The sequence below is a fragment of the Liquorilactobacillus mali genome (assembly GCF_001437155.1).
Lineage (GTDB): Bacteria > Bacillota > Bacilli > Lactobacillales > Lactobacillaceae > Liquorilactobacillus > Liquorilactobacillus mali_A.
In genome coordinates, this window is the sequence record NZ_JQAR01000001.1 from 173,014 (window position 1) to 215,169 (window position 42,156).

Here is a 42,156-nt window from a genome sequence, read left to right on the forward strand (position 1 = left end):
GGATATGTGATACTATCATTCGTGTTTGCGAGTTTATATAAATATTCTTGAGCATCCATATCTAAGTTTGTATAAATTTTTAGATTACCTTTGTAAGGATTATATCCTTTTGATTCAGCTTCTTGAATTACCTGTTTAAGATAGGCATCGGCTACTTTTGCTTTTTCCGTTGTAGTTGTTGAGCTCTTATGGGTTTGTACGAGTCCTTGAGTAATACTCTCGCTTTTAGCCTGATTTGCTTGTGCAGTTGTAATCTTTTTGTTTGCTACCATTGCATTGAGGACTTCATCACGACGTTTCTTAGCCAAGGTTGGATTAGCATTTGGATTATAATCTGTCGGTGCATTCGGAATACCGGCAATTAAGGCAGTTTGAGCTAAATCCAGTTGGCTTAGGGACTTATTATAGTAATATTTTGCGGCGGTCTGCATCCCTTTAACACCATTTCCCATGTAAACTTTGTTGATATAAAATGTTAAGATTTGCTGTTTACTGTAAGTATTGTCTAATTTGAGAGCCAACCAAGCTTCCTGAGCTTTTCGCTTAAAAGTTCGATCTGCCGAGCTAGTTGAGAAATAGGCTAACTTGATGAGCTGCTGATCTAGCGTACTACCTCCTTGCAAACCGGAAGAAGCGGATAGATTAGAAAGGGCAGCACCAGCTATACGCAATGGATCAACCCCATGATGTTTGTAGAAGCGTCGATCTTCAATTGATACAACAGCATCTTTTAAAGTCTGGGGTATTTTATTACTATTGACGTAGATTCGATTTTGTGTACCTATACGAGTTATAATTTTACCATTAGAGTCGTAGATGGTAGTCGAGCCAGCACTTGTAAGTTGAGATTCACTAAGAGAAGGAGCATTCTTTGCATATACGAAGAATATTGTGGCTCCAATTGCAATAACAATTTCAACAAGCACTAACATTGTTAATAGAAATCTTTTAAAGAATTTTTTGAATTTGCCAACAGGCTTTTTTTTCTTAATAGCCTGCCGTTTTCTTCGCATTACTCTTGAATTATTAGGATCCTGATTGCTACTCATGATTTACTCCTTTATGCATTACACAGATTTTCAATAATCTTATCTATACTTTTTAGGTATGGGATAAGCGGTGTTACATGATATTTGATTTGAAATCCATCATTAACAATAGTTTTCTTGGGAATTGACTTGCGACCATTTTCTTGATTGTCCCAGTAGTCGAAGAGAATTGAAGCAGGTAGTAAAAAAATTTCCTGCGTTGCGGTAAACTTAATAAGGGTAAAGCAGATTCCTTTTTGGGCAACGCAAGCTTTCATATGAGCGATTTGATGCTCATGAAAATTGCTGAGTGGGAAAGAAGCCTTATTATGTGTCTCCTTTGCCTCAAAGTCGAGGTAATAACCGCGATATACACCATTGTAATCAGTGGTAGAAGCCTGTTTGAAATAGGCCTCCTTGATCACAGCAGCACTTCTTTGCGGATAGTCAACCTGAACAATTTGAATAGGTATCGGTTTCTTGTGAATAACAGCAATGCCTTGCTGCAAATAGTACTGGTTACTTTGGTTAATCTCTTCTTCCAACGACATTCCGCGGTTGCCAAATATAATATTTGAGTTCTTATTATTGCGTATTTTTTTTGTTGGCATTGGTTGATAAGTTTTGCCGTTTGGATATCTAAGAACCATGTCGCATCACGCTCCCGTTCGACTTATTATACCAACAACGCAAACACTTGGCAAAAAAGCATTATTTCTGATGAATATGATATTTGCTATTTATATTATTCTTGTTTTATGATTAGTCAAGTTACGATAGGAGTGGGATAAGTAATGCGTATGTGGGTTACAGGATATCGTAGTTATGAATTAAATATTTATAAAGATTCTGATCCAAAGGTTGAAGTCCTAAAAAGCATATTAGAGGATGCAATTAGACAAAAAGTAGAAGATGGTCTTGAATGGGTGCTTGTTGGTGGACAATCTGGAATTGAACAAATGACTGCAGAAGTTGTTTGCTCAATGAAAGAAGAATTTCCTGAACTTAAAGTTGCAATGATGTTACCGTATAGTAATTTTGAATCAAGATGGAAGGAAGAACGAAAAGCAACATTTGCCCTCTTAAAAAGTCAAGTTGATTTCTGTGCAGCAGTTAGCTCTGAGGAATATAAATCTCCACAACAATTGCGAAATTGGCAAGAGTTTATGCTTGAACATACTGAAGAGGCATTGCTAGTGTATGATTCAGAATTTGAAGGCAAACCCAAATATGATGTATTGGCAGCAAAAAGGTATGCTGAAAGGCACAAATATAATATTATAACTATCGATATGGATTGGCTTGAAAATGGGGCAAGAGAATTTTTTGAAAGAAAGAATGAAAATGATTTGCAATAGTCATAATGTTTGGTATAATTAATAGAGTTGTAAACTTAGTTTTCTAAAGAATATGAGGTGCATTGCTGTGGAGAAGATAAATTTCACGCCAAAAGATATTGTAAATAAAAATTTCAAGCCTAAGATGCGTGGCTATGATCCAGCAGATGTAGACGAATTTCTTGATGATGTTATCAAGGACTATGAGACGTATTCTAAAGAAACACAACGTTTGCAGATGGAAAATGATCGTCTTGTTAGTAAGGTGGACGAATTAACAAAACAGTTGGCTGTTGGGAAAAGCGGTCAGACTAGTCGACCAGTATCTAATGTTACGAACATGGACATTTTAAAACGTTTATCTAATTTAGAGCGTCATGTCTTTGGTGCACAATTGAATGATGATGCAAATAGAGATAGTCGCTTTTAGTAAATTATTTAAGTATTTGATGTAGTTCTCTGGTAATCGCGGTCTACCTTGAGTAGGCTGAGGAAAGTCCAAGCTTGCACAGGCTGAGATGCTTGTAGTGATCGTGCTTGCTGAAAAAATAAGGCAAGGTACCTTTTGGGTAACGGCAGATAAAAGGACTAAGGCAACGACGCTATGTCTGAGTAGTCTTGAAAGTGCCACAGTGACGAAACAATATTGGAAACAGTATTGATGGAACGCGGTAAACCCCACGAGCAGGTAACCCAAACTTTGGTAGGGGCGCTTCATGACGGAAATGAACAAATCATGGGGGCAGATAAGGTAATACTTGTCTGGAGATAGATGATTACCACCGATTTCAACATCCTGTGTTGAATGACGTACGGAACGTGGCTTATAGAGGACTACATCTCAGGGAGGGGTTAGGTTTATTCCTAACCTTTTTATTTTGAAGAAATTATAAAGGAATGGGTGAACATGGAAGAATATAATTTAATTGCGACTGCTGCTGCTGGGATTGAATCTCTTGTTGGAAATGAACTCAAGCATCTTGGTTATCGTGTCGAAGTTGAAAATAGTCGAGTTAGATTTAGTGGAGATTTTACTGATATTATCAAGACAAATTTATGGTTGAGAACAGCTGATCGTATAAAAATTGTAGTCGCTGAGTTCACTGCTACTTCTTTTGATGAATTATTTGAGAAAACCAAGGCTTTACCTTGGGACAAATATTTGCCATTAGATGCTGAATTCCCAGTCGCTGGGAAATCACAAAAGTCTAAGTTATACAGTGTCCCAGATGTACAGTCTATCGTTAAAAAAGCAATAGTTGATAAGATGAGTACGGTTTATCATAGAAAAACTCGTCTTGCTGAGACTGGGGCAAAGTTTCCTCTAGAAGTTGCTATCAATAAGGACAAAGTATTGTTGACTTTAGATACCACAGGTTCAAGTCTTTTTAAGAGAGGCTATAGAATTGAGAAGGGGCCAGCTCCTTTGAAGGAAAATATGGCTGCAGCATTGGTGCTTCTGGCACATTGGTATCCTGAAATGCCTTTTGTTGATCCTGTTTGCGGTTCGGGTACCATTCCAATTGAAGCGGCAATGATTGGTCATAATATTGCACCGGGGTTCAACCGAGATTTCATTTGTGAGACTTGGGGATGGCATCCAGAAGAATTAGTTCAACAGATTAGGGATGAGGCTGATTCAAAAGCTGATTATGACATTGAATTGGATATTGCTGGGTATGATATTGATGGTAAGATGATTGATATTGCAAAGCTTAATGCAAGGGAAGCTGGACTTCTTCATAGCATCAATTTCAAACAATTGGCATTGAAGGATTTTAGGACCGAAAAGAAGAATGGTGTAATTGTAGCCAACCCTCCTTATGGTGAACGTTTAAGCGATCAGACGGCTGTACGGGAGCTATACAAACAGATGGGACAAACATATAGAGGATTAACTACTTGGAGCAAGTATATTCTTACGAGTGATCTTGAATTTGAAAAATTTTATGGTCAAAGGGCAACAAAAAGACGTAAATTATACAATGGTTCATTGCGGACAGATTACTTCCAATATTGGGGTAAAAAGGAGCGCAACAACCGTTAGTTGACTTATGGGCATAGTTATATGGAATTAAGAGAGGGACTAGGTCAAAATTTAACTTTTGCTCTAGTCCCTCTCTTACAAATAATCATGCGTTAGTTTTTTGTCGACCAAATAGGAAAAAGTATATAAATTTTGCAGAAAAAGTTTAATTATACGATAATTTCGTTATTTGCTCAGATGTTTAGTATAATCAAGACAGAACTTATTTTTTTAAAATACTGTGTAGCTTTTGTGTAGCTAAAGTGTGTGCCCCATGGTTTTCTTTTTCTGGAATCCATTGAGTAATAACTAGTGGAAATTTTGCTTGCAGTGCAGTAAGTTTCATAAGAAGGTCATTATAATTTTTTGAGTAATTTTTATCAATGCTCTCGGTCACGATACGGCTGTCGCTAAAGAACATCAGAGTTTCAGTATTTCCAAATAATTTTTCTACGTATTGAAAACCAGTTAAAGCTGCCAAAAATTCGGCAGTATGGTTAGATGAGTCTGGCAGTGAAACAGCATATTGGAATTGTTTGCCGTCTTTAATGATGAGGATGCCGGCAGTACTAGTTCCGGGATTTCCTTTTGTAGCTGCATCGGTAAAAAGTTTAATCAGATTAATCACTCCTAGGAAGGTGTTTTTATGAACAAAAAGTTCTGGTATCAACCAGATATTGCGACTAGTATTATTTGCTGGTCATTTACACTTATGATACTACTTTTAAGTATTTTATTGTGGCTTGAGATAACTGTTTTTCAGATATGGACAGTCATTGTTTTTCTGATTTTTTGTGCTGTTTCACTTGTTCAGCTTTTTTTAAGGTGGATTGAAATAAGCGATGAAAAGTTGATAGTTCATACAATAATTCCACAGAATACTAAGAAATTAGAGTTATCAGATATTGAGAATGTTAGAGTGGGAAAATATGGAATCAGTATCACTGTAAAAGAGCAAAAATACCATTTTATCATGAGAAAAAGTAATTGTGAAATTCTATATAATCTGATAGCTTTCAAGTAAAAAAGTTCGTAAGTAACATTTTTAAACACTAAATAATGTTTTATTTTGCAGTATTTAGGATATTGTAATGACTTTTAGCGAACAATGAATTATAATTCAGTTATAATTGTTAGGAGGATGTTCTCGTTGAAAGATATTGAAATTGCACAACAAGCAGAAATGTTAAATATTAATGAAATTGCTGCAAAAGTTGATTTAGAACCAACCGATATTGAGCAGTATGGGGATTTTAAGGCAAAGATTAAGCTGCCCATTAATAAGAAAACTAAAACTAAAGAGAAATTAATTTTGGTAACTGCAATTAATCCCACGCCAGCAGGAGAAGGAAAATCTACGGTAACAGTTGGACTAGGAGATGGACTTAGTTTACTTGACAAAAAAGTAATGATTGCGTTGCGTGAACCTTCATTGGGTCCGGTTATGGGGATGAAAGGTGGAGCCACAGGAGGCGGCTACTCACAGGTTGTTCCAATGGAAGATATAAATTTGCATTTTACAGGTGACATGCATGCTTTGACGACTGCCAACAATACTTTAGCAGCTTTGATAGATAATCATATATATCAAGGCAATTCATTAGATATCGATCAACGTCGAATTATTTGGAAGCGGGTATTGGACATAAATGATCGAGCTTTGAGACATGTTGTGATTGGATTGGGTGGAATTTCCCAAGGAATCCCTCGTGAAGATGGTTTTGACATCACAGTTGCCAGTGAGTTGATGGCTGTTTTGTGTCTTGCAAAGGATATTGCCGATTTAAAACGGAGAATTGGTAATATAGTGATTGGTTATACAACAAAGAGAAAACCAGTGACTGTTGATCAATTAGGAGTAACAGGAGCAATTGCATTATTATTAAAGGATGCAATTAAGCCAAACTTGGTTCAAACATTGGCACATACACCTGCAATCATCCATGGCGGACCATTTGCTAACATTGCTCATGGCTGTAATAGTGTGTTGGCTACACAGACGGCTTTGAAGTTAGCTGATTACACAATTACGGAGGCAGGTTTTGGTGCTGATTTGGGTGCCGAGAAGTTTTTGGATATCAAAACACCGGTACTTGGGAAGACACCAGATACAATTGTAATTGTTGCAACAGTCCGTGCTTTGAAAATGCACGGTGGAGTTAAAAAGGACGAATTGGAACAAGAAAATATAGAAGCCTTAAAGAATGGTTACGTTAACTTAAGTAAACATATCAGTAACATGAAGCGCTACAACATACCAGTGCTAGTTGCAATTAATCAGTTTACTTCTGACACAGAGGCGGAACTTAAGTGTTTGCAGGAATTGTGTGCTAAGGATGCAACTAAAGCAATCGTCGCTAATGTATGGGCAAAAGGTGGTTCTGGTGCACTAGAACTAGCAAAAGAAGTCGTTTCTTCCTGCGAGGAGTCTAATGAATTTACACCTCTTTATTCAGAAGCAGATGATATTAAGACAAAAGTCGAGAAAATTGTTACAAATATCTATGGTGGAACAAAAGTAGAATATGGTCCCAAGGCTAGACGCCAACTTAAACAATTTGCAGAACTAGGATGGGATCGTCTTCCAGTATGTATGGCGAAAACGCAATATTCATTATCTGATGATGCAAAGAAATTGGGAGCACCAACTGATTTTGCAATTCATGTCCGTGAATTTGTTCCAAAGCTTGGAGCACAATTCATTGTTGCATTGACAGGTAACGTTCTGACCATGCCAGGTTTACCGAAGATACCAGCTGCAAATGGTATGGAGTTAAGTGATGAAGGACAGATTTCAGGTTTGTATTGATTGAGCTGAATATATTGATAACAAATAAAAAGTTCTTAACGAAGGACTTTTTATTTTTGTTTTTGTATCAATTAAAAGTCCACCATTTAAAGTGTTTTTACAAGAAAAGTAGGGACTAAATTATCAAGAGGGATGAGCTTCGAGTAGTGGTGAGATAGCGAGTTAGACTATGTCCTAGTAAAAAAGCAAAGTGGACGAAAAGATCAAAATTATTTTTAATAACTTTGAATTTACGATAAGGTGTTGAACAGCTGACTATTAATTTTTCATAATATATGATACAATACTACTATATTAAGCGTTATTTAATTTATAGATTGGTTTTAGGTTTGATGATCTTTCATGTTAATGGCGCAACTACAGAGTTGCAAATGTGTTATAGAGGTTGGGATAGCACCTTTGAAAGTTAGAATTTAATTTTGGTTCATGTAATAAAATTTTCGGAACAATTTAATATAATTAGCTTAGTTAGAAGGCGTCGTACAGCGGTATGACGCCTTCGTCAATTTAAGTAGGAAGAAGGATTATGATGGAGAGAGTATTAAAAGATTTGGGACTAATGGTAGGTAACGAAACAAATCCATGTGTCTATGTCGGTACAACAAATGACAAAACTTCTGATGGCGATGGTGCAAAGGGAAAAGGTCATATTGTTGTGGTCACAAATTACAATCCGCAAAACAGTTCAATTAAACATTCAAATGGAAAGAGTTTCTTATTGAAACCGGATATGAAAGTTTCTAAAATAGATGTCAGAAATTCATATCGAATTGATAATATAATGTATGACGATATCAGTGAGGATATCATTGAACAGGAAAATTAAATATTTTTAAAGGGCTAGAGGATTCAGCTAGCATTTAATAACACAATAGTGTTAAAATACGGGTGTGGAGTTAACTTCTTTTGTTAAGGAGGTGATATATTGAGTACATTTCCAACAGTGTGTTACTTTAATAACTGAAAGGAAGTGATCCTTATATCTCCTAGCAAGTAGGTAACTTGCCTTTGTATCTTTTGAAGGAGGCCACAGCCTTTAAAAATGTTTTCTACAAAAAAGAATATTAATCTGAGTTTTGCAATATAAAAATAAGGGGTCTGCGATGAGATTATATCTTGTCGCAGACCCCTTGCTGTATTTGTTATACAGAAGTAAGTGTTGTTCAATTTTTGGTGATGCAAAATCTTTACTGATGAGTTCAAAAGGCTTGCTAAAACCTTTTAAATAACGTACAATGCGTGTGTCTCCTGATAGAGACGAAAGACACTGTTTAAACACTGTTTTTGACTGCCCTTAAGACTATCTTACCTTTTTTCGGATGGTGAGAATATAAGGGCAGTTTTTAATTCAAAAAGTTTTAATTTTCACGACGATATTTTTCCATTTTTCTCTGGAATGTTGCCTCTGTGATACCATATGCAGTGAAGGAAACGGCATTTGCACCTGCATGAATTGTTTCAAGAATTTGCTCATCTGTCTTGCCGCCTGATGCAATAATCGGAAAGTTTTCATCTAGTCCGAGTCGTTTTAGTTCATTTCTAACCCAGGTAACTAATTTTGGAGTATCCTTACCACCAGCTATGTTAAAAGCCTTCACTCCAGCGTCTATTCTTTCTTTTATATCTAAATTCGAATTTACAACTGTATAAATAATAGGAACATCGACAGCTTTCTTAACGTTTCTAATTGTTTCTACAGGGGTTGGGGCATTCAACACAACAGCTTGAGCCCCATTTTCTTCAGCAAAAAGGCCAACAACAGTCGATTTTATGCCATTCGTTAATCCACCACCGATTCCTGCAAGGATAGGGATATTCGAAACCGTAGAAACAGCTTCGAGAATACGTGTATTAGGAGTCCAAGGATAAACGACAAGAACGGCATCTGCATTACAGTTTGCAATTACAGCAACATCAGTTGTATAGATGATGCTTTTAATTTTCTTACCGAACAGCTTTAGTCCTGAAGCCTGTTGGATAACTGCGGGTGTTTCAACAATATCAGCTCTTAGCTTAGAAGAAAGATTTGGAATGTTTTCGATTGAATTGTTCATTTTTCATCCTCCAAAAAGTATAATTAATTAACCGTTCTCATAATACTCCGTCAATCAATAATTTAACAGTATCAAGATTGTCCATGGTAAAAAAATGAAAGTCAGTTATCCCTTGTTTTTTTAGCATATTAATTTGGTTGAGTGCAAATTGAATTCCAATTTTTTTCAATTCGATATCGTTTGAGACCTGTTCAAATGAATCTGGTAATTGCAATTTCAAAATTTTTTTCACAAAAGTAAGCTGGTTTTTATTAACTATTGGCATAATTCCGGCTCTAATTTGAGCTTTAATTCCTGCATGTCGGCAATGGTTCACAAAATGTATGAACATAGTGTTATCAAAGAAAATTTGAGAAATAAAAATTTTACATCCGGCAGCTTCTTTAGTTTTCATTAGGGATAATTCATTTTGCAAGTTAATTTCTGAGGTAATAGTCTCAGGATGACAACTGCATAAGATATCTAAATTAGGGATCCTTCTACTTAGGAATTTTGCTAGTTCAAGTGCAGAAGTGTAAGCACTATTCTTATTTAACTTTTTTTCACCAGATAGGATTAGTGCTGAATCAATAGTACTTTTCTGCAATGCTACTACCAATTTATCCAATTCTTCTTGTGTGAACGAAGATGCAGGTAAATGAACGGCAGTTTTGATGTTTGTTACTTTTTTGAGTGTAAGCGCAGTTGAAAAAGTTGTTTCAAAAAAAGAAAGAGTGTGGTTAGTGTACGCAATACTTATAAATTCAGGTGCCAATTTCTTGAGAGCTTGTTTTTTTGAATTTGAATTGTTTTGGAGCAGTTCGAGTGAATAATTAAAAGTTGACATAAGTTAATTCCTTATTTTATTTTTTTATTAATTGTAAATCCTTTTGGAGAATACATAAACATATTTTTATTGCTTTTAATGATACTTGGTTATGGAGGAGAATAAAATGAAGAAAAAATATCAGACATTGCTTTTTGATATTGATGACACATTACTAGATTTTGGGGCAGCAGAAAACGAAGCCTTGGAAAAATTATTTAGCAGAGTAGATGGAGTCAAGCTGACAGATACCATTAAGAAAGACTACAAGAAGTTCAACCAATCTCTATGGAAGAGTATGGAACAGGGCAAATTATCGCGTGAAAAGTTATTGTCTACTAGATTTACAGAGTTTTTCAACCAAGAATTTGGAATAGAAGTTGACAACAATAAAATGAGTGAACAATACTTGACTTATTTATCACAGGGACATCAAGAAGTAACGGGAGCCCATCAATTATTGAATGAATTACAGCAGCAGTCCTTTAAGTTATTTGTAGTTACAAATGGTGTTGAAAGAGTACAAACTAAAAGGTTAGCCGATTCGCATTTCGACGCTTATTTTACAGATATATTTATATCTGAGCAAACAGGCTATCAAAAACCTAATAAGAAATTCTTCAACTATGTTTTTAATAAAATTAGTGATTTTGATAGTGACAATTCATTGATTATAGGAGACTCACTGACATCTGATATTGCTGGCGGAATTAATGCAGGAATTGATACAGTGTGGTTTAATCCTGAGCATAAAAGAAATTTGACAAATTATTCAGCTGATTATACAGTTCATAGACTTTCGGAGATTAAAAATTTACTTATTAACTAATATAAATAGATAAACATTCAATGTGAAAATCATAAAGTTAATTAAATATTTTGTAACGTTTGTTTAAATATAAAAATGATATAATTAACTTATTGGATTATGTTGGATCGAAGTAACTGTATTTTGTTTGTAAACTCTGAGAGGTGAAGTGGATGTTTAAGGTTGTTCTAGTGATGCATGATGGAGAAAATGAATATTATCGAATGAACAAGGTTTATTTTGAGAATATGCCGGTTGCAGGTCAGTATATTTATAATTCGGATGGCCTAGCGTACCGCGTCGAAGAAGTGGCAAGTTTTGCTGGGTATGTGAGTGAAAAAGGGGCAACAACAATTTTAGTTGTTCATCCAGTTGATAAGGATGAACCAGTCAGTGATATCTATGGTCTTGATATTGAAAGGGACTTGGATGATTAGCAAAGGACTGTGAGTACAAGAATATAAGGTGCTGAACGGCTGCCAATGGAAATAATTTAATTGATTGAGCACGACTATTAGAATAAATAAAGGGACTGGATCAAAAATATATTTTGAACCGGTCCCTTTATTTTTTGTACCAATTCTTAGTTTTTATCATCCTATGTTACAATATCTTTACGAGCATAGGTCTTTAAAAATGAGTCAAAGTAATTTTAAAGCCAAAAAATTTTTGAATTTTAAAACTTTCGATAATTAGTTTTTTATGCATTCATCATAATTTTATATGCTAAAGCTATCCAGAGTGTTACCATGGTAATTGTTTAATTTATAAAGGAGCTGAAATTTGGATGGGAAGAGCCACTACAAACGACAGTCGCGTTTGGAGAAGAAGTTTTCTGACACTATGGATAGGATGTTTTATAACGGCACTAGGTTATTCAATGACAATGCCGTTTATTTCACTTTATATAGATACACTTGGTAAATTTTCAACATGGCAGCTAAACCTGTATTCAGGTATAGCTTTTTCAATTACGTATCTTTCGCAAGCCATTGTTTCACCATTTTGGGGAAGTCTAGCAGACCGAAAAGGGCGAAAATTGATGTGTTTGCGTGCATCCGGAGTTATGGCATGTACGATATTTTTAGTTGGGACAGCACAAAGCGTTTGGATCGTAATACTTTTGAGATTCTTGCAAGGAGCATTCTCAGGATATATTAATAATGCAACTGCTTTGATGGCAGGGGAGACACCACATGAGCGAAGTGGTCAAGTAATGGGAAATTTGATGACGGCGAATGTTACGGGAACACTATTAGGACCATTATTTGGTGGCCTAATCGCAGGCAGCCTGGGTTATCGCATTACATTTTTTATTACTGGGATACTAATGGGACTGGTTTTCATATTGACTAATATTTATGTTAAAGAACATTTTGTTCCGATTCCTGCAAAGAAAATGAAATCCATTAAGAAAATTTTTGGTGAATTAGAAAATAAAGGATTGATTGTTACGATGTTTTTGACAACATTACTTGTACAATCGTCTTTGATGTCGATATCACCGATTATTAGTCTACTTGTCCGTCAATTGATGCATGGACAAGGAAATATTTCACTCGTTAGTGGAATTGTAGCTGCAATGCCAGGGTTTGGGACATTATTGGTTGCCTCAAGAATAGGCAGACTGATGGATAAAATGAAGCCGGAGAGGGTACTGCTATTCGGACTAGTGATCACGGCGGTTGTCTTCGTACCAATGTTCTTTGTGACAAGTCCATTGCAATTAGGGATACTAAGATTTATCTTAGGACTTTCTAGTGCAGCTATGCTACCGGCAGTTCAGACTATCTTAACGGTTGATGTTCCAAGTGAAGCATTCGGAAGAATCTTCAGTTATAATCAATCTTTTCAGGCAACTGGCGGAGTTGTAGGACCACTGATTGGATCATTGATTTCGAGTATTTTTGATTACCAGAGCGTGTTTTTAGTCACAGCGGCCTTGGTATTAGTAAACTTTTTTATGATATTAAGATTTGTTCCATTGAGGATTCACAAGTAGGAAAGATTATTCAAAAGATAGTTCTAGAAAATATTTTTGGATATCTTTGATATAGGCAGTTGTAACCCAAACTTCCAAGAAGTGCGGGTTATTTATTTGTCCAAGATCGAGGTAATAATCCAAGAGTTCCCCATGATGTGCTAAGAAATCATCGGATAAACGGTTGACCATTAATTGATTAGTGGGAAAGTAAATATCGGTGTCGGAAATAGGAGTATCATTTGAAATAACCAGCCTGATTACATTATTATATGGACTTTGTAATAATTGATAATTAGATTTATGTCGTTTTAGATATGATAAGAGATTAAAGATTGAATCCGAATTGCTTGCCATTTTTTATCGATCCTCCATTTATTTAACTCAATTGTATCAGTATTTTTGGTATAATTGAACCAGATAGGGAAATTCTTTGAATGAGGTGAAAGCATGACAGTACATTTCTATTTGGTTCGACATGGCCAGACACAATTAAATAGACACCACCGACTTCAGGGAATTACAGACTCTCCTTTAACAAAAAAGGGAGTACGTAGAGCGCGTAAACTAGGAATACAGCTCCAAAACATCGAATTTGCTAGTGTCTATACCAGTGATTTGAAAAGAACACAAGAGACTGCACGTATTATTTTGAGTGAGAATCAAAAAAAATTAGCGAAGATAATCAGTGAACCTGGATTAAGGGAATTAAGTTTTGGAAATTTTGAGGAGATGAAGAATCGGCATATGGTTCCAAACGCCATCAAAAAATTAGGAATTGGCCAGATCTTTAGCGCGGCTACTTCAAAGAAGCGGGTTACAGCAATGACGAATTTATTTGGAAAGATGGATGAAGGTGCACAAATTGAGGATGCAAAACAATTGAATGCAAGAATCACGAGAACCTTGTCTACTATTGGGAAACAATATGCTGGACGGGATGTAAATATTTTGATCGTAGCTCACGCATTAATCCTCTCATTATTTATTGAGAATTTAAGCGGAGACGTCCCCTTGTTTCTTTTGAAGAATGCACGAGTCAGCAAAGTTGACTACGATGGCGTTAAATTTAAGATTGTCAATGTCAATAAGAAGAAGTCGATAAAATAATGAATGAAAAAACAACAAGTTTATTACACAGATTAGTCTCAGATGGGATTGTACCCGGAGTGTCTTATACCATGGTTCATGGTGAAGAAGAACAGAGTGAAATTTTTGGGAAACGCCAGCTAGAACCCATTGTTAGAGAGTTAACTCCTGGATTAAAGTATGACGTGGCATCGTTAACTAAGGTTGTAGGGACCACAACAGTAATTTTAAAATTGGTTGATGAAGGAAGATTGGCCTTTGACGATAAAGTTATCAAATATCTTCCTGATTTTTTTGATAACCGAATAACAATTCGGCATTTACTGACGCATACTTCTGGGATTACCGGATATATTAAGAATAGGAATGAATTAGATGCACATGAATTATTAGCTGCATTGTATACATTACATATCGGGCCAACTTTTGAAAAAAAAGTTGTTTACACTGACATTGGAATGATTTTTTTAGGCCTGATTATTGAAAAGTTTTATGATAAGCCGGTTCAAAGTGTAATCACGGAAGTAGTGTTGGAACCGTTAAGTCTAACCGATAGCACTTTTTCCCCACTTCAAAGTGAATGTGTACCAACGGAAATCACTAAAAAACGTGGCTTGATTCAAGGAATAGTTCATGATCCAAAAGCCAATATTTTGCGGGAACATTGTGGTTCTGCTGGCCTTTTTATGACAATGAAGGATCTAGTAAAATTCACTAGGTGGTTATTAAGCGAGAGTGTTAGAAAGAGATTCTTCAAAACGGATATGGTGCAGGAATTATTTAGAGATCAGACACCAACTCATAATCTAGGTAGAACATATGGGTGGGACTTGAGGTACAATCGTGCAAATGATGTCTGCATCTACCATACTGGTTATACAGGTACGTTTATTTTAATAGATAAAAAAATGCAAGATGCACTGATTGTTCTCACAAACAGAGTACATCCGCGTACACCTAATGATGAATTTTTGGTACGAAGAGATCAAATAATTGCTGAATATTTAGGTGAAAAAGATATATAATGTAAGCGAAGCCAAATTTGAGAGGGGTACGTCTATGTCAAAAGAACCACTTTTTTTAAAACCTGCTTTCCAAGAAAAAATATGGGGTGGCAACAAGCTAGCCAGCGAGTTCGGGTACGAAATTCCAAGTGAACATACAGGGGAATGCTGGGCCATTTCTGCTCATCTTCATGGACCCGCAACTGTTAGTAATGGGGAATTTAAGGGAGTTAAGCTGAATGAGCTCTGGGATTCTCATCGCGAAGTGTTCGGGAATGCTAAGGGAGATGTTTTCCCATTATTAACTAAGATCCTAGATGCACGCACAGAACTTTCAGTTCAGGTTCATCCTGACGATAAATATGCAATGGAACATGAACATGAATTAGGAAAAACAGAATGCTGGTATGTGATTTCAGCTGATGAAGATTCTGAAATGATTTATGGGCACCATGCTAAGTCGCGTGAGGAATTAGCAGAGCTGATTAAAAATGGGCAATGGGATAAATTATTGCGCCATGTTCCTGTTAAAGCCGGTGATTTCTTATATGTTCCAAGTGGAACTATTCACGCAATTGGCAAGGGCGTTATGGTTCTCGAAACTCAGCAAAGCAGTGATACGACATATCGTGTTTACGATTTTGATCGTGTCGATGAAAAGACCGGACAAAAAAGAGAATTGCATATTCAACAATCAATCGATGTTACGAACGTTCCTCACAAAGATCCAGAACTTGATATAAAGGTTGATAGATTAGGCGATGGTACACTTACAACTTTTGTTCAAACGGACTTCTTTAGTGTTTACAAATTGGAATTGGAAGAAGGAGAGAGTACAGGGATGCGTACAAAGGCACCATATACATTGTTTTCTGTGCTTGATGGTCAAGGGGAGTTGGTAATTGAAAATCAGAATTATCCAATCAAAAAAGGTGTTCACTTTATCCTGCCATTTGACGTGAAAAAATGGCAGTTCAAAGGAAACTTAACAATGATTATCTCTGAACCTGGAGAAAAAGCATAAGTAATGTAGTGTGAAAAATAGGAAAATAACATTGCAAGGAATTTTAGTTTTGGTTACCAAAACTACTTACAAGGATTGTCAGGTTTGATCAAAGAATAAGGGACCGAGTCAAAAGCTAACCTTTGACTTGGCCCCTTTACTTTTTTTATAAACAGATTCCATGAATCAATATTCTTCATCAAATTTCAAATTTCGAACTATTTATAGTGAAAAAAACACTACATTCATAATCTTTTGTTAGTACTCGAATCTTACAGACTTATGTCATATTTTCATTATTTGAGATACTCTTTGATACATTTTAATCTTAACCAGGTTACTTTGTTGTTCCGAGAGAGCAATTAATCAATATGTTGGTTTGATTTCCAACTGTTCCTGTTGTGTAAAGTCATTGGTTGGATACTTGCGTTTTAGTGCCAGTAAAAGGAGTCGCTTGGCTAATTCCCCATTACGTGCAAGAATTGGGCCATGAAAATAGGAACAAAAGACATTTTTATAAATAGCTCCTTCTGACTTATCTTCCCCGTTATTCCCATGACCGCTAATAACTGTTCCCAGTGGTCGTTCACCATTACCCAAGAATGTCATACCATTATGATTTTCAAAGCCATGATATTCTTGACCAGTTTCGGAATTTTTGATAACGATATCACCGATAAAACGGTTGTTGTCTTGACTTTTTGTATAGTGGGGAAGGGCATTGATCCCAGCTATTTTTTCACCCTTAGCTGAGATGTAGTATTCACCAAGAAGCTGGTAGCCACCACATATTGCAAGCATTGGTCCATCATTTTCAATAAAGGAAGTTAATGCTTCTTTTTTATTTTGAATATCCTTTGAAACGATGACTTGTTCATAGTCTTGACCACCACCAAAAAAGGAGAGATCGAACTTGGATTCCTCAAATTGCTGGTCTAAACTGACGATTTCGGAAGTTAATTCAACATTCATTTGTTTTGCATAATATTCGAGAACAAGAATATTTCCAATATCACCATAGGTATTTAGGAGATCACCATAGAGATGAGCAACATTCAATTTAAGACTCATTATTCCATTCCCTCCTTAATGTATCCTTGATTTGCTAACAACTTACGTAACTGAAGTACAGCAGTATAGGTCGCTAGAACATAGATCCTATTGGAAGGCATTTTCTTAAGTGCCTCTAAAACTTCGGTAAGATTTTCACGTTCCATAAATTGTTTATCCGAAACACCAGCAACTTTTAAACGAAATGAGATATCACGATAGCGTTCGCCACCTGCAAGAACGCTTGGAATATTATTGAAAGGAAGGTTCTCAAAGCGACCATCCCAAATCCAGCTTGTGTCAATCCCGTCAGCATAGTTGGCATTCAATAAGACGGCAAGAGAAAAAGGTTCTGGATCAGTTTTAATCATCTCAAGTACTTGATCTAAGCCTACTGGATTCTTAACTAATATCAGAGTGATTTCTTTGTTATCAACATTAATAACTTCTTGTCTGCCAAATATTTTTTCATCATTATCATTTAATGCAGTTGCAATCAGTGAACTGTCAATAGCAAAAAATCGAGCAATACTGTATGCAGCTAGAGCATTATAAATGTTGTAAGTTCCACCGATGTGCAAATTGATTGTCGTATCGTCAATAATAAACTCAGAACTTTGAGGAGTCTGCTGAATAATTTTAGACACCGAAAAGTCCAGTTCTGGTCGCTTAAAGTCACAATTTGGACAGTAGTACTTGCCTAGATTTGCATATGAAATCTTCTTGTAGTGCAGGATATGTTGACATTTAGGACACAATAAACCATCGGTATTTGGCAAAGCCTGTTGTTCTTTGTCTTCTTGTGCATCGATACCATAGTAGATAATCGGATTAGGCAGTGCCACACTGTTGAAAATCGGTGCGTCACCATTTGCGATAATTGTTGCTGTTGGTTCTAGTTTGATTCCTGCAAGAATTTTTGCATAAGTTGTATAGATTTCACCATAACGATCCATCTGATCGCGAAAAATATTAGTTAACACAAAAACTTTTGGCCTTACATATTTTGTCACAAGTTCTACATTAGCTTCATCTGTTTCGAGTACAGCCAAGTTTTTACCAGATTTAGTTTTCTGTGAAGTTAAGAAGGCAGTGACTATTCCTTGTTTCATATTAGATCCGCTTGGATTAGTTAATACCTGTGAATATTTTGCTTTCAGAGCTTTGACTGTGAGTGCAGTTGTCAGAGTCTTTCCGTTTGTCCCAGTTATTATAACTGTCTCATAATTTTTTGCGAGATCTTGCAGAACATCTGGATCAATTGCCAGTGTTATTTTTCCTGGTAATGCGGTACCACCGTGTAAAAAGTTGTGCAAAAACCAATAGGATGTGCGTCCTGCAGTAATTGCTACCGAACTTCTGAGTGACATTGTATTTCCCCCATTTCCAAAGAAGCTGCTGCAGGGTTGACGATGTGTAACAGCTTCTTTGTTAATTACGTATACGTGTGTTCCAAAAGTCAAGCTTTTTCGCACAATTTCAAATTATTAAATTATTATAGTAGCAGAGATGGTTACAATCATAACTCGAAATAGCACGCAAAACTTCCAAACTTATGTCACATTATCTTGTATAATTACAAAGAAGATAATATCACAAAATCTAGGGAAAAGGTTACTGTACTGACAGATAAAAACTATTCTTAAAGTAAATACTAAAACATCTGTCATATGAATAGTGAAATTTGTGAAGAAATCATATATAATTGATAGGAAAGTCTAAATTTGGAGTTGATAGTCATGGCACAGCTGTTTTTCCGTTATGGCGCGATGAATAGTGGGAAGAGCATCGAAATATTGAAAGTTGCACATAATTATGAAGAACAAGATAAGTCAGTTGTAATTATGACTAGTGCGGTTGATGACAGGGATGAGTTGGGGTTCATTACAAGCCGAATAGGATTAAAAAGAAAAGCGACCCTAATTTATGAGGACACAGATGTCTATAGGTCAATTGCTAAGATAGATAAGAAAATAGACTGTGTATTAATTGATGAAGCACAGTTTCTAAAACAGCACCATATCAAGGAATTTGCGAGGATTGTTGATGAGCTAGATATTCCAGTTATGGCTTTTGGATTGAAAAATGATTTTCGCAATGAATTATTTGAGGGTTCAAAATACTTGCTACTATATGCTGATAAGATTGAAGAAATGAAAACAATCTGCTGGTTTTGCGCCAAGAAAGCAATTATGAATCTTAGGGTTCATGATGGTCATCCAGTGTATAGTGGTGAACAAATCTTAGTGGGTGGAAACGAAGCTTACTATCCTGTATGTCGCAAACATTATTTGAACCCGCCTTTGAATTAGCAAGTCACAATTGTTTTTAAAGAAGAAGATGGAGGAATATTTTTAAATGAATGACTTATTTGATCGCTTGCAATCTCTCGAGGATCGATACGAAGAGTTGGGCGAATTACTATCTGATCCAGATATCATCAGTGATACTAGAAAGTTTACGAGTCTCTCAAAAGAAATGGCAGACTTACGTGAGACTGTTGAAAAGTATAATCAGTATAAAGAAGTTGTGCAAACAATCAAAGATGATGAAGAGATGCTGGGCGAAAAACTCGATGATGAAATGGCCTCGATGGTTAAGGAAGAATTGGCAACAGCCAAGTCTGATAAAGAGGCATTGGAATCTGAGATTAAAATTTTGTTATTGCCCAAGGATCCTAACGATGACAAAAATATTATTATGGAGATTCGTGGAGCAGCTGGCGGCGACGAGGCGAGCCTTTTTGCAGCAGATCTATTTGGAATGTATTCCAAGTTTGCTGAAAAAGAAGGTTGGACCATTGAAGTTCTTGATAAGAATGTCACTGAGGTTGGCGGATTTAAAGAAATTGCATTGTTGATCAATGGTGACAGTGTCTATTCGAAGCTAAAATATGAAAGCGGCGCGCATCGTGTTCAGCGTGTTCCTGTGACAGAATCTGCTGGACGGGTGCATACTTCGACAGCGACAGTGGTAGTCATGCCTGAAGAAGAAGATGTTGAGATTGATTTGGATCCAAAAGATATTCGTGTAGATGTTTACCGTTCTTCTGGTGCTGGTGGACAGCATATTAATAAGACATCTTCGGCTGTTCGAATGACACATTTACCTACTGGAATTGTTGTGGCGATGCAAGATCAGCGTTCGCAACAACAAAATCGTGAAAAGGCAATGAAAATCTTAAAAGCACGTGTTTATGACTACTATTCTTCAAAAGAACAAAGTGAATATGATCAGAATCGTAAATCTGCTGTAGGGACAGGGGACAGATCTGAACGAATCAGAACCTATAACTACCCGCAAAACCGTGTCACGGATCATCGCATTGGTTTGACGCTCAACAAGTTAGACCGCATTATGAATGGTGAATTAGAAGACGTGATTGATGCTTTGATTTTGTTTGATCAAACCAAGGCACTGGAGAGTCTGCAAAATGAGTAGTATGAATTTTTTTGAGGCCCAGAAATGGGCTTTTTCTTTTATAAATAAAGATAATGAAGAAACAAAAAATGCAATTAAATTACTTTTAATGGATATTAGAGGATGGAATGAGTTACAATTGCTGCAGAATTTGCGGACAAATTTAACTGACAGTGAACTTAGCAAATTTAAAAAATGGGTAAAGATGTATCAAGAAGATTGGCCAGTGCAATACATTTTAGGGCATACATTTTTTTTCGGACATACTTTTCGTGTGACAGAAGATACTTTGATACCGCGGCCCGAAACAGAAGAACTGGTCGAATGGATAATATCTGATAATCCAATAATTGATGCACAGCAGACAGTGGCTGACATCGGCACTGGAACGGGAGCAATTGGAATATCTTTGCAGCTTGAGCGGTCAAATTGGGACGTGACTTTGTCAGACATTTCGGAGGAAGCCTTGGCGGTTGCGAAGGAAAATGCAATTAATTTACAGGCAAAAGTTAAATTGGCGGCGGGTGACCTGCTGTCTGTTCTAAACGGCAAATATGATTTGATAGTTTCTAATCCGCCCTATATTGCTGCTTCTGAGATAGACTTAATGGATAAGTCGGTAATTGCTCATGAACCAAAAAGTGCGCTGTTTGCAAAAGAAAATGGGTTGCTTTTTTATCATAGATTTGCTGAAGAAATAACTAATTATCTTAAACCGGGAGGAAAGCTGTATTTAGAAATAGGATTTAAGCAGGGACAACAAGTTGCAAAACTGTTCGAGAATATCGGAAAAGTTGAAATAAAAAAAGATTTTTATGGGAATGATCGAATGGTAAGAGTAACAATACGATAAGGAGAAGTAAAATGCTGATTACAAAAATCTATAAACCAGCTGAAATAAAGCAAGCTGCGGATGAACTGAATAAAGGTGAACTGATAGCATTTCCCACTGAAACAGTTTATGGTCTTGGTGCAGATGCTACAAATGAGTTGGCTGTTAAACGTGTTTATTTAGCAAAGGGGCGTCCATCTGATAATCCACTGATAGTTACGGTCTCATCTACTGAAATGATGGAACAGTTTGCTACAGATATTAGTGAGGATGCTAGGAAGTTAATCAAAAACTTTTGGCCCGGTCCATTGACATTGGTATTCAATATTAAACCTGGTACTCTTTCAAAAGCAGTTACCGGTGGTTTAAAGACAGCTGCTTTTAGAATGCCACAAAATGAAGTTACTAGAAGATTGATAGAATTAGCGCGAGTTCCAATTGTGGGGCCATCGGCTAATTCATCTGGAAAGCCTAGTCCAACTACTGCAGAACATGTTTACCATGACCTTGAAGGAAGAATTGCGGGAATTGTTGATGATGGACCGACTCAAGTTGGTGTTGAATCGACAATTATTGATATGTCAACTGATAAACCGCTCATCTTACGTCCGGGTGCGGTAACAGTCGAAGAAATAGAGGCTGTCTTACAGAAACAATTGAATACAGATCAGCATAAAATTGGTGCAGATGAAACACCTAAGGCCCCAGGAATGAAGTACAAGCATTACGCGCCAGATGCTCAAGTCTTAATAGTCGAAGAAGATAAGTGGGATGCTGCATTGACTTGGGCAAAAAAACAACTTGTTTCAGTTGGGATAATGGCCTCTAATATGCAGGGACAAGCAATTCCAGAAAACTGTGAATTGTTCGACTTGGGTAGTAATGTTGAGCAGGCAAGCCATAACCTTTTCGCAGGTTTAAGATATTTTGATGATAAAAAAGATATAAAGTGGATTTTGGCCGCGGGCTTTGCAGAAGAAGGCTTGGGAATTGCTTATATGAATCGCTTAAAAAAATCGGCAGGAGATCAATTTTTTGTAGATTAATTTAAGATGAAAGAAGCTAGCCAAATTGCTTTTTTTCCGCTAAAATAATTAAGAATAAAAAAGGAGTGTCTAGATTGGGAAAATTTGAAGTACTTGATCATCCACTGATCCAACATAAATTAACGATTATTCGCGATAAAAATTGTGGAACTCGTGAATTTCGTGAGGTTGTCAATGAAATTGCAGAGTTGATGGCTTATGAAGTGTCAAGAGACATGCCGCTTGAAGATGTTCAGGTCGAAACACCTATAACAGTTACAACGAAAAAGAGACTTGCTGGTAAAAAAGTTGTAATTGTACCCATTTTACGTGCAGGTTTAGGAATGGTTGATGGTATTCTTGAACTGATTCCAGCTGCAAAGGTTGGACACGTGGGAATGTATCGTGATGAGGAAACATTGAAACCCGTTGAATACTTTGTCAAGATGCCTGAAAATATGGAAAGCCGCGAGATTTTTGTGGTTGATCCAATGTTGGCAACAGGAGGATCTGCAATTATGGCTGTCGATGCACTAAAGAAGCGTGGGGCAGTCGCAATCAAGTTTGTTTGCCTTGTTGCTGCACCCGAAGGGGTCAAGGCTTTGCGTGCTGCACATCCTGATATTGATATTTTTGCTGCAGCTTTGGATGATCATTTAAACGAAAATGGATATATTGTTCCCGGTTTAGGTGATGCAGGGGATCGTTTATTCGGTACGAAGTAGCTATTATCCTTCTATATTTGTTGGAAAAATTATTATATTACAAAGAAAGCATGAAGTTAAGCACGATTAAAAAGTGCAAGAACGTCATGCTTTTTTGATGATTAATAGAAATTTGAATATCATTAATTTGAGTACACCAAAAAATATATTTATATTGTACACAAGGGAAACAACCTGAATTGTAAAAAAGTGATTGATAGGTATTACTTTCAAAATACCTTAAGGAATAAAAAAGTGTTTGCTAATTAATACACAAACAAGAGTGAAATCTAGTGGCTAATGTGATAATGATAATAATTATTTGACTATAAAAGATTATTATATCACATAGGAAAGCGCTTTCCAATGTTCTAAAAACATTTTGTGTTTTTTCTTAAATGGTGGTATCATTTCTTGTGTATTAAAAAGCGCTTGTTATTAGGCTTTTGCACATATTTTTCTAAATTTGATGAGTCATGCCATCAAGAGGAAGAGAGGTGAGACTTGGTGAATGAGGGAGCATATGTTCAAGAAATCTTTGGAATTCCTTTCAACATTAGCAATGATCTGCCGGGGTTACTTGCGGCAATAATCGTATTTTTTACTATGTTTTGGTTGTCACGCAAGATACAACTGAAGCCTACAGGAAGGCAAAATGTTCTTGAATGGATAATCGATTTTACCAACGGTATTATTAAGAGTACAATGCCCAATAAAGAGGGAAGCCAGTTTGGACTCCTGATTTTTACATTGTTTTCTTTTATATTTGTGTCGAACCAGTTGGGGTTGATGTTGCAGGTTAATGTAAATAATACAGCTTACATTAAGAGTCCAACAGCGGATGCTATGACAACGATGACACTTGCTTTTATGGTTTTGCTTTTTGCACATTTCTTGGGAGTTAAAAAATTTGGTTTTAGAGGGTATATTAAAAATACTTATTTAAGCCCAATTCCTTTTTTACTTCCGATAAGCATACTTGAAGAATTTACAAACTTTCTTACACTGGCTCTTCGATTATACGGGAATATCTATTCTGGTGAAGTTCTATTAAAGCTGATTTATGAATTTGGTAGATCATTTGGTCTAGCGTCATTTATTCCAGCTATTCCATTAGAAATTATCTGGCAAGGTTTTTCTGTATTTATTGGGAGTATTCAAGCCTATGTGTTTGTAACTTTGACGATGGTTTATATATCTCAAAAAATTGAAAAAGAGTAAACAAGGAGGATTTAGTTATGATTTCATTATCTTTAATAGGTGCAGGGTTAGCAGCTGCAGGTGCTGCGATTGGTGCTGCGATTGGTAACGGTCTTGTAATTTCTAAAATGATTGAAGGTATGGCACGCCAACCTGAATTGGAAGGTAAGTTACGTACTAACATGTTTATCGGTGTTGGTTTGGTTGAAGCTGTTCCAATTATTGCAATTGTTATTTCATTCCTTTTGTTGGCAAAAGCTTAAACAAAATTATTGTTTAAACTGTCAAAACAGAGGAGGTGTCAATTAAATGGGTACAGATTTTATACTTGGTGCTGTTGCAACATCTGTTAAATGGGGAGATATGTTATTTTATCTAGTTCTATTTATCGTGTTAATCGCACTGTTGAAACATTTTGCGTGGGGTCCTGTCAATGAGATGATGGATAAGCGCGCGAATAAAATTGCAAATGATATCGATTCTGCTGAAGATGCTCGGCAAAAAGCCGAAGACCTTGCAGAAAAAAGACAAAGTGCTTTGAAAGAATCACATGTTGAGGCATCACAAATTATTGAGCGTGCAAAGAAAAATGGTGAACAGCAAAAAAATATAATTGTTGAAAATGCTCATAGTGAAGCCCAATCATTCAAGGAAACTGCAAAGCAAGATATTGCACGTGAACGCCAAGATGCTTTGGAAGGTGTCAAGAATGATGTAGCTGAATTGTCACTTGAAATTGCTTCAAAGGTTATCTCGAAGAATTTACAGCTTGATGATCAAAAGGCCTTAATTGATTCTTATATCGAAGGGTTGGGGAAGCAAAATGAAGTTAAATAAGACGATAATAGCCCATCGATATGGGAGTGCACTGTTTGAATTGGCACTTGAAAAGGATGAGCGCCAAGCTCTTAAAGAAGAATTGGTAGAATTGAAACAAATACTTGTCAATGAACCTAAAATGATGTTGCTTTTAACTAGTAAACAAATTTCAAGGGTTGATAAGCAAAAATTTATCAAAACTTTGGGTGATTCAGCTTCTGAAACTTTAAAGAACTTGTTGGATATGCTGTTTGACTATGATCGTATTGGTGATTTGGATGTCATTATTGATGAATATATTAGATTGAATGATGAATACGAGAAAACAGTTAAAGCAGTTGTCACAACGGCTATTCCTTTGGAGAGTGAGCAAAAAGCCAAATTGGCTGATTCCTTTGCTAGAATAGTCGGGGCAAACAAAGTAGTGCTTGAAGAGAAAGTTGACTCTGACATTATTGGAGGAGTTATTCTTAGATCAAATAACTATATCTATGATGGTTCTTTAAAATTAAGATTTGCACAAATCAAAAGAATGCTTTTGAAATGATTATATAAAGAGGTGAAACTTCTATGAGCATTAAGGCTGAGGAAATAAGTGCTCTGATTAAACAGCAATTAGCAAATTATCATACTGAACTCAATGTTGACGAAGTCGGAACAGTTACATATGTCGGTGATGGGATTGCCCGTGCAACTGGACTTGATAACGCATTAGCGGGTGAATTACTTGAATTTGATGATGGAACTCTGGGGATGGCTCAAAACCTTGAGTCGAATGATGTTGGTATTGTTATTCTTGGTTCTTTTGAAGGAATTCGTGAAGGCAATAGTGTTAAAAGAACCGGAAGGATTATGGAAGTTCCAGTTGGAGAACAACTGATTGGACGTGTGGTTAATCCTTTGGGCCAAGCAATTGATGGTCTAGGAGAAATTAAGGTTGATAAGACTCGACCGGTTGAGAAAAAAGCACCTGGTGTTATGCAGCGTAAATCAGTTAGTGAACCTCTACAAACGGGTATTAAAGCTATTGATGCATTAGTACCAATTGGTCGTGGCCAGCGTGAGTTGGTAATTGGTGATCGTAAGACAGGTAAGACTTCTGTTGCAATTGATACGATCATTAATCAAAAAGATCAAGACATGATTTGTGTTTACGTTGCGATTGGTCAAAAGGAATCAACAGTTAGAAGTCAGGTAGAAACACTTCGTAGTTATGGTGCTATGGATTATACGATTGTTGTTTCTGCGGGTCCTTCATCTCCAGCACCACTGTTATGGCTTGCACCATATGCAGGGGCTGCCATGGGTGAGGAGTTCATGTACAATGGCAAGCATGTTTTGATTATCTATGATGATTTAACAAAACAAGCGGATGCTTATCGTGAGCTTTCTTTGATTTTGAGACGTCCACCTGGTCGTGAAGCTTATCCTGGTGATGTTTTCTACTTGCATTCACGTTTGTTGGAACGTGCTGCTAAGTTGAGTGATGATTTGGGTGGTGGTTCAATGACTGCCTTACCATTCATTGAAACAAAAGCCGGTGATGTTTCTGCTTACATTCCTACGAATGTTATTTCGATCACTGATGGTCAGATATTCTTGGATAGTAATAATTTCTATTCAGGTATCCGTCCAGCTATTGATGCTGGTACATCTGTTTCTCGTGTTGGTGGTGCTGCACAGATTAAGGCAATGAAGAAAGTTTCTGGTACTTTGCGTCTTGATTTAGCATCATATCGTGAGTTGGAATCATTTGCACAATTTGGTTCCGATTTGGATGCTGCTACACAAGCCAAGTTAAGTCGTGGCCGCAGAACTGTTGAAGTTCTAAAGCAACCTCTTCATGAACCACTAGTTGTTGAGAAACAAGTTTTGATTTTGTACGCATTAACACATGGTTTCTTGGATACTGTCCCAGTTGATGATATTATGCGTTACCAAGGTGAGCTGTTTGCTTTCTTCGACAATAACCATAAGGATCTATTGGATTCTATCAAGAAAACAGGTGCTCTTCCAGATACAGACAAACTTGATGAAGCAATTAAAGATTTTGCTAACGGGTTTCAAGCAACTGCTGCGAAATAGAAAGGTCGGTGAAGGCTAGTGGGGGCTTCTCTACAAGAAATTAAACGAAGAATCTCTTCAACTAAGAAGACAGAACAAATCACTGGTGCAATGCAGATGGTTTCGACTGCTAAATTGAGTCAGATTCAACGTCATACGACTAGCTATCAAGTGTATGCTAAAAAAATCCGTAGTGTTATAACTCATCTTGCTAAATCTCATCTCCTTGATGGTGGTGCATCAATTACACCTCGTCCGAAGGAAGCAAATGAAAATGATGATCAGATTGATGGATTAAGTATGTTGGTTAAGCGACCAGTTAAACATACGGGGATTGTGGTAATTACTTCTGATCGTGGATTGGTGGGAAGTTACAATAGTAACGTGATTAAGCAGACCTTGGAATTAATCAGTGGTGGCAATCATTCCACAGAGGACGTAGTGATTATTGCGATTGGTGGTACTGGTGCTGACTTCTTTAAGAAGAGGGGCTACAAAGTTCCTTTTGAATTTCGTGGAGTTAAAGATATTCCAAAATTCAGAGAGACTCATCAATTAGTCAAAAAAATTATTGATATGTATGATGACGAAACCTATGATGAATTATTTGTTTGTTATAATCACTTCGTTAATTCGCTGACATCGGAGTTTCGCGCTGAACCAATGTTGCCGATTTCTGCTATGAATGTCGGTAATGATGATTTGACAGATGACGGTGAACAGGAGGGCTTTTCAGCTGAGTATGAGATGGAGCCTTCAGAGGATGCAATTTTAGAGGTAGTATTGCCTCAATATGCTGCGAGCTTAATCTACGGAGCAATTCTTGATGCAAAGACCTCTGAACATGGTTCTAGTTCGATGGCGATGAAGTCTGCGACTGATAATGCAAAAGATGTTATTTCTTCATTGGAATTACAGTACAACCGTGCTCGCCAGAGTGCGATTACTACTGAAATTACGGAAATTACAGGTGCACAAGCTGCTCTTGATTAATAAGATGATTGGAGGAATGTTTAAATGAGTTCTGGTAAAGTAGTTCAAGTTATCGGACCTGTTATTGATGTTCAATTTCCTCTTAGCGAAAAATTACCTGATATCAACAATGCGTTGAATGTTGAACGAGCAGATGGCTCAAATCTTGTTGTTGAAGTTGCTCTTGAACTTGGTGACGGAGTAATGCGTACCATAGCGATGGATTCAACAGATGGTGTTCAAAGAAGTGCAAAGGTTGAAGATACTGGTGCATCAATTAGTGTCCCAGTGGGTAAAGAAACGTTAGGACGTGTGTTCAATGTTCTTGGTGAATCGATCGATGGTGGTGAAAAATTTGGAGATGATGCCGAGCGTCATCCAATCCATCGTGATGTACCAGCGTATGACCAGTTGAACACAAAAATTGAAATTCTTGAAACAGGTATTAAGGTTATTGATTTACTTGCACCTTATATTAAGGGTGGAAAAATCGGGTTGTTTGGTGGTGCCGGTGTTGGGAAAACTGTTTTGATTCAGGAACTTATTCACAATATTGCCCAAGAACATAATGGTATTTCTGTTTTTACAGGTGTTGGTGAACGAACTCGTGAAGGTAATGACCTTTATTTTGAAATGAAAGAATCAGGTGTTTTGGAGAAAACGGCCATGGTATTTGGTCAGATGAACGAGCCACCTGGTGCTCGTATGCGTGTTGCTCTGACAGGATTAACAATTGCGGAATATTTCCGTGATACAGAAGGGCAAGATGTGTTGCTATTTATTGATAATATCTTCCGCTTCACGCAAGCTGGTTCAGAAGTTTCAGCTTTGCTTGGACGTATTCCGTCAGCTGTTGGTTATCAACCAACACTTGCTACGGAAATGGGTCAACTGCAGGAACGTATTACATCAACGAAAAAGGGATCTGTAACATCTATTCAAGCTGTTTATGTTCCAGCTGATGATTATACTGACCCTGCACCAGCAACAACTTTCGCTCATTTGGATGCTACAACTAACCTTGAGCGTAGTTTGACACAACAGGGTATATATCCTGCTGTTGATCCCTTAGCTTCTACTTCAAGTGCTTTGGCACCTGAAATAGTCGGTGAAGAGCATTATAAAGTTGCTACAGATGTTCAACATGTTTTGCAACGTTATCGTGAATTGCAAGATATCATTTCAATTCTTGGAATGGATGAACTTTCTGATGATGAAAAGGTAATCGTTGCTCGTGCTCGTCGTATCCAGTTCTTCTTATCACAAAACTTCCACGTTGCTGAACAATTTACTGGTGTTCCAGGTTCTTATGTTCCAGTTAAAGAAACTGTTGCTGGTTTCAAGGACATTTTGGATGGTAAATATGATGATCTTCCTGAAGATGCATTCCGTTCAGTTGGACGTATCGAAGAGGTAGTTGAAAAAGCTAAGAAAATGACTAGCAAATAAAGGGGGTAACTTTGATGGCTGAACAAGATTTATTGACAGTTAGTGTAGTTACTCCTGATGGCAGTGTCTATGAGGGTCAAACAAGATTAGCAGTTTTTAAGACGACTGTAGGTGAAATTGGTATTTTACCAAATCATATTCCCTTAATTGCTTCACTAGAAATTGATGAAGTAAGAGTCAAAGTGCAAGGTACTGATGACAAGTTTGATGAAATCGCAGTTAGTGGTGGTTTTGTTGAATTCTCTGATAATGTTGCGACAGTTGTTGCAAATAGTGCAGAAAAAAAGGAAAATATTGATAAAGATCGTGCTGCTAAGGCTCGTGAGCGTGCGGAACGGCGTTTAGAAGCGGCTAAACAGAGCAATGATATTAATACTACTAAGCGTGCTGAGATTGCTTTGAAAAGAGCAGTTAACCGTATAAATATATCAGGACACTAGTATTAATTATTAATAAAAAAATATTTTTTCAATCATCCGATCACTTTATGAATCGGATGATTTTTTTTATGCAACAATATAAAAGTAAAAAATAATTAAAATATTACAAACTTATTACATATTTAAAGACTTGTATTTTTTTTTATGATAATATTAAGCTGTATCTTTTAGAGGAGTGTGAATAATGAATTATTATGGGTTCACTGCATTACTTAACATTATATGTAACTTTGTATTTGTTTTCCTTGCTTTTTATTGTGTGCAAGCTTTGCGTTTGGATCGTTACATATCCTCACAAAAACAAGGTATATTCAAAATACTGATTGTAATGGTATCTATTGCAATTGGATACATGTGTAGTTCGTTTTTCTTGGACTTCATAAATAATGTACGCAGTTTGTCTTATTTATTTCAAAAATAAAAAATGCATATTATGATAACTTGGAGGAATCATTTTGGAAAAAATAATCGTTCATGGCGGTAATCGACTTGTCGGCAGTGTTGAGATCGAAGGAGCAAAAAATGCTGTCTTACCTATCTTAGCGGCAAGCTTATTGGCAAAAGAGGGAACAATGCAGTTGGATAGTGTACCAGTTCTGTCTGACGTATATATGATGAATAATGTATTACGTTTTTTAAATGTTAAAGTTGAAATGGACGAAATTAACAAGACTGTGTCATTAGATGCAACTTCTAAGTTGTCGTATGAGGCACCTTTCAAATATGTTTCTAAGATGCGTGCTTCCATAGTAGTTATCGGGCCGTTATTGGCACGTTTAGGGCACGCAAAGGTTGCGATGCCCGGCGGATGTGCAATCGGCTCAAGACCAATTGACTTGCACTTAAAGGGTCTTGAAGCTATGGGTGCGGTAGTTGAACATCACGATGGATATATTGAAGCTACAACTGAAGGACTTGTTGGTGCAGATATTTATTTGGACTTTCCAAGTGTTGGGGCTACGGAGAACATCATGATGGCAGCTACGCTCGCAAAAGGGACAACTGTTATCGAAAATGTCGCACGTGAACCTGAAATCGTTGATTTAGCAAATGTTTTAAATAAGATGGGCGCAAATGTGATTGGTGCGGGTACTGAGCGATTGAAGATTGTCGGTGTTACTGAATTACATGGTACTGATCATACAATTGTACAAGATAGAATTGAAGCTGGTACATTTATGGTTGCTGCCGCTGCCACTAATGGAAATGTGTTGGTAAAGAATGCAATTGCAGAACATAATCGTCCATTAATTTCTAAGTTGGAAGAAATGGGAGTTTCTGTAACTGAAGAGAATGAGGGAATTAGGGTAATTGGAACAAAACATTTGAAACCTGTAACAGTTAAAACGTTACCTCATCCTGGTTTCCCAACTGATATGCAACCACAAATCTCTATTTTGCAGTTATTGGCAGATGGAGAAAGTGTTATAACGGAAACAGTGTTTGAAAATAGATTTATGCATTTTGGTGAATTAAGAAGGATGAATGCTGATGTTAGGATTGAAGGTAACTCCGCGATTCTTCACGGTCCAGCAAAATTACACGGTGCTGAAGTTGCAGCAACTGATTTGAGAGCTGCGGCAGCGTTGGTTTTGGCTGGCCTTGTTGCAGACGGTTATACTCAAGTAACTCATCTGAAGTATCTTGATCGCGGATATTATCATTTTCATCAGAAACTTGCAGCTTTAGGGGCTGAGATTACAAGAGTTGATGAAGAAAATCTTGCTATTAAAAACAGAGAGGTTTCCGAGCTCAATAATTGAGTATCTCTAAAAGTCATGGTCTAATCCTGTATTTATTATAATTCTATATTCTTGTGAAAGAATGTTTGTGGTATAATATACTATGTTTTTTGTAGGGCAATCAAGGGGTAACCTTGTTTTTAAAGTACTACATATATAATTTATTAAAGGAGAATAGCTATGGCTAAAGATATTGGTATTGATTTAGGAACTGCTAATGTTTTAATCAATTTAAAGGGCAAGGGTATTGTCTTAAATGAGCCATCAGTAGTTGCAATCGATACTCACACAGGAAGAGTATTAGCCGTTGGTTCGGAAGCCTATAAGATGGTTGGAAGGACTCCTAATAATATTCGAGCAATTCGTCCGCTGAAGGATGGAGTAATTGCTGATTTTGATATAACAGAACAAATGCTTTCATATTTTATTAAGAAACTTAATGTTAAGGGATTTATGTCTAAGCCTAATATTTTAATTTGTTGTCCAACTAACACAACTTCTATTGAGCGCAAAGCAATTAGACAAGCAGCTGAAAAATCTGGTGGCGGGAGTGTTTTTCTTGAAGAAGAACCTAAAGTCGCTGCGATTGGTGCTGGCCTAGATATTTTTCAACCACACGGTAGCATGGTAATTGATATTGGCGGTGGAACTAGTGACATAGCTGTCCTTTCCCTTGGTGATATCGTTGTGAGTCGTTCGTTGAGAATAGCAGGAGATCGTTTGAATTCCGATATTATGACATACACGCGTAAAACGCAGGGACTACAAATTGGAGAACGGACTGCTGAAAAAATCAAGATTGAAATTGGTACAGTTTTAGCAGATTATCGCAGTGATCAGATGGAGGTCCGTGGACGTGACGTTGTAAATGGTCTGCCTCGAACAATTACACTTTCATCTAATCAGATCGAGAGTGCTCTTCATGAAACAATGATGTCAGTTATTGATGCTGCTAAAGATGTCTTGGAACAAACCCCACCTGAATTAGCTGCTGATATTATTGACCGTGGAATTGTTTTAACTGGTGGCGGAGCATTGTTAAATGGAATTGATCAATTATTTTCAAAGCATTTGAAGGTTCCAGTGATGGTCGCTGATTCTCCTTTAGATGATGTTGCAATGGGAACAGGTTTCTTATTAGAACATATAGAAAAAAGCAAGAAATAATTATAAATTAAGGGGGATAATTTCGATGAAGCGGCTGTTGATTTTACTTGTGCGTGGATATCAAAAAGGAATTTCCCCTTTTTTTCCACCAAGTTGTCGGTATTATCCAACTTGTTCTACTTACATGATTCAAGCTTTAGAGAAACATGGGGTTATAAAGGGATTGTTAATGGGAACTGCTAGGATTTTAAGGTGCCATCCTCTAGTGAAGGGCGGTTATGATCCAGTGCCCCCAAGGTTTAATTTAAGACGCAATAATAACTCAAAATAGATCAAAGTTTAAAAAATGTTTTTTTGAATAATAGGTATTTAGAAAATTCTCACATGGGAGGAAAATAGTGTCACGTAGAGAGAAGAACATCGAAATTAAAGAAGAAGAAAAGATCGTAGATGGTGAGACTGAAATTGTATTGACGATAGGCTCAGCGACCTTAGGTAGTGTTAGGGTTTCAAAAAGAGGTTTTGTAGCATTGCTTCCAAATGGTGAAACTTTTAGGACTAGTTCACATGACGAGGCTATCAACTTGTTGATACGTGATTATCACCTTCACCATGCGAATTAGATAGAATTTTCTGTAAATCCGGTAGATATGGATACTCATACTAGCGGTTTTATTATTTAAGGTTATCTGTTTAGGTTCGCAGGTAGTATTTATAAGGAGGAGCTATATTGGCTGAGGAACAATTAACGAGAGCGGATAATAAAGATGTTCGGATTGATTATGGTATTATCTTTTCAGTTCTTGTGTTAGCGGTGATTGGGATAGCATCAATATATGTTGCTGCGAGTCACGATACAAGTACATCTAGTGTTACCAAGATGATTTTGACACAGGTAGCTTGGTATGCAATTGGAACGATCGCAATCGTAATTATTATGCAGTTTGATGCGGAACAGCTGTGGAAGTTGGCTCCAATTGTGTATGGTATTGGGATATTTCTCTTGGTAATGGTTTTATTTTTGTATAGTAGATATTATTTTGCTAAGACAGGTGCTAGAAGCTGGTTTGCAATTGGGAGTTTGACTTTTCAACCTTCTGAGCTCATGAAACCCGCATATATTATGATGTTGGGTCGAGTTGTTTCTCAACACAATAATGAATATGTTGAACATACTTCGAGCAATGACTGGAAATTATTATTTAAGATGGTTGGTTGGACATTGCCAATAGCTGTTTTACTTAAGCTACAAAATGACTTTGGGACAATGCTTGTCTTTTTTGCCATTTTTGGAGGAGTTGTGATTGTTTCAGGTATAACTTGGAAGATTATTGCTTCGATTGCGGTTGCTGGTGGTGTCCTAGGTACCACTGCTATTACACTGGTAATATATGGAAGAAGTATCCTAGAACAAATTGGTTTCAAAACATATCAATTTAATCGTATTGAAGCGTGGCTGAATCCATCGGCTGATACATCTTCAACAAGTTATCAATTGTGGCAGAGTATGAAAGCAATTGGCTCGGGTAAGCTTCTTGGTAAGGGTTTTAATGTCTCAAATGTGTATGTACCCGTCCGCGAATCTGATATGATTTTTTCGGTTATTGGAGAGAATTTTGGTTTTATTGGCGGATGTGTCTTGATATTTTTATATCTGTTATTAATTTTTCAGATGATTCAAGTTACTTTTGATACTAAGAATGAATTTTATGCGTATATTTCTACTGGAGTAATTATGATGATACTCTTCCATGTATTTGAAAACATTGGGATGAGCATAGGACTCCTTCCATTGACAGGTATTCCATTACCTTTTGTGAGTCAAGGTGGGTCATCATTGATTGGAAATATGATTGGTATTGGATTAATAATGTCGATGAGATATCATAACAAGAGTTATATGTTCAGTAACAGTAAGGATTTTCACTAATCTTTTTTGTTTAAAAGAAGTTTGGCATAAGGGACATGTTTATCCAGAATAAATATAGAGCCAGGTCAATAATTAAAATTTGACCTGGCTCCTTTTTGTGATAGATTTTTATAAAATATGCAATGGTTACAATCTTGAATTACTCTTCTTTGTCACAAATTAGGTCTTGTACTATAATAAATTTTAGTATAAAAAGGGAGTTGGTTTGATTGAAGAAAATGTATTGTTACAGTCGTTGCAGTACTTGTGCAAAGGCACGAAAATGGTTAGACGAAAGAAATGTATCCTATAATGAAGTTGATATAGTGGAAACTCCACCAACTAAAGAAGAATTATTAGGGCTGATTAAGCAGGGCAACCATCCAATCAAATATTTCTTTAACACGAGCGGCATTAAGTACCGTGAATTGAAACTAAAAGATAAGGTTCCTTCAATGAGTGATGAAGAGGCAAGCAAACTTTTGGCCAGTGATGGTAAATTAATCAAGAGACCGCTAATGATCGAAGGAGATCACTTTACTTGTGGATTTAAACCTGATGTGTATGAGACAGAATGGCTCTAAATAAGTGATAAGATATTTTTCTTATTATCCTTAGTTATTTATAAAAATTAAAATTTAATGAATTTTCTAATTGAAAACGATTTGCAATTAAGCTAAAATTAGAGCGTGTTCTAAATTGGAGGAATTGATGATGTCAACACTTGAAATAAAAGATTTACATGTGTCAATTGAAGGTAAAAATATACTAAAAGGTGTTAACTTAACGATGAAAACCGGTGAAATCCACGCAATCATGGGACCAAATGGAACTGGTAAATCAACTTTGTCGGAAGCAATCATGGGACATCCTGCGTATAAGGTAACTAAAGGAGAAGTTTTGCTTAACGGTGAAAATATTCTTGATCTACCAGTTGATGAACGTGCCCGTGCCGGCCTATTCTTGGCAATGCAGTATCCTGCTGAGATTCCTGGCGTAACGAATGCAGAATTCATTCGTGGTGCAATCAATGCTCGCAGACCTGAAGATGATGCAATTTCGATTAAAAACTTCTTGAAGCAATTGGATGAGACAATGTCAGTTTTAGATATGACCGAGGAAATGGCAGATCGTTACCTTAACGAAGGATTCTCCGGCGGTGAGAAAAAACGGAATGAAATATTGCAATTGATGATGATTAAACCAAAGTTTGCAATTCTAGATGAAATTGATTCTGGGTTGGATATTGATGCATTAAAGGTTGTCTCACGTGGTGTTAACAAGATGAGAGGGCCTGAATTTGGTTCATTAATTATTACGCATTATCAACGTCTCCTGAATTATATTGTACCTGACGTCGTTCATGTGATGATGGGCGGTAGAATTGTAGAACAAGGTGGACCAGAACTCGCTAAGAGGTTGGAAGATGAAGGTTACGCAGGGATAAGAGATGAGCTTGGATTAGACATTAAGCTTGTTGATGAAGATGCGTAGGGATGAGGTGAATTATGACGGTTGAATTTGAGAGTTATCCTGAAATTAAAAGCTACGCAGAAAGTGTAGCTGAACCAAAATGGTTTACTGAAATGAGAATCAAGGCACTTGAGGCACAACCAGCACTAGAATTACCGAATTTTGAGAAAATAAGATATCAGCGCTGGCCAATTCAGGTAAAAAAAGCATTAAAAAAATTTTCCTCGGATAGTGATCTTCTAGAAGAGTTAGACATCGAAGAAGCAAAGTACTTAGTCGTGCAGCTTGGTCAAGATACTGTACGCGAAAAAGGACTAACTGAGTTAGAAGAACAAGGTGTGATTATTTGTGATTGGCAGACAGCATTAGAGCAGCACAGTGATCTAGTTCAGAAATATTTCATGCAAAAAGCTGTAAAGTATGACGAGGATCTGCTAACTGCACAACATGTTGCAAACTTGACAAGTGGATTATTTGTTTATGTTCCTAAGAATACTGTTGTGAAAGAGCCGTTGACTACTTATTTTGTGCAAGATGCTACCACAAAGGCAGACTATGTACACCATGTAATAATTGTTACTGAAAAAAATAGCGAGTTCTCATACCTTGAGAATTTGACAACTGTTGGTAGTGAGAAGACCACCGCAAATATTATCGTTGAAGTTATTGCAGGGACTGATAGTCATGTGAAATTTGCAAGTGTTGACCGCTTGGGAACCAATACGACTACGTATCTCAATCGGAGAGGTCACCTTGAGGATAATGCCAAGATTGATTGGTCAATGGGTATGATGAATGACGGAAATATTGTTGGTGATTTTGATTCTGACCTTGTAGGAAATGGGTCTCATTCAGAAGTTAAAGTTGTTGCTATCTCAACAGGCAAACAAGTTCAAGGAATTGATACACGTGTTACGAATATTGGGCGTCACACAATTGGACATATTTTGCAACATGGTGTGATTCTGTCGCGTTCAACACTTACATTTAATGGAATTGGACATATTATAAAGGGCGCTAAGGGCTCGGATGCCCAACAGGAAAGTCGTGTTTTGATGCTATCGACCAAGGCAAAGGGCGATGCTAATCCAATCTTACTGATTGATGATAATGATGTAACTGCTGGTCATGCTGCTAGTGTAGGACGTGTCAATCAAGAACAGTTGTATTACCTGATGAGTCGCGGTTTGCCGAAAAAAGTTGCAGAACGCCTTGTCATTCGTGGCTTTTTGGGGCCAGTATTGGCTGCTATTCCATCAAAGAAGATTGAAGAACAATTAAAGGTAACTATCGAAAGGAAGCTTGTCGATGGTCAAACAGATGAATGAACTTATTAAGGATTTTCCGATACTTGATCAGAAAGTGAACGATGAACAATTGGTATATCTTGATAATGCAGCAACTACGCAAAAACCGCGTGCGGTTGTTGATGCGATAACCAATTATTATTATCATGATAATGCTAATGTTCATCGCGGAGTGCATACACTTGCGGAGCGAGCAACGGCGCAATTTGAAGACGTTCGCAAGAAGGTTGCACACTTTATCAATGCTCCAAGTGAACAGGAAATTATTTACACGAAAGGAACAACTGAATCCTTAAATTGGGTGGCTGCAAGTTATGGCAGAACTTTTGTGAAGCCCGGTGATGAGATTGTTATTTCGTACATGGAACATCACAGCAATTTGGTACCATGGCAAATCCTTGCTAAGAAAAATGGAGCAATACTAAAGTATATTGATTTGCTTCCTGATGGCCAGCTAGATATGGATAGTGTCAGGAAACAAATTACAGATAAAACAGCAATCGTTTCACTTGCTCATGCTTCAAATGTTCTTGGAGTCGTTAATCCGGTGGCGGAAATTGCAAAAATTGCACATAAACATGGAGCAATTATGGTCGTTGATGGTGCTCAATCTACACCGCATATGAAGATTGATGTACAGGATTTAGGCATTGACTTCTTTGCTTTTTCTGGGCATAAACTCATGGCTCCAACTGGGATAGGTATTCTTTGGGGTAAAAGTGAATTATTAGAGCAAATGCCACCGCTTGAATTTGGTGGTGAAATGATTGATTGGGTACAGTTGCAAGAGACTACTTTTAAGAAGGCCCCATGGAAATTTGAAGGTGGGACACAGAATATTGCAGGAGTTGTCGGTTTAGGTGCAGCCATTGATTATCTTGAAAGTATTGGAATGGATAAAATTGAGAATTATGAGAAATCATTGATTGCAAATATTTTGCCAGCATTGGTTAAGATTGATGGTTTGGAGATATATGGGCCACTAGATCCTGCAAAACGTACTGGAATTATTTCTTTTAATCTCAAAGGTTTGCATCCGCATGATGTTGCAACTGCTTTAGATATGGAAGGTATTGCAGTAAGAGCAGGACATCACTGCGCACAGCCATTGATGGAATACTTGGATGTTGCTGCAACGGCACGTGCCAGCTTCTATCTATATAACACAGTTGAAGATGGACAACGTTTGGTAGAAGCAATCAAGGCAACGAAGGAGTTCTTTAAAAATGGGATTGTCTAGATTAGATAATTTGTATCGTCAGATGATTTTGGAACATGCATCACATCCTCATCATCACGGGACACTTAAAAATGCTGATCATCAACTTGAGTTGCGGAATCCGACTTGTGGGGATGTTTTGGTTGTACAGGTTGCGATGAAAGCAGACAAGGTTTCTGACGTGGCATTTTCAGGATCTGGGTGTACAATAAGTCAAGCCTCCGCAAGTATGATGACTGATGAGGTAATCGGTAAGACAGCAGCACAAGTTGAACAGATGGTAGTGACATTTTCGAAGATGGTTACTGGAGATTCAGTAGATAATGTTGATGATATTCTAGGTGATGCAGCAATTCTTGAGGGAGTTGCACAGTTTCCCGCACGCATTAAGTGTGCAACGCTAGCTTGGAAAGCAATTTATCAGGCAATTGAGAATGACAATAAGGAATCGACTGTCGGTTTAATGCGACACGATGAGCTATAGGAGGGAGTTATTATATGGCAGATGCAAGTATGCTTGGTCTGGGCGGAGAATATAAGTATGGTTTTAAAGATGATATTCAACCAATTTTGACGACCGGTGAAGGTCTCAATGAAGAAATTGTACGGCAAATTTCAGCAGCAAAAAATGAACCAGATTGGATGCTGGATTTTCGTCTGAAGTCGTTTAGACGTTATGAACAGATGGAAATGCCTGATTTTGGGCCTGATTTAACAACGCTTGATTTGAATCATATTAATTATTTCAGGCGTGATAGTGATAAAATTGCTCGTAATTGGGAAGATGTCCCTGAAGATATCAAGAAAACTTTTGATCGTTTGGGTGTTCCAGAGGCAGAGCGCAAATATTTAGCTGGTTCTTCTGCACAGTATGAATCCGAAGTTGTTTACCATAATATGCGTGAAGATTTTGAAAAATTAGGAATTGTCTTCATGGATACGGATTCGGCTGTACAGCAATACCCAGAATTAGTAAAGAAGTATTTTGGCAAGCTGATTCCTCCTTCTGATAACAAATTTGCTGCATTAAATTCTGCAGTTTGGTCAGGTGGAACATTTATTTATGTACCAAAGGGTGTTAGAACAGAAGTACCAATTCAGAGTTACTTCCGAATTAATGCTGGAAATAGTGGACAGTTTGAGCGGACTTTGATCATCGTCGATGAAGGTGCAAGTGTAAACTATGTTGAAGGATGTACAGCTCCTAACTATTCTGAAGACAGTTTGCACGCGGCTGTTGTTGAGGTTAATGTGTTGAAGAATGCATATTGCCGCTATACAACGATTCAAAATTGGTCAGATAATGTTTACAGTCTTGAAACGAAACGTGCGCAAGCACTTGAGAATGGGACGATGGAATGGGTTGATGGCAATCTAGGTTCCAAGGTTACGATGAAGTATCCGAGTGTGTATATGAATGGTGAGGGTGCGAGAGGGACAATGCTTTCGATCGCTTTTGCAGGTAAAGATATTGTTTCTGATACAGGTGCACGCATGATTCATAATGCTAAGAACACATCCAGTTCGATTGTTTCTAAGTCCTTGTGTAAAGATGGTGGACGTGTAGATTATCGTGGTAAAGTTCGTTTCGGACGTACTAGTGATGGCTCATTCTCACATGTTGAATGTGATACTATTATTCTTGACGAAAAAAGTGCGAGTGATACTATTCCATTTAATGAAATCAAAAATGGGAATGTTTCGATGGAGCATGAGGCAAAGGTCTCCAAGATCTCAGAAGAGCAGCTCTATTATTTGATGAGTCGGGGAATTACTGAAGAAAAAGCAACTGAAATGATTATTATGGGATTTGTTGAACCATTTACCAAGGAATTACCAATGGAATATGCAGTCGAACTTAATAGGTTGATTGAGTACCAGATGGAAGGTTCTGTTGGATAGGTTTATGTATTTAGCCACAAACGCTGTTATATTAACGTTTGTGGCTTTTTATTTTTTATTTTTTTGGAAATTAACGACAAATTTAACGACAACAGGTAGCTTTTTTGTTTAATTGTCCATAAATTTTGCGAACTTTTCTGCTGTGTCACGTTTTACTTTTTTTGTAACATGAGTATATATATCAAGTGTTGTTTTTGAGTTTGAATGCCCTAGACGATTTTGAACTTCTTTAATAGACGCACCAGCTTCAAAAAGTAAAGAAGCATGTGTATGTCTGAAACCATGTACTGTTATTTTCTTTTGAGGATATTTTTTATAGACCCATTTAAGCCAGTCATTTGCTCTGTTTGTTATTAATAGCTGATTTGACTTCATTTGAGTAAATAAGAACTGTTCGTTAGTCATTGAATTAATACCATTTGTAAGAAGGCGCTCTCGTTGATCAATTCTCCATGATTTTAGCAAAGAAATTGTTTTAGCATCTAGTTCAATTTCTCGTTCAGAAGAAGCTGTTTTGGGAGTTTGAACTATAACTTTGTGCTTTCTTGCATCAAAAAACAATGTTCTATAGATTTTTACACTTTTGTTCACGTAATCAATATCTTTCCATTGAAGGCTTAAAGCCTCACTTTTTCGTAATCCTGTAAATGCTAGCAATCTAAAAAAAAGCAATAAATCTTTTATCTCCAATTGAATCTAAGCACTCAAAAAAATATGTTAATTCATCACGCGTATAAAAATTTTCTTCATTCTCATCTTTTGGTAAAGGACGAGGTACAACAATTTTCTTCATAGGATTGCTGTCAATTATTTCAAGATTAATAGCATAATTTAGTATTTGAGCGGTTAAATTTTTAATATGTCGATATTCACGATATCTTTTGTGCCAATAATTAACAGATTTTTGACAAGAGGGTACGCTTATTTTTTCCGAATCTTGGTTTTATATACCGCTTGTATAGCCACCAACAATCAGTAGCCGTTGATTGTCTATATGACTCAAACCATAAATCGAATAGTTCCTGAAATGTTTTTATTGCAGCTGATTTTTTGACTAACTTTCCACTTGAAAATGATATTTGTAATTTGCTAGCTTTATTTTTAGCTTCTGTCCTGCTTGTAAAGCCTTGACGAGTGGTTTCATATTTTTTACCCGTTGTTGGATCATAACCTAAGAATACGTGTAATTTATAACGAGTTTTTCCTTTTTTATTTTTATAACTAGTTATTTTCGTAGAGCAGATACCTCCAATGTTTAAAAAGTATAGGTGAGTACACAATTCTCAATAAGAAATCTTAAAAGGTGATTGTTAAGATCAGAATTTGTGTAATTCTTATATATGCATACGCACATATGTTCGCTTAAGGCGTTAAATAAAAGCCCCCGAAAGGGCAGTCGTTAAAGATTTAATGTGAAATCAAATGTGTGGCTTGAATTATCGTCGTCGTAGTTATCGGTCTCATAGTTGCCATCAATTTTAGCTCTTATAGATTTTAGATTTGATGTGTCTTTTATAGGAACGGGAGTGTCAAGAAGTTTGTGTAAATGGGAATACCTTTCCCCTGTAAAATTAAACC

The 42,156-nt window shown here is 36.8% G+C and carries 47 protein-coding genes and 1 other RNA gene (1 of these 48 only partly in view); 38 read left to right on the top strand and 10 right to left on the bottom strand.

Annotated elements, in window-relative coordinates; all coding sequences use genetic code 11:
• Both IV36_RS00835 and recU read right to left on the bottom strand, forming a co-directional pair.
• Positions 1 to 1,049, bottom strand: partial view of a transglycosylase domain-containing protein gene (locus IV36_RS00835; RefSeq protein WP_056990282.1) — the 5' end (the start) only. It extends 1,249 nt beyond the left edge of the window; 1,049 of the gene's 2,298 nt are visible here — the first part of the coding sequence; it begins with the start codon at positions 1,047 to 1,049; its stop codon lies off the left edge, out of view.
• 11 nt (positions 1,050 to 1,060) lie between these two features.
• Positions 1,061 to 1,678, bottom strand: a complete 618-nt coding sequence (recU, locus tag IV36_RS00840; RefSeq protein ID WP_056990283.1) for a Holliday junction resolvase RecU — start codon at positions 1,676 to 1,678, stop codon at positions 1,061 to 1,063.
• A 144-nt stretch (positions 1,679 to 1,822) separates the two neighbouring features.
• Here recU and IV36_RS00845 point away from each other — a divergent pair, with 144 nt between their 5' ends.
• The 4 genes from IV36_RS00845 to IV36_RS00855 all read left to right on the top strand — a co-directional run bounded on the left by IV36_RS00845 (position 1,823) and on the right by IV36_RS00855 (position 4,412).
• Positions 1,823 to 2,386, top strand: a complete 564-nt coding sequence (locus IV36_RS00845; RefSeq protein WP_056990284.1) for an SLOG family protein — start codon at positions 1,823 to 1,825, stop codon at positions 2,384 to 2,386.
• 67 nt (positions 2,387 to 2,453) lie between these two features.
• Entirely contained in the window at positions 2,454 to 2,795 is a 342-nt protein-coding gene (gene gpsB / locus IV36_RS00850) for a cell division regulator GpsB (RefSeq protein ID WP_056990285.1), read from the top strand.
• Between the two features lie 24 nt (positions 2,796 to 2,819).
• Positions 2,820 to 3,197: RNase P RNA component class B (gene rnpB / locus IV36_RS11820), an RNA gene on the top strand.
• 75 nt (positions 3,198 to 3,272) lie between these two features.
• Positions 3,273 to 4,412 carry a THUMP domain-containing class I SAM-dependent RNA methyltransferase gene (locus tag IV36_RS00855; RefSeq protein WP_056990286.1) on the top strand — a complete coding sequence of 380 codons (1,140 nt, stop codon included), beginning with the start codon at positions 3,273 to 3,275 and terminating at the stop codon, positions 4,410 to 4,412.
• A 202-nt stretch (positions 4,413 to 4,614) separates the two neighbouring features.
• Here the strand turns inward: IV36_RS00855 and IV36_RS00860 are convergent, their stop codons facing one another.
• Positions 4,615 to 5,061 carry a ribonuclease HI family protein gene (locus IV36_RS00860; protein WP_056990287.1) on the bottom strand — a complete coding sequence of 149 codons (447 nt, stop codon included), beginning with the start codon at positions 5,059 to 5,061 and terminating at the stop codon, positions 4,615 to 4,617.
• Here IV36_RS00860 and IV36_RS00865 point away from each other — a divergent pair.
• From IV36_RS00865 to IV36_RS00875, 3 genes are all read left to right on the top strand, one after another.
• Positions 5,038 to 5,415 carry an EbsA family protein gene (locus IV36_RS00865; RefSeq protein ID WP_056990288.1) on the top strand — a complete coding sequence of 126 codons (378 nt, stop codon included), beginning with the start codon at positions 5,038 to 5,040 and terminating at the stop codon, positions 5,413 to 5,415. The two genes, IV36_RS00860 and IV36_RS00865, sit on opposite strands and share 24 nt — an antisense overlap.
• Before the next feature lie 126 nt (positions 5,416 to 5,541).
• Complete coding sequence (locus IV36_RS00870) at positions 5,542 to 7,200, top strand: formate--tetrahydrofolate ligase (RefSeq protein ID WP_056990289.1); 1,659 nt, start codon at positions 5,542 to 5,544, stop codon at positions 7,198 to 7,200.
• Positions 7,201 to 7,726: 526 nt separating this feature from the next.
• Positions 7,727 to 8,026, top strand: coding sequence for a hypothetical protein (locus tag IV36_RS00875; RefSeq protein WP_235810211.1), 300 nt, complete (start codon positions 7,727 to 7,729; stop codon positions 8,024 to 8,026).
• Between the two features lie 532 nt (positions 8,027 to 8,558).
• Here IV36_RS00875 and IV36_RS00880 read toward each other — a convergent pair.
• Complete coding sequence (locus tag IV36_RS00880; protein WP_056990290.1) at positions 8,559 to 9,254, bottom strand: beta/alpha barrel domain-containing protein; 696 nt, start codon at positions 9,252 to 9,254, stop codon at positions 8,559 to 8,561.
• A gap of 37 nt (positions 9,255 to 9,291) precedes the next feature.
• Positions 9,292 to 10,080, bottom strand: a complete 789-nt coding sequence (locus IV36_RS00885; protein ID WP_056990291.1) for a methylenetetrahydrofolate reductase — start codon at positions 10,078 to 10,080, stop codon at positions 9,292 to 9,294.
• A gap of 106 nt (positions 10,081 to 10,186) precedes the next feature.
• Between IV36_RS00885 and IV36_RS00890 the strand changes: the two genes are divergently transcribed.
• From IV36_RS00890 to IV36_RS00900, 3 genes are all read left to right on the top strand, one after another.
• Positions 10,187 to 10,888 carry a YjjG family noncanonical pyrimidine nucleotidase gene (locus IV36_RS00890; protein ID WP_056990292.1) on the top strand — a complete coding sequence of 234 codons (702 nt, stop codon included), beginning with the start codon at positions 10,187 to 10,189 and terminating at the stop codon, positions 10,886 to 10,888.
• Positions 10,889 to 11,040: 152 nt separating this feature from the next.
• Positions 11,041 to 11,304 carry a hypothetical protein gene (locus IV36_RS00895; RefSeq protein ID WP_056990293.1) on the top strand — a complete coding sequence of 88 codons (264 nt, stop codon included), beginning with the start codon at positions 11,041 to 11,043 and terminating at the stop codon, positions 11,302 to 11,304.
• Between the two features lie 350 nt (positions 11,305 to 11,654).
• Positions 11,655 to 12,869 (top strand): MFS transporter, encoded by a 1,215-nt coding sequence (locus IV36_RS00900; RefSeq protein WP_056990294.1) that lies wholly within the window; start codon positions 11,655 to 11,657, stop codon positions 12,867 to 12,869.
• 6 nt (positions 12,870 to 12,875) lie between these two features.
• On the opposite strand, the gene IV36_RS00905 is transcribed toward IV36_RS00900, so the two are convergent.
• Complete coding sequence (locus tag IV36_RS00905; RefSeq protein WP_056990295.1) at positions 12,876 to 13,205, bottom strand: hypothetical protein; 330 nt, start codon at positions 13,203 to 13,205, stop codon at positions 12,876 to 12,878.
• A 93-nt stretch (positions 13,206 to 13,298) separates the two neighbouring features.
• Between IV36_RS00905 and IV36_RS00910 the strand changes: the two genes are divergently transcribed.
• The 3 genes from IV36_RS00910 to manA are packed head-to-tail and all read left to right on the top strand — an operon-like array spanning position 13,299 to position 15,965.
• Positions 13,299 to 13,958 (top strand): histidine phosphatase family protein, encoded by a 660-nt coding sequence (locus IV36_RS00910; protein ID WP_056990296.1) that lies wholly within the window; start codon positions 13,299 to 13,301, stop codon positions 13,956 to 13,958.
• Positions 13,958 to 14,962: a serine hydrolase domain-containing protein gene (locus tag IV36_RS00915; RefSeq protein ID WP_056990297.1), complete on the top strand. Its 1,005-nt coding sequence runs from the start codon at positions 13,958 to 13,960 to the stop codon at positions 14,960 to 14,962. The genes IV36_RS00910 and IV36_RS00915 overlap by 1 nt, the downstream gene beginning before the upstream one ends.
• Positions 14,963 to 14,996: 34 nt before the next feature.
• Entirely contained in the window at positions 14,997 to 15,965 is a 969-nt protein-coding gene (manA, locus tag IV36_RS00920) for a mannose-6-phosphate isomerase, class I (RefSeq protein ID WP_056990298.1), read from the top strand.
• A gap of 345 nt (positions 15,966 to 16,310) precedes the next feature.
• Here the strand turns inward: manA and IV36_RS00925 are convergent, their stop codons facing one another.
• A complete protein-coding gene (locus IV36_RS00925; protein WP_056990299.1) occupies positions 16,311 to 17,015 on the bottom strand; it encodes a type 1 glutamine amidotransferase in 705 nt (234 codons plus the stop codon).
• Positions 17,015 to 18,364 carry a Mur ligase family protein gene (locus IV36_RS00930; protein WP_056990300.1) on the bottom strand — a complete coding sequence of 450 codons (1,350 nt, stop codon included), beginning with the start codon at positions 18,362 to 18,364 and terminating at the stop codon, positions 17,015 to 17,017. The genes IV36_RS00925 and IV36_RS00930 overlap by 1 nt, the downstream gene beginning before the upstream one ends.
• A gap of 369 nt (positions 18,365 to 18,733) precedes the next feature.
• On the opposite strand from IV36_RS00930, the gene IV36_RS00935 reads away from it, so the two are divergent.
• From IV36_RS00935 to sufB, 25 genes are all read left to right on the top strand, one after another.
• On the top strand, positions 18,734 to 19,306 hold the full coding sequence (locus IV36_RS00935) for a thymidine kinase (RefSeq protein ID WP_056990301.1): 573 nt from the start codon (positions 18,734 to 18,736) through the stop codon (positions 19,304 to 19,306).
• A 46-nt stretch (positions 19,307 to 19,352) separates the two neighbouring features.
• Positions 19,353 to 20,435, top strand: a complete 1,083-nt coding sequence (prfA, locus tag IV36_RS00940) for a peptide chain release factor 1 (protein ID WP_003689923.1) — start codon at positions 19,353 to 19,355, stop codon at positions 20,433 to 20,435.
• Positions 20,428 to 21,267 carry a peptide chain release factor N(5)-glutamine methyltransferase gene (gene prmC / locus IV36_RS00945; RefSeq protein WP_056990302.1) on the top strand — a complete coding sequence of 280 codons (840 nt, stop codon included), beginning with the start codon at positions 20,428 to 20,430 and terminating at the stop codon, positions 21,265 to 21,267. The genes prfA and prmC overlap by 8 nt, the downstream gene beginning before the upstream one ends.
• Before the next feature lie 11 nt (positions 21,268 to 21,278).
• On the top strand, positions 21,279 to 22,292 hold the full coding sequence (locus IV36_RS00950) for an L-threonylcarbamoyladenylate synthase (protein WP_056990303.1): 1,014 nt from the start codon (positions 21,279 to 21,281) through the stop codon (positions 22,290 to 22,292).
• 74 nt (positions 22,293 to 22,366) lie between these two features.
• Complete coding sequence (gene upp / locus IV36_RS00955) at positions 22,367 to 22,996, top strand: uracil phosphoribosyltransferase (protein WP_056990304.1); 630 nt, start codon at positions 22,367 to 22,369, stop codon at positions 22,994 to 22,996.
• 486 nt (positions 22,997 to 23,482) lie between these two features.
• The gene (gene atpB, locus IV36_RS00960) at positions 23,483 to 24,196 is read left to right on the top strand and encodes a F0F1 ATP synthase subunit A (RefSeq protein ID WP_056990305.1); all 714 of its coding nucleotides are present in this window, start codon (positions 23,483 to 23,485) and stop codon (positions 24,194 to 24,196) included.
• 17 nt (positions 24,197 to 24,213) lie between these two features.
• Positions 24,214 to 24,438 (top strand): F0F1 ATP synthase subunit C, encoded by a 225-nt coding sequence (gene atpE / locus IV36_RS00965; RefSeq protein WP_003689942.1) that lies wholly within the window; start codon positions 24,214 to 24,216, stop codon positions 24,436 to 24,438.
• A gap of 46 nt (positions 24,439 to 24,484) precedes the next feature.
• The gene (atpF, locus tag IV36_RS00970; RefSeq protein WP_056990306.1) at positions 24,485 to 25,012 is read left to right on the top strand and encodes a F0F1 ATP synthase subunit B; all 528 of its coding nucleotides are present in this window, start codon (positions 24,485 to 24,487) and stop codon (positions 25,010 to 25,012) included.
• Positions 24,999 to 25,541 (top strand): ATP synthase F1 subunit delta, encoded by a 543-nt coding sequence (gene atpH / locus IV36_RS00975; RefSeq protein WP_003689946.1) that lies wholly within the window; start codon positions 24,999 to 25,001, stop codon positions 25,539 to 25,541. Before atpF ends, atpH begins: the two co-directional genes overlap by 14 nt.
• Positions 25,542 to 25,564: 23 nt before the next feature.
• Positions 25,565 to 27,079: a F0F1 ATP synthase subunit alpha gene (atpA, locus tag IV36_RS00980; protein ID WP_010077835.1), complete on the top strand. Its 1,515-nt coding sequence runs from the start codon at positions 25,565 to 25,567 to the stop codon at positions 27,077 to 27,079.
• Positions 27,080 to 27,097: 18 nt separating this feature from the next.
• On the top strand, positions 27,098 to 28,051 hold the full coding sequence (locus IV36_RS00985) for a F0F1 ATP synthase subunit gamma (protein ID WP_056990307.1): 954 nt from the start codon (positions 27,098 to 27,100) through the stop codon (positions 28,049 to 28,051).
• A gap of 24 nt (positions 28,052 to 28,075) precedes the next feature.
• The gene (gene atpD, locus IV36_RS00990; protein WP_056990308.1) at positions 28,076 to 29,479 is read left to right on the top strand and encodes a F0F1 ATP synthase subunit beta; all 1,404 of its coding nucleotides are present in this window, start codon (positions 28,076 to 28,078) and stop codon (positions 29,477 to 29,479) included.
• A 14-nt stretch (positions 29,480 to 29,493) separates the two neighbouring features.
• The gene (locus IV36_RS00995) at positions 29,494 to 29,919 is read left to right on the top strand and encodes a F0F1 ATP synthase subunit epsilon (RefSeq protein ID WP_056990309.1); all 426 of its coding nucleotides are present in this window, start codon (positions 29,494 to 29,496) and stop codon (positions 29,917 to 29,919) included.
• A gap of 184 nt (positions 29,920 to 30,103) precedes the next feature.
• Positions 30,104 to 30,340 (top strand): DUF1146 family protein, encoded by a 237-nt coding sequence (locus IV36_RS11825; protein WP_082623680.1) that lies wholly within the window; start codon positions 30,104 to 30,106, stop codon positions 30,338 to 30,340.
• Positions 30,341 to 30,374: 34 nt separating this feature from the next.
• A complete protein-coding gene (murA, locus tag IV36_RS01000) occupies positions 30,375 to 31,682 on the top strand; it encodes a UDP-N-acetylglucosamine 1-carboxyvinyltransferase (protein WP_056990310.1) in 1,308 nt (435 codons plus the stop codon).
• A 159-nt stretch (positions 31,683 to 31,841) separates the two neighbouring features.
• Positions 31,842 to 32,828: a rod shape-determining protein gene (mreB, locus tag IV36_RS01005; RefSeq protein ID WP_056990311.1), complete on the top strand. Its 987-nt coding sequence runs from the start codon at positions 31,842 to 31,844 to the stop codon at positions 32,826 to 32,828.
• A 25-nt stretch (positions 32,829 to 32,853) separates the two neighbouring features.
• Positions 32,854 to 33,099 carry a membrane protein insertion efficiency factor YidD gene (gene yidD, locus IV36_RS01010; protein WP_056990312.1) on the top strand — a complete coding sequence of 82 codons (246 nt, stop codon included), beginning with the start codon at positions 32,854 to 32,856 and terminating at the stop codon, positions 33,097 to 33,099.
• 67 nt (positions 33,100 to 33,166) lie between these two features.
• The gene (locus IV36_RS01015) at positions 33,167 to 33,391 is read left to right on the top strand and encodes a DUF2969 family protein (protein WP_056990313.1); all 225 of its coding nucleotides are present in this window, start codon (positions 33,167 to 33,169) and stop codon (positions 33,389 to 33,391) included.
• Positions 33,392 to 33,495: 104 nt separating this feature from the next.
• Positions 33,496 to 34,698: an FtsW/RodA/SpoVE family cell cycle protein gene (locus tag IV36_RS01020; RefSeq protein ID WP_187328419.1), complete on the top strand. Its 1,203-nt coding sequence runs from the start codon at positions 33,496 to 33,498 to the stop codon at positions 34,696 to 34,698.
• Between the two features lie 209 nt (positions 34,699 to 34,907).
• Positions 34,908 to 35,261: an arsenate reductase family protein gene (locus IV36_RS01025; RefSeq protein WP_056990315.1), complete on the top strand. Its 354-nt coding sequence runs from the start codon at positions 34,908 to 34,910 to the stop codon at positions 35,259 to 35,261.
• A 130-nt stretch (positions 35,262 to 35,391) separates the two neighbouring features.
• Positions 35,392 to 36,171 (top strand): Fe-S cluster assembly ATPase SufC, encoded by a 780-nt coding sequence (gene sufC, locus IV36_RS01030; RefSeq protein WP_003689998.1) that lies wholly within the window; start codon positions 35,392 to 35,394, stop codon positions 36,169 to 36,171.
• Positions 36,172 to 36,185: 14 nt separating this feature from the next.
• On the top strand, positions 36,186 to 37,478 hold the full coding sequence (gene sufD / locus IV36_RS01035) for a Fe-S cluster assembly protein SufD (RefSeq protein ID WP_056990316.1): 1,293 nt from the start codon (positions 36,186 to 36,188) through the stop codon (positions 37,476 to 37,478).
• Positions 37,459 to 38,697, top strand: a complete 1,239-nt coding sequence (locus IV36_RS01040) for a cysteine desulfurase (protein ID WP_056990317.1) — start codon at positions 37,459 to 37,461, stop codon at positions 38,695 to 38,697. Before sufD ends, IV36_RS01040 begins: the two co-directional genes overlap by 20 nt.
• Positions 38,684 to 39,160, top strand: coding sequence for a Fe-S cluster assembly sulfur transfer protein SufU (gene sufU, locus IV36_RS01045; RefSeq protein WP_056990318.1), 477 nt, complete (start codon positions 38,684 to 38,686; stop codon positions 39,158 to 39,160). The genes IV36_RS01040 and sufU overlap by 14 nt, the downstream gene beginning before the upstream one ends.
• A 14-nt stretch (positions 39,161 to 39,174) precedes the next feature.
• Positions 39,175 to 40,578, top strand: coding sequence for a Fe-S cluster assembly protein SufB (sufB, locus tag IV36_RS01050; RefSeq protein WP_003690005.1), 1,404 nt, complete (start codon positions 39,175 to 39,177; stop codon positions 40,576 to 40,578).
• Between the two features lie 108 nt (positions 40,579 to 40,686).
• Here the strand turns inward: sufB and IV36_RS01055 are convergent, their stop codons facing one another.
• Positions 40,687 to 41,268, bottom strand: coding sequence for a site-specific integrase (locus tag IV36_RS01055; protein WP_162261576.1), 582 nt, complete (start codon positions 41,266 to 41,268; stop codon positions 40,687 to 40,689).
• Positions 41,269 to 41,471: 203 nt separating this feature from the next.
• A complete protein-coding gene (locus IV36_RS12570; RefSeq protein ID WP_056990320.1) occupies positions 41,472 to 41,858 on the bottom strand; it encodes an Arm DNA-binding domain-containing protein in 387 nt (128 codons plus the stop codon).
• Between the last annotated feature and the right edge of the window lie 298 nt (positions 41,859 to 42,156).

Coding starts and splice junctions, on each gene's coding strand:
- recU (WP_056990283.1), bottom strand. CDS start 1,678: ATGGTTCTTAGATATCCAAACGGCAAAACTTATCAACCAATGCCAACA.
- IV36_RS00845 (WP_056990284.1), top strand. CDS start 1,823: ATGCGTATGTGGGTTACAGGATATCGTAGTTATGAATTAAATATTTAT.
- IV36_RS00855 (WP_056990286.1), top strand. CDS start 3,273: ATGGAAGAATATAATTTAATTGCGACTGCTGCTGCTGGGATTGAATCT.
- IV36_RS00865 (WP_056990288.1), top strand. CDS start 5,038: ATGAACAAAAAGTTCTGGTATCAACCAGATATTGCGACTAGTATTATT.
- IV36_RS00875 (WP_235810211.1), top strand. CDS start 7,727: ATGATGGAGAGAGTATTAAAAGATTTGGGACTAATGGTAGGTAACGAA.
- IV36_RS00880 (WP_056990290.1), bottom strand. CDS start 9,254: ATGAACAATTCAATCGAAAACATTCCAAATCTTTCTTCTAAGCTAAGA.
- IV36_RS00885 (WP_056990291.1), bottom strand. CDS start 10,080: ATGTCAACTTTTAATTATTCACTCGAACTGCTCCAAAACAATTCAAAT.
- IV36_RS00890 (WP_056990292.1), top strand. CDS start 10,187: ATGAAGAAAAAATATCAGACATTGCTTTTTGATATTGATGACACATTA.
- IV36_RS00895 (WP_056990293.1), top strand. CDS start 11,041: ATGTTTAAGGTTGTTCTAGTGATGCATGATGGAGAAAATGAATATTAT.
- IV36_RS00900 (WP_056990294.1), top strand. CDS start 11,655: ATGGGAAGAGCCACTACAAACGACAGTCGCGTTTGGAGAAGAAGTTTT.
- IV36_RS00905 (WP_056990295.1), bottom strand. CDS start 13,205: ATGGCAAGCAATTCGGATTCAATCTTTAATCTCTTATCATATCTAAAA.
- IV36_RS00910 (WP_056990296.1), top strand. CDS start 13,299: ATGACAGTACATTTCTATTTGGTTCGACATGGCCAGACACAATTAAAT.
- IV36_RS00915 (WP_056990297.1), top strand. CDS start 13,958: ATGAATGAAAAAACAACAAGTTTATTACACAGATTAGTCTCAGATGGG.
- manA (WP_056990298.1), top strand. CDS start 14,997: ATGTCAAAAGAACCACTTTTTTTAAAACCTGCTTTCCAAGAAAAAATA.
- IV36_RS00925 (WP_056990299.1), bottom strand. CDS start 17,015: ATGAGTCTTAAATTGAATGTTGCTCATCTCTATGGTGATCTCCTAAAT.
- IV36_RS00930 (WP_056990300.1), bottom strand. CDS start 18,364: ATGTCACTCAGAAGTTCGGTAGCAATTACTGCAGGACGCACATCCTAT.
- IV36_RS00935 (WP_056990301.1), top strand. CDS start 18,734: ATGGCACAGCTGTTTTTCCGTTATGGCGCGATGAATAGTGGGAAGAGC.
- prfA (WP_003689923.1), top strand. CDS start 19,353: ATGAATGACTTATTTGATCGCTTGCAATCTCTCGAGGATCGATACGAA.
- prmC (WP_056990302.1), top strand. CDS start 20,428: ATGAGTAGTATGAATTTTTTTGAGGCCCAGAAATGGGCTTTTTCTTTT.
- IV36_RS00950 (WP_056990303.1), top strand. CDS start 21,279: ATGCTGATTACAAAAATCTATAAACCAGCTGAAATAAAGCAAGCTGCG.
- atpE (WP_003689942.1), top strand. CDS start 24,214: ATGATTTCATTATCTTTAATAGGTGCAGGGTTAGCAGCTGCAGGTGCT.
- atpF (WP_056990306.1), top strand. CDS start 24,485: ATGGGTACAGATTTTATACTTGGTGCTGTTGCAACATCTGTTAAATGG.
- atpH (WP_003689946.1), top strand. CDS start 24,999: ATGAAGTTAAATAAGACGATAATAGCCCATCGATATGGGAGTGCACTG.
- atpA (WP_010077835.1), top strand. CDS start 25,565: ATGAGCATTAAGGCTGAGGAAATAAGTGCTCTGATTAAACAGCAATTA.
- atpD (WP_056990308.1), top strand. CDS start 28,076: ATGAGTTCTGGTAAAGTAGTTCAAGTTATCGGACCTGTTATTGATGTT.
- IV36_RS00995 (WP_056990309.1), top strand. CDS start 29,494: ATGGCTGAACAAGATTTATTGACAGTTAGTGTAGTTACTCCTGATGGC.
- IV36_RS11825 (WP_082623680.1), top strand. CDS start 30,104: ATGAATTATTATGGGTTCACTGCATTACTTAACATTATATGTAACTTT.
- mreB (WP_056990311.1), top strand. CDS start 31,842: ATGGCTAAAGATATTGGTATTGATTTAGGAACTGCTAATGTTTTAATC.
- yidD (WP_056990312.1), top strand. CDS start 32,854: ATGAAGCGGCTGTTGATTTTACTTGTGCGTGGATATCAAAAAGGAATT.
- sufC (WP_003689998.1), top strand. CDS start 35,392: ATGTCAACACTTGAAATAAAAGATTTACATGTGTCAATTGAAGGTAAA.
- sufD (WP_056990316.1), top strand. CDS start 36,186: ATGACGGTTGAATTTGAGAGTTATCCTGAAATTAAAAGCTACGCAGAA.
- IV36_RS01040 (WP_056990317.1), top strand. CDS start 37,459: ATGGTCAAACAGATGAATGAACTTATTAAGGATTTTCCGATACTTGAT.
- sufU (WP_056990318.1), top strand. CDS start 38,684: ATGGGATTGTCTAGATTAGATAATTTGTATCGTCAGATGATTTTGGAA.
- sufB (WP_003690005.1), top strand. CDS start 39,175: ATGGCAGATGCAAGTATGCTTGGTCTGGGCGGAGAATATAAGTATGGT.